The sequence below is a fragment of the Vibrio sp. L3-7 genome, from assembly GCF_963898195.1.
In the GTDB taxonomy this organism is placed as follows: domain Bacteria; phylum Pseudomonadota; class Gammaproteobacteria; order Enterobacterales; family Vibrionaceae; genus Vibrio; species Vibrio echinoideorum.
The window spans coordinates 1-57,671 of the sequence record NZ_CAWQUW010000003.1 but is presented as its reverse complement, the minus strand read 5'-3'; the positions used below and the strand labels follow the sequence as shown (position 1 = coordinate 57,671).

Genomic DNA, 57,671 nt, shown 5'->3' with positions numbered 1-57,671 from the left:
CATCTTCAGCCAATACGCGACCGTAGCCTTTTTCTAACACCACTGATTCAGTTAGGACCAACGCATCAATACTATCGACGATCTTTTGCTGACCTTGCGTAACGCTTAGACCAGCAGGAGAGAAGGAATCACAACACACAACAGGTGTATCGTCTTTTGAAGATGAACACGACACTGTTTTGCTTGTTGTCGATGAAGGGTCGAATGACTGAGCATATTCGATGATGAAATCACGAATCGCTTCTAAGTCGCTGATCGCCATTTGTGGAAGATCTGATTCAACTTGGCTGTCTGCAGCGATAGCAATAATGTTGTCATCGTTTGGATACAGCCAAGGTTTGCCAACTTCGTCTCTGTGTAATTCAATTTTTGGAAAGGCAATGTTCTTGCAACCTTCAACCAGAATCAAATCCAGCGTGTTTGTATCGAAGCGTGTTAGAAGGTAATCAAAATCCGCTTCAGCATCTGGCGTCTCTGTCATCATCACATGACGGTTACGAGAAGCTATCAACATTTGATTCGCACCTGCTTTACGAAGGCGGTAGCTGTCTTTACCTGGCTTATCAACATCGAAATCGTGGTGAGCGTGCTTCAGAACGCCGACTTTGATGCCAGCGTTTGTCAACAGAGGTAACAAAGCTTCCAATACGGTTGTTTTGCCTGTGCCACTGTAAGCAGCAAAACCCAATAGAGGAAGGTTAGGGCGTTGTTTAGAATCTTTCATTATTGAAGCGTTCCGAATTGGGTGAGTTCTTCTGGCGTATTCAAATTTACAAAGCAGTTAGGTGAGTCGCTAAAATCCACGTACTCAGTCACACACTCTTTGTATAACAAGATGATTTTACGGTCACCACGTTCCAAAAACGCTTCCAACTTTGGAAGAACACGTTTGTGGAATAGGGTGAATACCGGTTGCTTAAATTCGCCATCGTGAGCGACAAGAATGTCACTGTCTTCTTTTACTGCCGAACAAAAGCGTTCTACGAGATCGTCACTGATTTGAGGGCTATCGCAAGGAACAAAGCCGACCCAATCTGTGCTCGCATTTTTAAGACCAGCATGAATACCACCCAAAGGGCCAGGGTAATCAGGAAAGGAGTCAGACACAACTGGCGCAAATACTTGGTAGCGGTCTAAGTTACGGTTGGCATTGATAGTAATGCTGACATCTTGCTGTGACAGCTTGTTTATAACGTATTGAATAAGCGGTGACCCGTTGAGTTCAACAAGCCCTTTGTCTTTTCCGCCCATACGGCTGGCCTGTCCGCCAGCTAAAATAACCCAACTAGTTTGCGTGGGAAGCAGCATAAATATTCTCTTGTGCTCTGTTTTTTTGAATAACTTGTAGAAGCGGCGATTCAGTCAAAGTACTGTCTTTGATCCACCATTGCTTCTTACATAAATCGGTTAACGCGTTAGTTTGATGACTAGTGATGACCAAACTTGCGCCTCTCTGAAGAAGATCTTCAGCCATAATCACCAATCTTTCAATAGATTCTTTATCTAAAGAGGCACTTGGTTCATCCATAAGCAAGATTGAAGGTTTTAGAATCCAAGCTCGAGCCATTGCAACGCGTTGACGTTCACCACCAGACAGAACAGAAATATGCTCGTCTGCGAGGGTTTCTAAACCTACCATTCTCAACGCGTTAATTATTTGAGCTCGCTTATCTTTTTGGCTCTCTTTATTAAAGCGAATGCCATAAGCGACATTTTGGTACACCGAACCATCAAAAAGGTAAGGGGTTTGATGTAAATAGATGATGTCTTTGAACTTGAGCCTTGGGAATAAAATCTGCTGCCAACTTTGAGTAGGAGATTGAATGCGTCCAGAGCTTGGCTGGATTAATCCTGACAAGATTTTGAGCAGGGTCGTTTTACCAACGCCATTATCGCCTTTGAGATAAATGGCATCGTTAGGGCCGATCGACAATTCGGGAATATGGAACAAAACGCGCTCTTTGTAGCGCATTGAGATTTGCTGCGTTGTTATTTTTATACTCATGACAGCGTTCCTAAGTTCTTAAATAGCCTTTTCCTCTCACACTGGAGAGAAAAAAGTTAAGGGCTAATGCCAGTGCAAGTAAAACCATACCCAACGCGACACCTTGTGCGAACGCGCCTTTGTGGCTCTCCATGGCAATAGCCGTTGGAATATTTCTTGTCATTCCCATAATGTTACCGCCGACCATCATTGAACAACCCACTTCAGTTACGATGCGAGAAAATGCCGCGATGGTTGCAGCCATTAAAGGAAAGCGAGTTTCCCAAATCAAGGTAGATGCAACTCGAGTTGTTGAGACACCCAGAGTACGAGCGGTTTCGACGGCACGACGGTCACTGGCTTGCAGCGCGCCATGCATCATTGCGACAAGAATAGGGAAACAGATCAGCATTTGACCCAATATCATCGCCTTTTGTGTGAACAGCAATTGCCAGTCACCCAAAGGACCCGAGCGAGATAACATCATGTACATCAACAAGCCGATCACAACCGTAGGGATGGCTTGCAGGGTGTTGATCACTGAAAGTAATGCCCATTTCCCCGGAAACTCGGTATACGCCAATAAAAAAGCCATAATGATTGCGGGCACAATCACCAATGAAATGGCGGACAAAGATACGCTGAAAGATACCGCGACTATTTTCCACAATTCGTGGTCAAAGCTCACCAGTAAATTTAATGCATCAAGCGTTGTTTGCCATAGGGTCATGAAGTATCTCGTTTCGATCGACAATAAGTCTTAAAGGTATGACTGGTTTAATCATAGCTGATTCAATACACGTGAAGCTTAATTGGTCAGCTATTGTCTGTTAAAGCGGTCGTTTATAAGAGCTGTCGTTAATAAAATCTAACAGCTTTTACTAAGTGACTTTCTCTAACGTTTTTCCTAACGTTAATGCCACGTAGTAAAGAATAGTGCTTTGTTGACTATTCTGCGCTAGCAACGAACAGCTGCTTGCCGTGAAGCTTAAAGTCGTTGATTAGTTTTTGCCCTTTAGGGTTAACCAACCAATCACTGAATACTTTCGCAGATTGATAGTTAATTGTAGGGTAACGCTCCGGGTTCACCAGAATCACTTGATAAGGGTTGAATAGGTTTTTGTCGCCTTGGAACAAAACTTTAAGGTCAAGTTTGTTTTGGTAAGCCAACCAAGTACCACGGTCTGTCATTGTGTAACCTTGCATCTCTGACGCCATGTTTAGAGTAGGCCCCATGCCTTGACCTACGCTGCGGTAGCCACCGAAGTTTGGTTCCATTTTGGTTTGTGCCCAAATACCCATCTCTTTTTTATGAGTACCTGAATCGTCGCCACGAGAAACAAAAGTAACGTTATTCGCTGCGATAGCTTTGAATACTTCAGCAATATTTTCTTGAGAAGCGATTTTAGCCGGATCGGTTTGAGGACCAACGATCACAAAGTCGTTGTACATCAGTTTACGTGGTAAAACGCCGTAGCCTTTTTCAACGAAATTCGCTTCCGCTTTAGGGGCGTGCGTCATCACAAGATCGACGTCGCCGTTTTCGCCCATGCGTAGTGATTTACCCGTACCTGCCGCTAACACGTCCACTTTGATACCAGAATCCTTTTCAAACTCAGGTAATAGGTAATCGAGCAAACCAGAGTGATAGGTACTTGTGGTGGTTGCTAGTTTGATATGCGTGGTGTCTTCTGCGCTGCTAGCCGTGTAACTGACGATAGATAGAGCTGCAATGGTTAAGGGAATTGCTTTCATTATTATTATGTCCATTTTGTTATAAATGAATGACATGCCTTCAATATAAAGGGCTCGAAGAAGGTCATGTGCACAAGACGCTAATTTTTGTAATTAGAAATCATCCCCTTACAAGCAAGCTTAATGCCAATAAATCATGCATCAGATCTCATTAAATTGCTGTTATTTCGGACTAAATTGCGCCATTTGACCCGATAAATTGAAACAAAACATGAGCTAGGACAAAATGTCGCACATTGCCCCTGTTGAAGAAAAGGTTAATTGGTACACTCTGTCCCAACTTTCCCTATGGGCTTACCAATATGTCTTCACCTAGTTCAACTGCATCTAATCTCAATCTAAATACATTGACTCAATATCAGGCGTTTTCCGTCTTGGTGGTAGATGATGAAATTGGCATGCAAGCAATTCTCAAGAAAGCACTAGGTAAGTTGTTTGGTAAGGTTTCGAGCGCTGGTTCAGTAGAAGAGGCTGAGATCCTACGTTGTAATGAGCATTTTGATCTTATCGTTCTCGATATCAATCTTCCTGGCCGTTCTGGGATTGAGTGGGAAGAAGCCTTCAACGATGCCGATAAGCGTGCTGATGTTATTTTCATGACAGGCTACGCCGATCTAGATATGACCATATCCGCACTTAAGCTTGGCGCTTCAGACTTCATTCTTAAACCATTCAATTTAGAACAGATGATACAAGCTGTACTTCGTTGCATGGATAAACGCTTAGACCAACGAATGCAATATGCGCTCAAGCGAGATATCAGTCGTCATATCAAGACCGAATTGATCGGTAGTTCAGATAAAACAAAACAACTCAAACAACTTATCAGTCAGTTTGCACCATCACGAGCATCAGTACTTATCGAAGGTGAGTCAGGTACTGGTAAAGAGTTGGTGGCGCGTGGCGTGCATGAAGCCAGTAAACGTGCTGGTCCATTTGTGCCAATTAACTGTGGGGCGATTGCTCCAGAACTTTTAGAAAGCGAGTTATTTGGTCATACTTCGGGTGCATTTACTGGCGCGAAGAAAAATCGTGAAGGTCTATTTAGAGTCGCGAGTGGCGGCACGTTGTTCCTTGATGAAATAGGCGAAATGCCATTACCAATGCAAGCAGCGTTATTGCGAGTTTTAGAGCAACGTACAATTCGTCCGGTTGGTAGCGAGAAAGAGATCGCCGTTGACGTACGTGTTGTCGCGGCTACTAATCGTAACCTTCAAGATGAGGTCGATAAAGGGCACTTCCGCCGAGATCTATTCTACCGACTCAATGTACTCAAGATCGATGTAGTACCTTTAAGAGAGCGTCCGTCTGATTTGATTGAGCTTGTTCCTTACTTTACGCGCTTGTTATCGAGTGAACTAGGGGTGCCTGTACCCAATTGGGCGCATGAAGACATCTTGGCATTGAATGAATACGAATGGCCGGGGAATATCCGAGAACTTAAAAACTTAGTCGAACGATGCATTCTTTTAGACAAGCCACCAGCGCATTACTGGCGTGAGATTAACGGTGACCCGGCACCGACGAGTATATCAGTGACGGTGTCACACGGATCTGAAGTGCCTAACTTGGAAAACTATGACGCTGCAGAAGGTTATCCAAACAATTGGACACTCAAAGAAGTAGAAAAAGCGCACATTGAGCAACTTGTCAGTTTTCATGATGGCAATAAATCTGCCGCTTCTAGGGACCTCGGTGTTGCACGCAAGACATTAGAGCGCAAATACAAAGATTGGAATACAGAAGGTTCTGAATATGCCGATTAGACGCCATTGGTGGTCGAAGTGGACGTTCCGTTTCAAAACAATGGTGCGTTATCGTTTGTTGTTCCTGACATCAGCTCCGATTATCTTGACTCTTTGTGCGTTGGTTGCCATTACTTTGTATTGGTCTGTTCACTATACGTGGCAGGGTGCATTGATTGATGTCGACGAGCGTTTGGATGTTGCGGACAACAGCATTCACTTGATTCAGAATCAGCAAGCTTACAATGTTCGCGCATTTGCTGAGTCTTACAATTTTCGAATGAAACTTGGAAGTGATATATCGCAAGAAGATCTCACTCGCTGGGTATCAGAAAACAAGAAACGTTATAAACTCGATTTTCTACGTTGGCGCAATGTCGAACGTATGGATAAGAAGCTCGAATATCTCAATCTGACGCACAAAGAATCATTTTTCAATGTACTCAGCCGAGATGAACTGAATGAACTCGATCGCAATCTAGCCAAACAAGCAGAAGTCCCAATGCTCAACGGACAAGATGTAGAAACACGAGGTTTGGTCAGCCGAACGGTCGTGTCGATCCGAGACAAGAATGATCATGTGATTGGTTTTCTTGATGGCGGCATTTTACTCAATAACAGCACCCAGTTAGTTGACCAAATCAGCAACCTCATTTACCCACAACGCGAAGGATTTAACCGACGTATTGGTACCGTTACCGTATTCCTAGATGATCTTCGTGTTAGCACAAACGTGCCTCTGAGTAGCGAAGAAAGTGCAGGGCGTGCAATTGGTACTCGCGTGTCTAACGAAGTTCATACCAAAGTTTTGAATGAAGGCAAAGAATGGCTTGATCGTGCTTATGTTTACGATGCTTGGTACATCACGGCCTATCAACCAATCCATGACCAATTCGACAATGTTATCGGCATGCTTTATACCGGTTATTTGATTTGGCCTCTCATACAAACGTATCTAACCAACCTTGGTGAAATCAGTATTACCATAGTGGTGTTGTTGTTAGTTTCAGGTTTGATCGTTCATCGTGGTGCTCGGGATCTTTTTAACCCCATAGAACGCATCCATAAAGTCGTGAAGCTAGTCCAGATGGGGCAAGACAAACGAATTGGTACGCTAGGTTTGGATGATCAACACGAACTTACATTGCTTGCCAAACAGTTCGATAAGATGTTGGATCTATTGCACCAACGTAATCAAGAGATCCAACAAGCGGCATCAGAATTAGAATGTAAGGTTCATTCGCGCACTGCGAGCTTAAAAGAGAAAACCGAAGAACTTGAACGCCATATCCAACTGCTTAATCAGGCGAGAGACAAGCTGGTGGTCAATGAAAAGTTAGCAGCATTGGGCGAGTTAACCGCGGGCATTGCGCATGAGATCAATAACCCAACGGCCGTGATTTTAGGCAACGTAGAATTGATGAAGTTTGAGTTAGGCAATGACATTGGCCGCGTAGACGAAGAGGTCCAAGCCATCATGGAGCAAATCGACCGAATTCGAAATATCACACGAAGCTTGCTCCAATACAGCCGACATGGCGGTGTACAAGACGAAGTCACCTGGCAACACATTAACCCGATTGTGGATGAAAGCATCACGTTGGTGAAAACAGGCGCTAAGAAGAAAGGCATTGTTTATATCTCTAACCTTACCGCTAAAACCTCTGTTGAGGTAAACCGAAATCAACTACTGCAGATTCTAGTGAACCTACAAATGAATGCGATTCATGCGATGGATGGACAGGGCACACTGACTATCTCAAGTGAAGATTGGGTTGAAAACGGCGTGTCTCACGGCGCTATCGTTCATGTCGAAGATGAAGGCTGTGGTATTAAAGAAGAGCAACTGAAACGCATCTTCTCGCCTTTCTATACCACCAAAAGAGACGGCACGGGTTTAGGCTTGTCAGTCTCTCAAAGTATCTTAAGTCAAACAGGCGGCGAGATACGTGTTGAATCGGAAATCGGCAAGGGCAGTCGCTTTAGTATCTACCTTCAACAAAAAGCCACGCCTCAGTTATTGGTGTCTAATCTCTAGTCATTCCGTACTTCTATCATTACTTGTCACATGCTTGGGCTGTTATAACGCTTTCTTAGCCCAAGCACGTAAATTCCGCTCTACTAATCTATTTACGTTAAAACCTCAATATCTTCCAGTTTGACAGATACCTCTTTTTGATTATGTAACACAGTGTATATTGCGCGATCTTGATGCATATCATCTGTACGTTATAAAATTTTGATACATTGATCCAAAATTAATAATTAAAACAAATAGGTAAAGTCAGTCAGCTATGAAATTAAGTAACCTTTCTATCAAATCTAAGCTTGTATCGATTGTCATCTTCTCGGTTGTTCTATTGGTTATGGCGTCCTCCTTTAATTTAATGCAACAACGCGCTAGCTCCATGGAGGAGCGCCAAGATAAACTCAGCGCTCAAGTTGAAACGGCGGTCACCTTAGCAAGCTACTACTACAGCCAACGAAACGTACTTGGAGAGGAAGTCGCCAAGGAACAAGCGCTACGCGCCATCGAAACACTTCGTTATGACAACACCAATTATTTCTGGATCTTAAACCAACAGCTCAACATTATTATCCACCCGTTAAAACCGGAACTTAACGGCAAGAACGCGGGCAATTTTAAAGATGGCGCAGGCAAGTACCACTGGCGTGAGATGGTCACCATTTCACGTTCTCCAGAGGAAAAAGGCTTTCTTGATTACCAATGGATGAGTCCCCAAGGTGAACTCAAAGACAAAATTTCATACGTACAACTGTTCCCGGAATGGAACTGGGTTATTGGGTCTGGGATCTTAGTCGCTGATATTCAAGAGGCATTCTATGCATTAGCGATAAAAGAGGGACTTATGGCGGTTGTGTTTTCAGGCCTGTTGTTTGCGATGGGCTACGCGATCTCCAACAACATCCTTGTGCCACTTAATAAGCTTATTGATAACACCCATGAAATTGCAGATGGTGATCTTCGTGTTCGTATGAATATGACGCGTAAAGATGAACTCGGTGATATGAGCAAGCAAATTGATACGATGCTCGAAAAACTACAAAGCACGTTGCGAACCGCAAATGAGTCAGCCGATTTATCCAGTAATATGGCAAGTCATATTGCTCAAGCCAGTGAAGAGGCGGCAACCAGCGTTAACTCACAGCATGCTCAACTTGAGTTATTGTCTACCGCAATGACAGAAATGAGCGCGACCATTTCAGATGTTGCTGTTAATGCAGAGAACACTGCGGCGAGCACGAACAAAGTCGTCGATCATGCAAATCAAAACGATGAGAACATGCAGGTAACGTCTAAGACGATCTCTCAGGTTTCAGAAAACATTTCAACAGCAAACGATTTGGTGAGAGATCTACAATCTGGCGTGACTGAGATAAGCCAAGTGGTGAGTGTGATACGTGACGTATCAGAACAAACTAACTTGTTAGCATTAAACGCAGCGATCGAAGCTGCTCGTGCTGGCGAGCAAGGAAGGGGGTTCGCGGTCGTTGCCGACGAAGTACGTAACCTAGCGAGTCGCACTCAGAATTCAACCAATGAAGTACAACACACGATTGAGAAACTCACTCAACAAGCTGAGCGTACCTTTAAAGCGATGCAAAGCAGTAATGAGAAAGTCGATCATAGTGTCGTCGCCTCTAACGAAACTCGCCAACAACTTGATGTGATTGTTAATGAGTTACATAACGCTAACGACATGGTGGCACAGATTGCCGCGGCCTCTGAGCAACAAAGTGCGGTAGCAACGGAAATGAGTGAAAGTGTCACCGGCATTCATTTAGCGGCAAACGAGGTACTGCAAGCATCACAATCACTAGCGGAAGACAGCCAGAAAATGGCGAACACGACTGAGCATCTCACTGATCAACTGAAATACTTCAAGGTCTAATGAGGTTAGGCTTATTCCCATAGAGGTTTGAGCCGACTGAGCTGATGAAGATGAAGGTTGTTGTTTATCAAGGTTTCTTCTCTTTAAGTTTAAGCTGTGCTTTTATAAAGCTATAAAGGTCTAGGTCAATAAAGAGTAATAAAGAGTAATAAAGAGCTATCACGCTCATAAAAAACACCTCCGGAACTTTAACCATAAGTGCGGAGGTGTTTTTGTAGATAACTCACTGATAGACAAAAGTAAGCGTTAATCCAATCTCAACTAATGCGCTGTCACTGAAATCTTCGGTGGGTTGATATTGTGCTTTCTGAATTCCTTCATTACACGCAAGGTAATGTCGGTTTCAAACAGCTTCTCATACGCAGTATCTACGACATACGCTTTACAAGTTAGCTGTATTGCTAAGTAGTTGTCGGTAATCGTCTGCTTCACTAATACGGTTACGGGCTTTGGTAGGTGGATGTAGCGGCTTGATGAAGCCGCTTCTTGAATTAAATCACGGGCTAGGGTGATGTCTTCATCCATTCCTACATAAAATGGAATCACCACCTGCATATCCAACGCGCCATAGTTACCACTGGTAGTGACTTCGTTTAAGAACTTGTTGTTTGGAATGGTAATGATGTCGTCATTCAAAGTTCTCATGCGTACTGAACGTAAACCGATAGTAATGATATCGCCGTAGTTACCCTCAAATGTTACGCGGTCACCAACCTGAAATGGTCTATCAATCATCACTGTGATACCGGCAATGAACGACGCCGCTAAATCTTTAAGAGCAAAGCCGACCGACACGGCGAGGGTACCGCCAATTAACGCCAAGATTTGATCGTTAATACGAAAGCTCATCATGAACACGATAAGACCCGTGCTCACATAGATGAAGAACTGAGTAAACGACTGAAGCTTTTGCAACAGCATACGATATTGCACAAACTGGCTACCGAAGCTAGTTACCAACGAATTGATAAACTTGAGTAACAACCACATTGCCGCAATAACAATCATGGAGAAGAACACACCGCTCCATCGCACCAAGCTTGCTATCTTTGATATGTTTTCTACGTTGGCTAACTCTTCCGTCGCGTAGGTAGGGAAACTTACCGCCGTCGCTAAGCCAACAAGTAATAGGACAAATAACTTCTTCATTTTACTTCACCAATAAATGTTGACGGTCGAGAACGTTAGTAATGTGACGGAACCAGTGATCGGAGATCTTAGCCTTATCTTCGTTCCAGCCAATGTAACCGCGGCTTTCGAAGTAGCGGAGAATTCCGGTAATCTCAGCAATGCTCAACTGAGTACATTCAGACAGCACTTCAGGGGAAGCGATTTCCAACTGCACAATAGAACGCAGCACAGCCAGCATGGGTTTAGGCATGTTCTCTAATTCTTGAGCTTCTGGTACATGAAACAAACGCACCACAGCTTGATCTGTCTCTTTATTTCGATTCAGAGATAAACGGAAGAAACGCAGGGCAACGGTCGGATTGCCATCTGAGTAGTGCCATAGGATTCGATAGAACCCCTTACGGGCACGTTCTTCTTCTGTCATGTCATCTTGGTCCCACTGTTTAGGAACCACCAAACCATCAAACGACAACGGCTTTTCTAATTCTGTGTTGATGCGACTTGTCAGAAGTTCACCGACTTGTTTTTCGGTCCAACGTGGAAGGAAGCAAACCAAATCGAACAACAAACGTTCACCACGAGCTCTATCAACAAAGCGCCAACTAGACTTGGCAATCGACATCACGACTCGGTGATTCTTTTTAGAACGACGTAACAAGTTAGTTAAGCGGATAAGATCAGATAAGCCGCCAACCATAGGTTTGACTAAGCGTTGGGCATTATCGATCGCAATAAGATAGGTGATTTCACTCTTGCGTAAGTGCGCCAAGATCTGAATTTCAGTGGCTTCTTCATCTAAACCAATGCTAACGGCTAGATGAGCCAAGAATTCTCTATATCCAGCATAAGGGCAGCTCACGTAAATCGGCTCTGCATTCGACACTTTATGCAGCAAGGTATAAAGCAGAGTCGTTGAACCAACACCACGCTCGCCAGACACGATACAAATCGCAGGGCTGTCTGACATCAAGTAACGAGAGAGTTGTTTCACCTCGTCGCCTGCATAATCTATGAGAGTGCTGTCTATTGAACCTGGTAGGACGTATTCAAAAGCTTGATTACCTTTGATTCTCACTAAGTTTTGTTGATTCTTGTCCAAGTCGGACTGCTTAGCCACTTCAATTCTAAATAGATAAGCTAGGGCTTGGCTAAACAGTGTGTAACTAGAAAGCAGTGCCATGATTCGATGTTGGAAGTTGTAGACACTCAACCATGCGATACCAAGCGCTGTTGCGATAATATTAAGCAGGAACGTATCTTTACGATTTACCGCCCAGTTGACCCACACCGGTCGATCTGAGATGTGTTGCAATGTATTGAATACTTTCGCTCGCCATAATCTGAGCACTGAAATCGTAACCAATACAAACCAGAAAAACAGGGCACTGTAAATCCAGCTGTAAATAGTACCTTTGCCCAGTGTAATGCTCGATATTTGAAGAATCACACCCGCAACAATGAAGCTCCATACGTAACGACGAATAGTCGATAAACGCAGAGCAATCACTTCTTGATTTGATGTGCGACCTAAACGATAAGCAAATTCAAGGATAAAGCTAATCGCAATCGAGCCACCAAGAATCCACCAGGTAAAGATCTCGAGGAAAATCAGATGCTGCAGGCTAGGGATGCTGGATAACACTCTCAACGATAACGTAATAGCAATCAACCAAGCGATCGCTCGATCGGCTCGGCTGATATACCAAATCACGCGAATCAGGAAAGGCGGATTTTGTTTCGCTTCAAGTAAGTTGACTCGAAACGCTTCGATCAAACGAGTGCTATTGGCAAGCCACCATGCTAATCCAAAGTAAATGAACAAGACTTTTAATGATGCTCCAATGACCGGCACTGGCGAAATAAAGATGTCTTTGATCAGCGCTTTGAAACTGCGTATCTGGAAATAAACGAGATATTCTACATTCAGCTTCGTTAATTCCCACTCTTGCTTAAACTGAGTCACCCCATAAGGACCAAAACCCGTTAGGCGATCTTTGTTTGAGGTCGAGGTTTGTTCGAGTAGATGCTGTTTACTGACATTCAAACTATTTAACGTCACATAGCTTGATTCAACCGCAAACCACAGATCCGAATCGTTGTTCGCTCGGTAATCCAATAGTTGTTGATCAAATGTCCTGATTTGTTCGTTTTGAACTCGGAGCACGTCGGCCAACAGCACGTTAACTTTGCGTTTGTCCGACTCATCCATAAACAACGGGTCGGGGAGTGCGTTAATGCGTTTATTCAGGTCTTGAGCTAAATCCGATACCTGAGGTTGTGATTGTAAGTCATATTCCAAGTTGGCATGACTAGGCCAAGACAACATGGCATGACTAGGCCAAGACAACATGGCATGACTAGGCCAAGACAACATGGCCAGTGTGAGCAATAAGAAGCGCGATAGTGAACGCATAAAAGTCTCTTAGAATTATGAGGTTAGGATTACTATAGTTAGTTAATCTTACTTTGTGAAATCGAACCCCTTTTCGGGGGCGAGTACTTTATTCCTGTTTCTTTCGTCTTTGTCATGAAATTGTCAGGGGTTGGGCTAGTATTTGAGCATCTAGCCATATCGCATATTGATGAGCTAAAAGCAGGTTCAACTGTAACAATGCACCATGCGATATATTCAATCAAGAGCACGATAAGGGTTGCTATATAAACCCTAACGTCACCGGTTGTTCGCTATTTTATTTTTCCTGAAAAATGACGTTTTTTCATGGCAAAATAGAAAACCAAAAGTGTGAGTTGGCTCAAACTATGATTTGGTTGGATTATCACTCACTTAATGGCGAGTAATTGCAATCAATACTTGCAGTTAAAGCCCTGAACAAGTAACGTTGCGGCGTTTTTCACATTAAAAAGGTAACGGCATTGATCTCCACAGCAAATATCACCCAACAATTCGGCGCTAAGCCACTTTTCGAAAATATTTCAGTTAAGTTCGGCGAAGGCAACCGCTACGGTTTAATCGGCGCGAATGGCTGTGGTAAATCGACGTTCATGAAGATTCTATCTGGTGAACTTGAGCCGACTGGCGGTAACGTAAGCTACGATCCAAATGAGCGCGTTGCTAAGCTAAACCAAGACCAATTTGCTTACGAAGAATTCACGGTAATCGACACGGTTATCATGGGTCACAAAGAGCTTTGGGAAATCAAACAAGAACGTGACCGTATTTACTCGCTTCCAGAAATGAGCGAAGAAGACGGCATGAAAGTAGCCGACCTTGAAGTTCAGTTCGCTGAAATGGATGGTTACATGGCAGAAGCTAAAGCAGGTGAGCTGCTTCTTGCTGTAGGTATTGAAGAATCACTGCACTTCGGGCTAATGAGCGAAGTAGCACCGGGTTGGAAACTTCGTGTTCTATTGTCTCAAGTACTGTTTGCAGACCCGCATATCATGCTTCTAGACGAACCAACGAACAACCTGGATATGGACACCATCAAGTGGCTGGAAGATACGCTAAACCAACGTAACTGCACAATGATCATCATTTCGCATGACCGTCACTTCCTAAACTCAGTTTGTACACACATGGCTGACCTTGATTACGGTGAACTTCGTCTTTTCCCAGGTAACTACGATGAGTACATGACAGCAGCGACACAAGCTCGTGATCGTCTACTGTCTGATAACGCTAAGAAGAAAGCTCAAATTGCTGAACTTCAATCGTTCGTTTCTCGTTTCTCAGCTAACGCATCTAAAGCGAAGCAAGCAACGTCTCGTGCTAAACAGATCGACAAAATTCAACTAGACGATATTAAAGCGTCTAGCCGTCAAAACCCATTCATCCGTTTCGAACAGTCGAAAGAGCTATTCCGTAACGCACTTGTGGTTGAAAACCTATCTCAAGGTTTTGAAGCTGACCTATACAACAAGTTCGATGCGATCTTCGAAGTTGGTGAGCGTGTAGCTATCATCGGTGAGAATGGTGTAGGTAAAACAACACTACTTAATACGCTAGCGGGTGCTCTTGAAGCTCGCACTGGTGAGTACAAGTGGTCTGAAAACTCAAACATCGGTTACTACGCTCAAGATCACGCGCATGATTTCGAAGAAGACCTAAATCTGTTTGATTGGATGAGCCAATGGCGCCAAGAAGGCGAAGACGAGCAAGTTGTTCGTAGCTTCCTAGGTCGTATGTTGTTTGGTCAAGACGACATTAAGAAATCGGTAAAGGTTATTTCTGGTGGTGAACAAGGTCGTATGCTTCTTGGCAAGATCATGATGCACAAGCCAAACATCCTTCTAATGGATGAACCAACTAACCACATGGATATGGAATCTATCGAAGCGCTTAACTTGGCTCTTGAGAACTACAAAGGCACATTGTTCTTCGTATCTCACGACAGAATCTTCGTAGACTCGCTAGCAACTCGTATCCTTGAGATCAAAGACGGTAAGATCAACGATTTCCGCGGTACTTACGCTGAACTGTTGAAATCTCGCGGTTAAGGCTTAACGCAACTTAGATTTTCAACTCAACTCGTTGGGAATTAAGCTTTAAACTAAAAAACGCCGTCATACTGAAAAGTATGACGGCGTTTTTGTATCGTTAGCTTTATAATATTAAGTGGCGGGCATTATAGAGTTGTTCAAATACCCACCCTATACATTACTTTGTAACTTAATTTAACTTAACTTGGCTAGTCATCTAGCTGATCTGAGTGCTCTAACCATAACCCATTAATAATTCCAAACGCGCAGGCTAATAACACGCCCAGTACCCAACATAAATACCACATAGGTTACCCTCCTATTTCATCTCTAATTAATACAGTGACGAGCTGTTATCGTGAATGTATTGGCTATCTAATCGACCGAACATTTTGTAGTAACACCAGATTGTGTAACCCAAAATAATTGGCACCACGATAACTGCCACAACTGAGATAATACTCAGTGTTAACTCACTCGATGTTCCGTCCCATAGCGTTAAACTATGCGATGGCATCAAGCTAGATGGCATGATCATTGGGAATAGGGCAACGCCCGCTGTCGTTATGATGCTTGCTATCGATAAGCTCGAAGAAGCGAAGGCCAAACCAGCGCGGTTAAGTCGAGTCATCACGGCACAACTCAGCATTCCGATGATACCTAGAGCCGGAATCCCCCAAAGTACCGGATAGTTTTCGTAGTTATGTAGTAGTAAGTCATCAAACTTCATGACATGTTTCAGTAATGGGTTTGAAACTGAGTCAGTCACAATAGGACTGGTAATCAAATAACCCGGCAACGAGCTTGCGAACAAACCACCAATCACAAACAACGCAGCTGTGATGCACGCCATACACACAATAATGCTTTGTGCTCGTAACTTAAGGTCACCCGTCGTTTTCATCTGAAGGAATGCCGCACCTTGTGTTACTACCATCGCTAAACTCACCAAACCACATAGTAGAGGAAATGGCGTTAATAGATCCCAAAAGCCACCTTGGTAAGACATCATCAGAAATTCATTGAATTCAAATGGCACGCCAAGCATTAAGTTACCGAAGCCGACACCAAAGATAACAGGAGGAATGAAGCCACTGACGACTAATGCGACATCACAAGCCTGTTTCCATCTGGGGTCATCGATTTTAGAACGATAGTCCATGCCAAGCGGTCGTAACCATAATGCGGCTAATACCAAGATCATCGCGAGGTAAAATCCTGAAAATGCCGCGGCATAGATTGAAGGCCAAATTGCAAAAATGGCACCGCCAGCGGTCACCAGCCAGACTTGATTTCCATCCCAATGAGGTGCGATAGAATTAATCATCACTCGTCTGTCTACATCGGACTTTCCAAGAACGGGAAGTAATGCAGCCACACCCATGTCGAAACCGTCGGTAATAATGAAGCCGATTAACAACACACCGATAATTGCCCATGTGAACAGGCGTAGATTTTCGTAATCAAACATCTGAATTCCTTAATGAAGATCGACTGATTGGTTTAGTTGTGTTGGTGTAGATGAAATGCCGACCATTGGATTACTGCAAGTTGGCTGTTCATGGTGATACCTGCCTGTTTTCAAGGCGCTTGGTCCCAGCTTCGCAAACTTAACCATTAAGTACATTTCGACGATCAAGAAGAATGTATAGAACAGATACACTAGGCCAATTGAAATCCACAGGCTTTCAACGGGTAGGTTAGAGACCGCCATATTTACGGGAAGGATCTCACCAATTGACCAAGGTTGGCGTCCATATTCAGCGACAAACCATCCTGCTTCACACGCGATCCAAGGCAGTGGAATCGCACATATTGTTGCTCTCAGTAACCAAGGGCTGGTACCAATTTTACGACGGCAAATTTGGACAAAAGAAAGCCCGATGATTGCGAATATCAATACACCGCACACGACCATAATACGGAAGCTCCAAAACAGTGGTGCAACCGTTGGGATAGTATCTTTAGCCGCTTGTTTGATCTGTTGTTCTGTCGCATCTACAACGTTGTCACTGTATTTCTTAACTAACAGCCCATAACCCAAATCATGCTTAACCGTTTCAAACTCATCGATATTTTTCTGTGACTTATCACCAGAACGGAGCTTCTCTAACAGCCCATAAGCTAAGATACCGTTTCGCACACGATCTTCATTTTTTGCCAATAAATCATGAATACCGATTACTGGTGTATCCAAAGAACGCGTTGCGATAATACCCATCACGTATGGGATTTTAATCGCATAGTCCGTTTCCATAGTCTCTTGATTCGGGAAACCAAACAGCGTGAAAGAAGCCGGGGCTTCTTCGGTGTGCCACTCAGCTTCAATCGCCGCTAATTTTACTTTTTGTACATCACCCAATTCATAACCAGATTCATCGCCAAGCATTAAGGTTGATAAAATAGCGGCCATCCCAAATGCACTAGCAACAGCAAAAGAGCGGCGAGCGAATGGTAGGTCGCGACCTTTCAGCATGTAATAAGCGCTGATCCCCATAATAAACAATGCGCCAGTGGTGTAACCTGCTGAAACGGTATGAACAAACTTCACTTGTGTTACTGGGTTAAAGATAACTTCGACAAAGTCAGTCATCTCCATACGCATGGTTTCAAAGTTAAACTCCGCACCAACAGGATTTTGCATCCAACCGTTTGCCATCAAAATCCATAAACCAGAGAAGTTTGAACCTAGGGCGGTTAACCAAGTGATCGACAAATGCTGACGTTTAGAAAGCCTGTCCCAGCCAAAGAAGAACAGCCCCACTAAAGTCGATTCCAAAAAGAACGCTATCAATGCTTCGATAGCAAGTGGAGCACCGAATATGTCGCCCACATAGTGAGAATAGTAAGCCCAGTTAGTACCAAACTGGAACTCCATAGTTAAGCCCGTTGCAACACCAATAGCGAAGTTAATACCAAACAACTTTCCCCAAAACTTGGTCATGTCCTTGTAGATGGTTTTGTTGGTCATAACATACAGCGATTCCATCACTGCGAGTAAGAAGGAGAGACCTATAGTTAGGGGAACGAATATAAAATGATAAAGAGCGGTACTTGCGAATTGAAACCGCGACAGATCAACGACATCTGTAAGCATAAAAACTCCTTCCCGCCACGGATGTGACGGGTAAGACAATGAAAAAGGAAAGGATAATTAGAGAGGACTAATTAAAGATTTACATGTGACTCTATTAACTGAATCTCTTACCAACGAAGTGCTTTATCTTGCTTTTTAGAGAACTGTTTACGTATCCAGTAATCGGCGCTGACGTAACGACCACCACCATAAACAAGCAACACCAATAGCATCACGAAGTAAGTTCCTGCGAATTCCATACCGTTGTTCAGCATTACCGGGTCGCCAAGCTCTGTGATGTAGTTGTAACGACCTGGGAAGTTAACAGAAAGCCACTCGATGAAGCCGTTAAGTCGAACTGTTGCTTCCATACCGCCTGTCGCAATCGCGTCCCAACCGTGCTTCCAGTGAACCATGGCACTGGCCACACTCATCATGAAAATCATAGGAATCGAGATAAAACGAGTAAACAGACCTAACGCGATACAAATGCAGCCTAGTACTTCAGTAGCTGCAGCTAAAAAAGCCAGCAATTCAGGGAAAGGGAGGTTTAGACCACCATCGGCAGCTGAAGCACCAAACCACGCAACGGTTCCTGCAAAGCCAAGTACCTTAGATCGCGCACCGACATAAATAACGGGAATTAAGTAAAGACGTACTGCCAGCAGCACTAAATAATCGTATTGTTTGCGCTTTTCGACAATTGCGTCGTACCAGTTGAGCGCTGACTTAATCATATTTTTTCTCCTAAAGAGTAAGCACCAATCAGCTCAATCTCGCTGAAGTGTTTGACCCAATTAATAAATTCGAATCTCGCCAATTGTTGAGCAATTATTTGTTTTATATCGGCTAAAGAACGATTTGGTTGTTGTTGGATTATTTGGATAATCGCAACATCAATTTCTCTTAGTTTTATCGTGTTGACGCGTTGGTCAGAGTCGCGATAAATCGCGTAATAAATGGGGTATCGCCTTCGTGTTAGAAACGTCAATGACTCACCATGAACAAGGAAAGGCACCTGCACGAGCTTCATCGTACTGTTGACGAGCAAACCCAATTTAAGCTGGTGTTCATCAGCACGAAGGTCACCCCTCCACGACATCGGCAATACTTGCTTTGAAGCGTCAATCTCAACGCAAAAAGCACACCATTCGTACTCCAACACCGCCAGTTGGTCGGCTGTGAGCTCATGACTCGCACTCAAAGTAGACAAATCACCCAGACTAGACATACTCATTGGTTGAGTTCGACGTTGAACAAAGCTGACAAACTCGGTAGCAATGTGGTGAAACTCCGGTTCTGATGCGTAATGCACAACCACAAACTCATCCACCAATATCAATAATTGGCTTTGTTCGATTTGCTGACAAAACAACGGAAATGTGTTGTTCAATACACCAAACACGTTGTCTCTAATAAACTCGCTGTATCGGCACTGAGAGTTTTCTTCGAGTGGCAAACGTATCAATGCGCTTAACGCCTGCGTTTGAGTGATCATCATGCTCGGAGGGTTATGCATAAACCAACTCCTGATTCATTGGGCAATGAACAACACCTGCGTCTAGAACCTGACTGTGCACCGTTCGCAATTCCTCAGTCAGTACGACCAAAGGCGGTACGTTGTTGTCTCTTTCTAGCAATAACGGTTTGCTGCCATGAAGAGAGAAGGTGTAACGCGCCAAATCGACAACCGCTGGTTGTACTTCCATCCCGTGGGTATCAAGTAACGACTTGTTACCTTCAACCGCTCTGTCAGTCTCAACTAAATGCCCAGCAATGTGGTAGTAGCGAATAGCATCGCTCGGTAAAGCCTTAAGCATTTCAGCCGCATCAAAGTGATGGTTTTGGCTATTCACGTACAGGTTGTTGATATCGACCAACAACTCACAACCGCTGCGCTTTGCTATTTCAGCGATAAACTCACCCTCAGGCATCTCATCTCCATAATTGTGGTAATAAGAGATGTTCTCCATCACTAAAGGACGTTGAATGATGTCCTGAACTTGCTTGATTCTATCTGCCAAATAATCGATGTTTTCTGTGCGACGTGGCACAGGTAACAGTTCATACAGATACCCCTGGTTGTCACGAGAAAAGCTCAAGTGTTCGCTATACACTTGGATCTTTAGATCATCGAGAAACTGACCAACCTGACGTACAAACTTCGTATTAAGCGGTTGGCAATCTCCAATAGATAAACTTAAACCGTGGGCAACTAAAGGGTATTGCTTCGCTATATCCTGTAGCTGTTCGCGCTTAAGACCACCTAAGCTCATCCAGTTCTCGGGAGCTAACTCCAGAAAATCAATATCAGGGTGCTTTGGGGAACGAGCGAGCAGTTCAATATGCTCACTGCGTAGCCCAATGCCTTTGTCTGTATTCTGAATGGTTCGCACTTTATGGTTTAACTCTCTATTTTTAGGGACTCTGCTTTCAAGGGCTCTGTTTGTTACAGCTCGGTCATTTGATGCTAGAGCTTTAGTTTTATGCGTATCTACTGGCCACATACTCCACCTGTCACCTTGCTATTGGCCATTAGGATGGGCTCTTTACTTGGCGAGATACCTTCAGCCGTTAAGCCACATTTTCCATCACGAGCACGCACCAAACGATCTTGTGGGTTGCTTGTCAGTTCCGCTTTTTCGAAACGTTTTTCCGTACCACATTTACCCGCAGCGCATTTACCCCCATGTCCAGATGATGCTTTGGCTTCAACAGGTGCTTCTGGTGGCGTATCAGCAAATGCCATTGCCGAGCTAAGGCTGATCACCGATGTGATCGCGATTGAAAGGGCAACTTTATTGTTCATGTTATTTCTCCTTTACAGCTGACATAGGGAAGCTTGCTAAGTCACGACCAGACATGATTGGTCCGTCGTAATATTCGCGTACGATTTTGATGGATTCGGATTTACGTTTAAGGCCTAAACCCATCCAGTGATTAAGCACCAACATCTTTGGATTGATCTCTTTAACAATTTCGCCAATCACAGAAGGCTTAGCGTGCATGAATGAAGAGACGCCATCGGCTTGTTCATGAATTGCCATTGGCATCATCATGATGTCGGCACCACGAGCGAAGTCTAAAAACGCAGAGTTGCTGCCATTCTGGTCCGCTGAAATCACCATCACGCCTTCTTCACTTTCGATTCGGTAAGCGAGACAAGGCACATCACCATGAGGGATACCCAGAGCAGTGATCTTCAAGCCATCTTTTTCGTAAACAACCGTTGGCTCTTTTGATTGATGATCAACATCTTGCAGATTGATAGGGAATAGGCCATCTGTGCCATCGTATAAACCACTTAAATACGCATAAGCGCCATCTTGTGGGTCGAAGTTCGCTTTGAAGTAACCTGTTAAGCTTGGGAATACAGAGCCTGCCGTTGGCCCCGAAATATCTAGTGGATTTTCGCGGTCAAAGAAGTAACCACCTTTGAGAATGGCGGGGACATCATTAACGTGATCAGTATGGAAGTGTGTGATGCCCATGAAATCTAAGTCTTCAAGTTTTGCACCGGCTTGACCAAAACGTAAGTACACACCACCACCGGCATCAATCATGATTCGTGATTTCCCTTTCCACCATACGATTTCACCGGATGATGCACGTAGGTCATCCGAAATAGGGCCACCGGATCCAAGGATCTGTAATGTAAAATCAGTATCGACAGGCTTGAGTTCAATCGCGTGGCAGTTGGCGCCCAAGGTCAGTCCAAGAGCTATTGCTAGAGCTTTTAAAGGCAGTTTCATATTGTTATCCAATTCTTTGTTTCTTATCTGTTTTTCTTCGAAGTGAGCATCCAAAGAAGTGACGTTCTCATTAAGCAGCACAATAAGTTCGTGCTTCTTTCTGTTCACGGGAGACAAGATAAAGAAATGTTAACGTTTGGTATATCTAGTAATTTTGAAATTAACGTTAAGAAAAACTAAACGTTAATTTTAGGTGTGTTCCTTTGCGGGAAAAAAGTGCAGAAAGGGGGAGCTATAAGAACGAAGTGGATATCAGAATTGAGGAAATAAAGAGGCTGTCGTATTAAGGAAAATAAAGAGTATCAAAAAGAACAAAGGGGATTGAAAGGGACAAATAAAAAGGTGCAAGCCTGTACTTACACCTTTAATCAAATCACTTGAAAATAGTGAGACTCTGGAAAAAGAGTTCACTCGCCAGAGAATACGCTATAAAAAACTACGCTTTTTGTTCGCCTTTCACATCAAAGTCCATCTTTTCAGCGCCAGTGAATACCTGGAAGCGTAAACCTTTCGCGCGAGCGATCGTGGTAATACCGAACTTCTGCGCTAAATCTAAGCCCATTTGAGTGACACCAGAACGTGATAGCAGAACCGGAATACCCATCTGTGCGACCTTGATAACCATTTCTGACGTCAAACGACCTGTTGTATAGAAGATCTTGTCATCACCTGACTCTTTGTTAAGCCACATCTCACCAGCCAGTGTATCTACGGCGTTATGACGACCAACATCTTCAACAAACGATAGAACCTTGTCGTCTTTGCAAACTGCGCAGCCATGTACCGCACCGGCTTTCTTATAGGTATCGTTATAATGAGTCAACGCTTCTAGAGCCGTGTAGATTTCAGATTGCTTAATCTTGGTTTGAGGCACTTGGTAATCTTCCAATTGCTTCATCACGTTGCCAAACATGGTGCCTTGACCACATCCTGAAGTCACCGTCTTCTTCTTAAGTGCTTGCTCAAGTTGGCTCGTATCTTCTTTAGTGATGACAGCAGCGGAACTGGTTTCCCAATCGATGATGATAGATTCAACCGCTTCTGGATCTGAAAGGAAGCTTTGGTTCTTCAAATAACCCAACACTAGCGACTCTGGACGAGAACCCAACGTCATCAGCGTTACGATCTCTTTCCAGTTCAACATCACGGTAAGAGGGCGCTCGCAAGCAATCTGTTTTGTCAGCTTCTCACCATATTCATCAAACACTTCAACTTCGATTGTCTGAAGTGGATTTTCACTGGTTTTTATTATGTTTGGTTTTACCACAATCATTTCCTACTTAATGAGATAGCGATTTTATGAGATAAGAGTCAACAAGAGCCGTCACACGACTCTCGATAATAAATCCTTGGATGTCACTTAATCTTGGATATTACGTAAATCAGTCTTCGCTTTGTTCCAATTCGCCTGAGCTCTAACTCAAATCAGCTTTGACTCAGTATTTAGCAATTCTCATTCCAAAATAACGGGTATTGGCGAAAACATGAAGTATTCCCTTAAAATAGCGTAAATTATGCGATATCACCGTCATAGGTTCTCTATATTTGAGCTAATCAACTAACGTAAAGGGAGTTAGTACAAATACAAAGAGATAGCGAAACCCCAATGCAGAACAGAATAGAGAATTAGCCGTTTGTTTTTGGCGTGGTTATTGCTTTGTATGAGCTATATGAATTAGCTAAGACCAAAATGTCCCAAACTCTTTCAGAACAAATTAAATCAGTTAGGTGAAGTATGTCTGAGACCAAAGAATCCGAAAAGAACTATGAAAAAACAGAAGCAACTTGGCCGATAGGTGTAAACAGATTAGAGAAAGAAATTTCGACGGGCCGATGGGTGACGACTCAATGGGAATTAACTGGCTTTGAATTGACGCCTGGTATTGAGACTGCAGACGTATGTTTACTTCAATTACACAAAGATGAGCGTACAGACTACCGGTTCAACTTAAGTTCGCAGCAACCCAAGCTATTTTTGGTGATGGATAACGTTGATTCTGATGTTAGGCCTGTAATTCAACTCCTTACAGCCTCTCAAACGGTTGCTGGTCAATACATGGACGGAGATAACCAAGTGCTTTCTTACGACATACCACTCCCGGTACAAGCTTGGATGGAAGCCTTTATAGGCCGTCATGGTGAGTTGTTAGAAGCACGACGTAAGAAACGCAAAGGGGCGGGCAGATCAAATGGCAACTAATTTCTTTAGTCGTTGGTCACAACGTAAGCTCGATGAATCTACTGACGAGTCTCTGGAAACAGAACAAACGCTTGAGACAACTGAATCTTCTTCTGAGATTTCGTCAGCTCAGTCAAATGCACCCTCTGAGATAGAACAAGTTGATACTGAAGCTTCTACTGAAACGACGTTGTCATCAGAAGGCGCTGAAGAGGCGACTGATGTTCAAGATTTAGCGCCAGAAGCCACTGAAGAGCTTTCTGTGGCTCAATTATTAGTTTCAGAAGCATCAGAAAGCGTAAAAAAAGCGGCATTACGTAAATTATTCCTTTCGGAAGAGTTCAATGTTCGTGATGGCTTAGATGATTACGATGATGATTACAGCAATTTGAAGTCTCTTTCCGAAGGTGTCGCTGAAACCCTACGCGATTGGGTAAAAGATAAGACAGAAGAAGAAAACCCTGAAGAAGAAGCACAACTCACTGATAGTAATAATGAAAATCTTGAATCAGACACTTCTGAAGTAGAACTTGAATCTTCTGAAAGTACCGAAATCACGGAACAACAAGAACTACTGGATAAAAACACAGTTCCGGAGAGGTTTGATACTTTAACAACTGAAGAAGATCTAAAAGAGGTGGGACAAAATATACCACACAAAGAATAGGTACATTTTGACTAAACACTCAATGAGCCGCTTGCGACAAAATGTCCCAAGCGGTTTTTTTATTCTAAAATCAGATACGAAAACAATTTAAGTTATTGATAATAAACGCTTATTAAACTGGCATGGCATTTGCTAAATAACGTTCATTATCAACTTTTTTGTAGATAGCCTGAGTAAGATTGACTGAATGATGAATCGCTAACGAACTATTCATTGTTAATCGATTACTCAGCAAGTTCTCTAACGCTAACTACAATGAAGATTGAACAGATTATCCATGTCCATAGATGGAACTGAGCAATGCTTAAACAATTATTAGAACAAGCAACTTCAAACAACGCTAAAGCAAGGCTGTATGCGTTTGAAAATACAGTTGAGTTAACGAACCTTATTCCACCTACAGTGAGTTATGAAAGTGGGGGGAATACACTGATTATTGGTCCAACTGCGATCATAGAAAGTGCTGCGGCTCAATTGCCTCAGTTAACAAGCCTGACATTGCTTTCTACTGATGGTGGCCTTTCAACTAACGAAAAGGCAGGAACCAATAGCGAATCAGAACTTTATTACGCGAACGCTGTTCAAGTATCTGGTTTTCTGGGTACGTTCGAAGTCTTAATTGAAAGTAAAGGCTTAACAAACAACCTAGCTAAAATAGCGATCAATCATGATTGCTTCGATGTGGTCCTCGATCTGTGCCTAAACAGCTGTATGACGGAAGAAGTGCCAGTTCCGGGTTATTACCCAGTTGGTCGCGGCTATCCAAAACTGGCTGAAGCGTTAGAAGAGATTCCAACGTTGATGGGCACGTTTGATAAGCCTAAGTTCTTTCGTTTAGACACTGACCTATGTGCGCACAGTTCTCGTGGCGTAAAAGGGTGTGAGCGTTGTGTTGATGCTTGTCCTGCTGGCGCGCTATCGAGTGAAGGCTCAGATAGAACGGGTCACAAGATCGAGATTAACCCTTACCTATGTCAAGGCGTGGGAACGTGTGCAACAAGCTGCCCTACAGAAGCGATCACCTATGCGCTGCCTAATCCTGACGATACACAAAAATTCATCGAACGTACGCTAGCTAACTATGAACAAGCGGGCGGTCTTGATCCGATCGTACTTATCTGTAGCTCTCGTCATGAAACCTACAATGTGATGGCACTGAAAGCACTGCCAGATAACGTGATTCCGATTGTTGTTGAAGAGCTTCCATCTATTGGTATTGATACTTGGTTTGCAGCGCTTGTAAATGGCGCGACTCAGGTTCTATTTGCGGCTTCTCGCTTTATGCCAGAGACGATCATTCGTGTTCTGAATAACGAAGTAGGAATTGCACAAGAATTACTTGATCAAATCGGCGTTCCAAAAGAAACCATCGATATCCTGTATTTAGAGTCGCTACGTGAAGGGCCACCAACACTGTGCGTTGATTCTTTCGACCTAGCACTTGGCGACCTTCAAGGTAACAAGCGTCAGCGTCTATTTACTGCTCTTGATGCGATGTCTTCATCTCGAATTCCAGTTGAGAACATTGTTGAGCTTCCTTCGAATGCACCATACGGCACGGTTTCGTGTGAAAGCAAAGATTGTACTTTATGTATGAGTTGTGTGGCTGTGTGTCCGACACGCGCTCTACATACCGACGGTGCATCTCCATCACTTAAGTTTGTAGAACAAGACTGTATTCAATGTGGTCTGTGTGAAAAGGCGTGTCCTGAGAATGTTCTCACTCTGACACCTCGTATGAATTGGGTGAAAGAAGAACGTCAACAAGCGGTTGTGATTCATGAAGAGAAAGCCGCGGAATGTTTGCGTTGTCATAAGCCATTCGCACCACAATCTATGATTGATATGTTGCAGAACAAGTTACGCGGTCACTCTCATTTTTCAGATGAAACTGCGATTAATCGTATTGCGATGTGTGAAGACTGTCGTGTGGTGGACATGTTCGACTCAATGGCTCAAAACCCATTGAATCAATTGAAATACTAGGAGTTGGCATTGGATACTAATTTAGGTCAAGCACAAGCGCCAAAACAAGCGCAAAACAATCAAGAACAAGAACAAACACTAAGAACTGAAATCTATTTGGTTCTTTCAGCATTGTTTCGCAGCGCACCCTCTGAAGAGGTGATTGATTTTCTAAAGACGCTAGATATTGAAGCATCTGAAAGTGCCATGCAAAAGGCTTGGATTGCCATTCAACAAGCTGCCACTGAATCGAACCGCGAAGCATTAGAAGACGAGTATCAAGATCTGTTCATTGGCATTGGCCGTGGAGAAATAGTTCCATTTGGTTCTTGGCATCGCACTGGCGCCATGATGGAAAAGCCATTAGCAGAAATTCGTCATGACCTAGAGCTTTTAGGCATTGAGCGTGATGATCAAGTGAAAGAGCCAGAAGATCATATCGCTGCGCTTTGTGAAGTCATGGCAATGTTAAGCAATGAAGAAGAAGCGCTACAACAAGCGGTTTTCAATAAGCATCTTGGCCCTTGGTTTAACTCTTTCACGCGTCAGCTTGAAGCAGCAGAAAGCGCCAACTTCTACAAATCAGCAGCCCAGCTGTGTGAAGCATTCTTAACGTTAGAACAAGTACGTTTTAGCGTGAATACAAAAAGCAGTAAGCACAAATTAAAGATTGATGTGAAAAACGTCACTGATTACGAGTAATCGAGCAGTACGCGATTATATCGATAGAGGGGCATTAAGCCTCCAAAAAGATCTACCGTAAGGTAAGGAAGCAATGATGAAAGATAATAAAGAAATAAATACAAGCCGTAGGGACTTACTCAAAGGCTTAACAACTGCAGCCGTTGCTGGTGCCGTTGTCGCTGGAACAACGAAAGTGGCAACTGCTTCAGAAACGGTTGAAATTTCGAAAGAAGACGTGAAGAAGACAGGCTATCGTGAAACGCAACATATTCGCGATTACTACGATACACTTTAGGAGATAACGGATGAAACTTGTCAAACGCTCCGATAGTGTGAGCAAAGAAACTAATCAGCTAGGTGTGTCTCGTCGCGCCTTCATGAAAAACACTTCATTAGCGGCTGGTGGCGCGGTAGTAGGCGCAAGTCTATTCGCACCGGGCATGATGAAGAAAGCACAGGCTAAATCAGTCGATCCAGAAGCGAAAACAGAAGTGAAACGTACTATCTGTTCTCACTGTTCTGTGGGTTGTGGTATTTACGCTGAAGTTCAAAACGGTGTTTGGACAGGTCAAGAGCCTGCATTCGATCACCCATTCAACGCTGGTGGACACTGTGCGAAAGGTGCAGCACTTCGTGAGCACGGCCACGGTGAACGTCGTCTTAAGTACCCAATGAAATTGGAAGGCGGTAAGTGGAAGAAGCTTTCTTGGGAACAAGCGATTGAAGAAATCGGTAACAAAGCGCTAGAACTTCGTAAAGAGTCTGGGCCTGATTCAGTTTACTTCTTGGGTAGTGCAAAACACAGTAATGAACAAGCTTATGCATTCCGTAAGATGGCGTCGCTTTGGGGTACCAACAACGTTGACCACCAAGCACGTATTTGTCACTCAACCACAGTAGCCGGTGTTGCGAACACTTGGGGTTACGGTGCAATGACAAACTCGTTCAATGACATGCACAACTGTAAATCGATGCTGTTCATTGGTTCAAACCCTGCAGAAGCTCACCCGGTTGCGATGCAACACATCCTGATCGCGAAAGAGAAGAACAACTGTAAGATCGTTGTTGCGGATCCTCGTCGTACGCGTACTGCTGCGAAATCTGATCACTATGTATCTCTTCGCCCAGGCTCAGATGTTGCGTTTATCTGGGGTGTGTTATGGCATGTCTTTGCTAACAAATGGGAAGACCAAGAATTCATCCGCCAACGTGTATTCGGCATGGACGAGATCCGTGAAGAAGTTGCAAAGTGGAGCCCAGCAGAAGTTGAGCGTGTAACCGGCGTTAGCGAAGAAGACGTTTACCACACAGCAAAACTGCTTTCTGAAAACCGTCCGGGTTGTATCGTTTGGTGTATGGGTGGTACTCAACACACTACTGGTAACAACAACACGCGTGCTTACTGTGTACTTGAGCTTGCTCTAGGTAACATTGGTAAATCAGGCGGTGGTGCAAACATTTTCCGTGGTCACGATAACGTACAAGGCGCAACTGACCTTGGCGTATTGTCTGACACGCTTCCAGGTTACTACGGTCTATCTGAAGGTTCTTGGCGCCACTGGTCTAAAGTTTGGGACATCGACTTTGACTGGGTAAAAGGGCGTTTCGACGACAACGCATACGGCGGTCAAAAACCAATGAATAGTGCAGGTATTCCTGTATCTCGTTGGGTTGATGGCGTGCTTGAAGATAAAGACAAGATTCGTCAACGCGAAAACATCCGTGCCATGTTCTACTGGGGTCACGCGGTGAACTCTCAGACTCGTGGTCCAGAGATGAAGAAGGCGATGCAGAAGCTGGATATGATGGTTATCGTTGACCCATACCCAACGGTCGCGGCAGTAATGAACGATCGTACCGACGGCGTTTACTTGCTTCCTGCAACCACTCAATTTGAAACCTACGGCAGTGTAACGGCATCAAACCGTTCTCTACAGTGGCGTGACAAAGTGGTTGATCCTCTGTTCGAATCTAAGCCTGACCACGAAATCATGTACCTTCTTTCTAAGAAGCTTGGTTTCTCTGATCAATTGTTCAAAAACATCCGTGTTGAGAACAACCAACCATTGATTGAAGACATCACTCGTGAATTCAACAAAGGTATGTGGACGATCGGTTACACAGGTCAAAGCCCAGAGCGTTTGAAAGAGCACCAACAAAATTGGCACACGTTCCACAAAACAACGCTTGCTGCAGAAGGTGGCCCTGTAAATGGCGAGACTTACGGTCTGCCTTGGCCATGTTGGGGCAACCCAGAAATGAAACACCCAGGTACGCATATCCTTTACGATACGTCTAAACCTGTCGCAGAGGGCGGCGGTAACTTCCGTACGCGTTTCGGTGTGGAATTTGAAGGTCAAAACCTATTGGCTGAAGACAGCTACTCGAAAGGCAGCGAAATCAAAGATGGTTACCCAGAATTCAGTGACAAACTGCTGAAACAACTGGGGTGGTGGGACGACCTAACAGCAGAAGAAAAAGCCTCTGCTGAAGGTAAAAACTGGAAGACTGACGTTTCTGGTGGCATTCAACGTGTTGCTATCAAGCATGGTTGTATTCCGTTTGGTAATGCGAAAGCGCGTGCGATTGTTTGGACATTCCCAGACCGAGTTCCACTGCACCGTGAACCACTTTACACACCACGTCGTGACCTAGTTGCTGACTACCCAACGTGGGATGATAAAGAAGCGATTTTCCGTGTTCCTACGCTTTACAAGTCGATTCAAGACCAAGACAAGTCTGGTGAATACCCGATTATTCTTACGTCTGGCCGTCTGGTTGAGTACGAAGGAGGTGGTGAAGAGACACGTTCTAATCCATGGCTAGCCGAACTTCAACAAGAGATGTTCGTTGAAGTGAACCCGAAAGACGCGAACGACATCGGTTTCAAAGATGGTGATGATGTTTGGGTTGAAGGTGCTGAGAAAGGTCGAATTAAGGTGAAAGCGATGGTGACTCGTCGTGTGAAACCTGGCCTAGCATTCCTACCATTCCACTTCGGTGGCAAGTTCCAAGGCGAAGATTTGCGTTCTAAGTATCCAGAAGGCACTGATCCTTACGTTATTGGTGAAGCTGCAAACACAGCAACCACATACGGTTACGACCCTGTCACGTTGATGCAGGAAACGAAAGTAACCCTTTGTAATATTCGTAAAGCGTAAGGAGTCTTAAAATGGCTAGAATGAAATTTCTTTGTGACACCAAACGTTGTATCGAATGTAACGGTTGTGTCACTGCATGTAAGAATGAAAATGATGATGCTCTTGAATGGGGTATTCAACGTCGCCGCGTTGTAACACTGAACGACGGTGAACCGGGTGAAAACTCTATTTCAGTAGCATGTATGCACTGTACTGATGCACCTTGTATGGCAGTTTGTCCAGCAGACTGTTTTGAACATACAGAAGACGGCATCGTACTTCACAATAAAGATCTATGTATCGGTTGTGGTTACTGCTTGTTTGCTTGTCCCTTTGGCGCACCTCAATTCCCTAAACAGGAAGCCTTTGGTGAGCGCGGTAAGATGGATAAATGTACCTTCTGTGCTGGCGGCCCAGAAACAGAGCCAGGTTCTGTTGAAGAGCGTCAGAAGTACGGTGCGAACCGTATTGCTGAAGGCAAGCTACCAATGTGTGCTTCGCTTTGTTCGACAAAAGCGCTGCTTGCAGGTGATGCTGAGCAAGTCTCTGATATCTTCCGTCAGCGTGTTGTAGAACGCGGTGCGAAAGGTGCCGGTTGGACAGACGGCAACGACCTTTCTTACGATGCGATGAAGAGCTAGTTAGGAGAGACATATGCTTACAATGTTTAAGCGTCTCTTCCTTGTTGTGCTGCCAATGTTGGCAGCACTAACAATGCTGTCTCCTTTGAGCCATGCATCTGAGACGAACTCATCACAAACTCAAGCGAGCTCCGCTGAAAGAGAAGTGACCCAACTTGCTGGTGCTGATTTTTGGCGACAAGTAAGAAATGGTGAGGAGGGTTACACCACATCACAATCTGCTGAGCACGGTGTGTTAATCAGTACTCCAGGTCAAACGTGGTACATATTGAAAGAAAAGTGGATGTCGCCAGCTGGTGCCGTCGCTATCTTTGGCAGTATTGCTTTCGTCACGCTAATGTACGTTGTGATTGGACCGCTGATGCTAAGCGCGCCAAGAACGGGTCGCAAGATCAAACGTTGGTCTCGATTGGATCGTGCGTTGCACTGGAGTATGGCATTTACCTTCTTAACGCTGGCTTTCAGTGGTTTGATGTTGGTTTACGGCAAACACTTCTTGAAACCATATATCCCAACCGATTTGTGGGGCTTCATCGTTATGTTAGCGAAGCAATACCACAACTACATAGGTCCGATTTTCTATGTTCTATTGATGGGTGTACTCATCAAGTGGTGGCGAAAGTCGATCTTCAAGATGGTGGATATCCAGTGGTTCATGAAACTAGGTGGTATGGTCGGGAAACATAAAGGTTCTCATCCATCGGCTGAATTCTCAAACGCGGGTGAAAAAGCGCTATTTTGGCTGTTGATTGTCATGGGTAGTGTTGCAGCGATCAGTGGCTTAGTGTTGGATTTCCCAATCTTTGGACAAACACGTCGTCATATGGAACTTTCAAACCTTGTTCATATGGTCGCCGCTCTTATCCTTATCTGTGGTTTCGTGTTCCATATCTATATCGGTTTGTTCGGTATGGAAGGTGCATTAGAAGGCATGGTGACAGGCGAAGTTGATGAAACTTGGGCAAAAGAACATCATGATCTTTGGTACAAAGAAGTGATGGCCCAAGAGGAAACAGGTAGTGAGCAAAACGCTAATCATGTTGATACAGACAAAGCTGTTGATAGTAAAGAGGTGAAGAATGAACAAACCTCATAAAGGTATTTGGGTCGCTTATATACTAAGTTGCTTTACGCCATTTACTTGTCTTCTCTCGGGTGTGATTGCCATCGTGTATGCGGGTTATCGTTTGGATAAAGGTGAAGATGGCGAAGTCGTTGATACTCATTATTATGGATTGATTCGTTCGTTCTTCTTAAACCTGACGTTCTTTGTAGTGCTCATCGTTACAGTGGCAACGTCTAACGGCGTGTTGATTGGCGTTAACGATTACTGGTATCAAAACCACTTTATTGATGAAATTGCTTACTACATTCCTTACGTAGGTATGTTGTTTGGTGGTGTCGCGATCGTGGTTTGGTTTATCCGTATGTATCAAGGTATGCAACGTTTAAGTCAGAATCTACCGCAGAACCCATCAACAGGACCAAACCTGTAATTGATGTAAATAAGCGGTTTGGATAAATGAACCACGCTTGGTTCGTTATCGAAGAAAGCAATTAACAATTAGTAATTGGTAATTGGTAATTAGTGATGAAAAGCAAAGCCCAGTGATCAATGTCACTGGGCTTTTTGTTTTGGGTTAACGCTTATCTAAAGTCACACAACGTTGCATGCTTCAATCTGGTGCAACCCCCTTAATTGGTGCAATGAATCTTAAGCTTTCCGCTAAATTTGAGAACCAATAAAGTGCACCAAAATAATTAATTAATAATAATCAGAAACTTAAAGTCAAACTCTATTGCACGAAATTTACACCGACGAGTTGGAACATATCTTGCATTGACTGTTGAGTCTTTAATTAATTGCAGCATCAATTCGCACGAATCTAGTGCAATTGAGACGAAGCTAAGGGAGAAAGCTTTAATGAGTCAAACGGTTACCCAAGTTCATAGCGCAGTAGAGAGCTTGACGCAGAGTTCAGACACTCTATTTCTATTATTAGGCGCCATCATGGTCTTCTTAATGCACGCAGGCTTTGCATTTTTGGAAGTAGGTACAGTAAGAAAGAAAAACCAAGTGAACGCGCTGGTTAAGATCCTCTCGGATTTCGGCGTTTCTGCTATTGCTTATTTCTTTATCGGTTATTGGGTCGCTTACGGCGCACATTTCTTTGCTGACGCAGAGACGTTATCGCAAGGCAATGGGTATGAGTTGGTTAAGTTCTTTTTCTTAATGACGTTTGCAGCCGCCATTCCTGCCATTGTTTCTGGTGGTATTGCAGAGCGTGCTCGTTTCTATCCAATCCTTATCGCCACTTTATTTACGGTTGGTTTCGTTTACCCCTTCTTCGAAGGCATCATCTGGAACGGCAACTTTGGTTTCCAAGCGTGGCTTGAGGCTCAGTTTGGTTATGGCTTTCATGATTTCGCGGGGTCTGTTGTGGTTCACGGTGTAGGAGGTTGGATTGCTTTGGTCGCGGTTTACTTCTTAGGTATGCGTAAAGGCCGTATTCGTGCAGGTAAACACACTAACTTCGCACCATCTAACATCCCATTCTTAGCACTAGGTTCTTGGATCTTATGTGTGGGTTGGTTTGGTTTTAACGTGATGTCTGCTCAAGCAATCAATGGCATCAGTGGCTTAGTTGCGATGAATTCATTAATGGCGATGGTTGGCGGTATTCTTGCAGCTCTAGTCGCAGGTAAAAATGACCCAGGCTTTATTCACAATGGTCCTTTGGCAGGTTTAGTCGCAATTTGTGCAGGTTCAGATCTAATGCACCCACTTGGCGCTTTGGTTACAGGGGGCGTGGCAGGCGCGCTGTTTGTTTACCTATTTACTTACCTGCAAAACAAAACACAGATCGATGATGTACTCGGTGTGTGGCCTCTGCACGGCGTGTGTGGCGCTTGGGGTGGCATTGCGGCAGGTATCTTCGGCCAGCAAGCATTCTGGGGGCTTGGGGGCGTGAGCTTTGCGTCTCAGGTTGTAGGTACATTAGCGGGTATCGCTGTTGCACTGATTGGCGCTTTGATTGTTTACGGCGTTCTTAGCAAAGTGACAGGCCTACGCTTGAGTGAAGAAGATGAATTCAACGGCGCGGATCTTTCAATTCATAAGATCTCGTCGATCAACGAAGACTAGTCGATTAGTCGTTTTAGCAATCAGTCAATTCAACAGGCAATCATTTGAAAAGAAGTCGCGTCAACGGTTTGAACGACTTTGCCTGAAAAACATTTGATTCATATACATTGGTTTAATAAACAATAATAAGCGGCTTCGGTCGCTTTTTTTGTGCCTGCTCAATCTTAATCCGCCGATATCGAGCGAGTTATGTCACAAATAACCAATGAATTCAGTTGGCTAAGACTATGGTCTAATCCCTAAAACTATTGTTGGAATTTGAACAGTGCTAAGCTGTTACAAAGTGACATATTGAAAAGGACGTTGTATGCATTTCCCATATCAAAATATCGTAATTCTTACTGGCGCCGGCATCTCTGCGGAGTCAGGAATACAAACATTCCGAGCACAAGACGGATTATGGGAAAACCATAAAATCGAAGACGTCGCGACACCAGAGGGGTTTGAGAAAGATCCAGATTTGGTGCAAGCATTCTACAACAAACGTCGTCATGGCTTACAAAGTGAAAGTATCCTTCCTAATTCTGCCCACAAGGCGCTAGGAGAGCTTGAAGCCAAACTAGATGGCAAAGTGACTGTCATTACTCAAAATATCGACAACCTGCACGAGAGAGGCGGGAGTAACAATATTATTCACATGCATGGCGAACTTCTTAAGGCGCGCTGCAGTGAGTCAAATCAAGTGCTTGAGCATAAAGATGATATCCATACCGGAGAGCTTTGTCATTGCTGCCAAATCCCAGCGCAAATGCGGCCACATATTGTTTGGTTCGGCGAAATGCCGTTACGAATGGGTGACATTTATTCAGCGTTAGAAGAAGCTGATTTGTTTATCTCTATCGGCACGTCAGGTGTGGTTTATCCAGCGGCAGGTTTTGTTCATGATGCTAAAATGCATGGCGCACATACGATTGAAATCAATCTAGAACCCAGTGCGGTTGAGAGTGAATTTGAAGAAAAGCGCTATGGAAAAGCGAGTATCGAGGTACCGAAGCTCGTCGGAGAGTTATTGTGTACTGAGAAAGGGTCTTTAACGGCCTAGCCAGCCAGTGATTAGAGAAAACGCATCAGTTTCTGAATCTGAATCTGAATCTGAATCTGAAAAAGTTTAGATAAAAATAAAGCGGCTTACGCCGCTTTATTCATTTATTGAACTGACAAACTAACAGTAACTTAGTTGTTCACTTTAAGCTTTTGAAAGTACTCGTCATAAATAACGCTCGCTTCGCCAACTTCATCCTGCCATACGCCGTTATCCATCACAGATTGCGGTGGGAAAACGTTCTTATCTTCAGCAAATTCTTTAGGAAGAAGAGGGTAAGCCGTTTTAACTGGAGTCGGGTAACCGATCTCTAGAGCAATCTTCGCTGCATTTTCTGGACGAAGAAGGAAGTCGATCATCTTATGCGCTGCTTCAACGTTTTTAGCGCCAGATGGGATAGCTAGGCTGTCCATCCAGAAAATCGTGCCTTTTTCTGGCCAGATGATATCGATAGTTGCGCCTTCTTGGCGTGCCATGTAAGCAGAACCATTCCAAAGCATACCAAGAGACACTTCACCAGCTAGGTAAGGGTTAGCAGGGAAATCAGAGTTAAATACCAATACGTTTGGCATTAGCTTACGAAGTTCTTCGTATGCTTCTTTGATCTCTTCAGGATTAGTCGTGTTTGGAGAGTAACCCAGTTTAGACAGTGCGATATGGAAAACCTCACGAGAGTCATCCATCATCATTAGTTGGCCTTCCCACTGCGTATCCCACAAGTCACCCCAGTTTTTAACTGAAGACTTGTCTAGCATATCAGAGTTGATACCAATACCAGTCGCACCCCAGATGTATGGGATCGAGTAGTTGTTGTTTGGGTCAAACGGCTTATCTAAGTAGTTTGGATCCAAATCTGCAAAGTGGCTTAGCTTAGTTTTATCAAGCTCTTGAAGCATGCCTTCTTTACGCATCTTTGAAACGAAGTAAGTAGAAGGAACCACTAAGTCGTAACCCGTACCTTGAGTTTTTAACTTAGCGTACATGCTTTCGTTAGACTCATAGGTTGAGTAATAGACTTTGATGCCGGTTTCTTCTGTGAAGTCTTCTAATACTTCATTTGGAATATATTCAGACCAGTTGTAAAAATACAATTCTTGGTCAGCTGCGAAAGAGGGTGTCGAAAGTAAAGTAGCAGCACACAATGCGCCGGTATACAGTGTTTTTTTCATTACTGTTCCGTTCATTTGTTTGATTTGGAGCTGGGTAGTGAACCCAAAGTAAAAGGATTTCTAAAAATCGCGCTGAATTATAGCAGTGATATAACAAAATAGGCAGCCTAAGCTGCCTATTCATTGATATTCTTATTTTTAACTTGTTGGCTGTCTGGCAGGGTTGTTAGCTAAACCAGTCACTTACCGCCAATTAGATAGCAAACAAACGAGTTAGCTTACTGACCCGCTTTAAGCTTCATGAAGTAGTCTTCATACTTCACGGTCTTATCACCAACCGCTGCTTGCCATTCAACACGGTCAAGATCTTCTTGTGAAGGGAACAGAGCAGGGCTGTCTTTGAACTTCTCGTTTGATGCTTTCACTGCTGTTAAATAGCCAGTATCGCGAGAGATTTGTTCTGCAATTTCCGGACGAAGTAGGAAGTCGATCATCTTATGAGCCGCTTCTATGTTGATTGCGCCAGAACTGATTGCAAAATTATCGACCCAACCAATACCGCCTTCTTTAGGAAAAACCAGTTTAATCGGTAACCCTTCGTTTTGCGCAGCAGCGGCAGAGCCGTTCCAAAGCATACCTAAGCCAACGTCACCAGACATGTATGGCGTACCTGGGTTGTCAGAGTTAAATACCAAAACGTTTGGCATTAATTTCTGTAGCTCGGCGTAGGCTTCATCGATTTCTTTTTCGTTTGTTGTGTTACCTGAGTAACCCAGCTTACGTAGAGCAATGTGGAACACTTCACGAGTGTCGTCCATCATCATCAGTTGACCTTCGAGCTCTGGCTTCCATAAGTCAGCCCAGTTTTGGAAATCTTCTGGATCGTACATATCTGTATTCACAGCAAGGCCAGTTATAGCAACGACGTGTGGAATAGAGTAGTCGTTGTTTGGGTCATATGGCTTATCTAGGTAGTTTGTATCTAGATTCTTGAAATTGTTCAGCTTGGTTTTGTCGATCTTTTGAAGCATGCCTTCATCGCGCATTTTAGACACGAAGTAGGTCGATGGAACCACAAGGTCGTAACCTTTGTTGTGTGTTTTCAATTTGGCATACAAAGTTTCATTCGACTCGTAAGTTGAGTAAATCACTTTGATGCCCGTTTCATCCGTGAACTGTTCTAAGATCTCACTGTTGATATAAGGTCCCCAGTTCATGAATACCAATTCTTTGTCATCTTTTGCAAACGATGGTGCAGATAACATTGAAAGCGCACATGCACTACCAGCCAATAGAGTAGCCCATTTTTTCATTGACGTTAGCTCCAAACTAAACGTTGCCCAAAGGCACTAGATAGAAAAACAGAATGGCAATTTACCATTCTGTTTATGAATAACACTTTTTTTGAACTTGAAGTATCTTAACTTCGTATCAAGTCAGTCTCTTAATAGAGTAGGAGGCTTACTTAACTTTTTCTCTCGCTAACAACTGAGAAATGATCACCAGTATCAACGATACCACCAACATCATTGTTGCTAGAGCATTCACCTCTGGAGAGATGCCTACTTTAACCATCGAGTAAATCTTCAGTGGTAATATTTCATACGTCGGGCCCGTTACGAAAGAGCTGATGATCACATCGTCCAAAGACAGAGTGAAGCTCAATAACCAGCCAGCAGCGACCGCAGGTTTAGCAAGAGGCAGGATGATCTGCTTTAGAATAGTCCATTCACTTGCACCTAGATCTTTTGCTGCTTCAAGCATCTTCACATCAAAACCATTCAAGCGACTGTAAACTGTTACTACAACAAACGGCAGACAGAACGTAATGTGCGCGGCAAGTAGGGTAAAGAACCCTAGTTGCACACCCATTACCAAGAAGAGCGCAAGAAGCGAAATAGCCATCACAATATCAGGCGACATCATTACGATGAACAGCATGCCGTTGACGATACCTTTACCTTTAAATTGATAACGGAATAGGGCAACAGCGGTTAGGCTTCCTACAATCGTGGCAGCTGTTGCTGAGAATACCGCTACGTTGATCGAATGCCATGCAGCCTGCATTAGGCTGTCATTGTTAATCAATGCGTCATACCATTTTGTCGTGAAGCCACCCCATTTCATACCAAATTTATTGGCATTAAATGAGTTCGCAATCAATACGATAATTGGTAGGTATAGAAAAGCGTACACCAACGCCATAAAGCTGAACTTAACTGTGCGACCCATTAGTCTAGCTCCACTTTCTTGTTCAATAGCTTGCCTGCTCGGTAGTAGGCATACAACATCACAGCCATAGCGGTGGTCAGTGCAATACTGGTTGCGGCGCCAAACGGCCAATCACGAGCATTCAGCACTTGGCTCTTAATGACGTTACCGATCAACAAGTTCTTAGCTCCGCCCAACAAGTCTGAAATGTAGAACATTCCAAGCGCAGGGAGCAATACAAGTAAACAACCGCCGATAATGCCTGGCATCGTTAGAGGTAAAACAACCTTCAATAGCGTTTGAAGTTTGTTCGCACCTAAGTCTTTAGCCGCTTCTAAATAAGTATCGTCTAGCTTTTCAATCGCTGAATACAACGGCAAAATCATGAACGGGAGCAGGATATACACTAAACCGATCATTACTGCCGTTTCTGAATACATAATACGAAGTGGTTTATCGATAATATCTAACGCTAACAAACCTTTGTTCAAAACACCTTGAGTACCCAAAACCACTTTTAAGCCGTAAGTACGAATCAAAGAGTTAGTCCAGAATGGCACAATCACTAAGAACAACATGATTGGACGCCATTTAACCGGCATTTTTGCCACTATGTAGGCAAACGGGTAACCAATAATTAAACAAAGCAGAGTTGCGACTATCGCCATATAGAAAGAGTGCATAAGCACTTTAAAATACAACGGATCAGCTAAACGCAAGTAGTTATCGAGAGTGAAAGTCATCTCGATTAAATTCGCTTCATCACGAGTTAAGAAGCTCGTTCCGATGATCATGATGTTTGGAATCATCACGAACAGAACCAGCCAACCTGTGATTAAAGCAACAATCGCGTTTTGTAAATTAAACTTCTTGCTCATCTTCTAATACCACTTCCCAACTCTCAACCCAAGTTACTGCAACTTTTTGGCCCAGTGAGTGATCAACATCAGGGTCATCTTCGTTGAAGAATTCGCTAACCATGACACGCATACCAGATTCAAGTTCAACTACTGAATCTAACGTCATGCCTTTGTAGGTTCGATCGACAATATGGCCAACAATAGAACGCTGTTCCGACTCTTTAATTTCTTCAAGACGAAGATCTTCAGGGCGAAGTAGTACTTGCAACTTTTGACCTGGTGATACGTCTTTATCGTGATAGATAATTGACTCTTCGCCTTCGATTGTCGCAATAATGCGCTTCTCATCTTGACGAGATTTCGCTGTCGCTTCGAATACGTTAATTTCACCAATGAAACGAGCAACAAATAAGTTCTTGGGCTCTTCGTAGATTTCTCTTGGTGTTCCGTCTTGTTCAATCACACCATCACGCATAACAATAATACGATCAGACATGGACAGTGCTTCTTCTTGGTCGTGCGTTACAAAAATGAACGTAATCCCAAGTTGACGTTGCAATTGTTTAAGCTCGATCTGCATTTGTTTACGTAGTTTGTAATCAAGGGCAGACAGGGATTCGTCCAACAAAAGAACTTTAGGTTTATTAACAACAGCACGAGCGATTGCAATACGTTGTTGTTGACCACCAGATAGTTGGTGTGGCTTTCGTTGCGCCATTTGTTCCAAGCGCACCATTTTCAAAGCATCCATTACACGAGGTTCAATCTCTGTGTTTGGAACTTTCTGCATGCGTAAGCCAAATGCCACATTGTCGAAAACGGTCATATGTGGGAATAGGGCATAGCTTTGGAATACAGTGTTAACATGCCTTTGTTCAGCAGGAACTTGGGTTACATTCTGATCCGCTAATAGTATTTGACCACTATCTGCCGTTTCAAAACCCGCAATCATTCTTAGTACCGTTGTTTTACCACAACCTGATGGTCCTAAGATCGTGAGAAACTCACCATGATTTACATTTAGATCAAGATTGCCGATGACTTGCTTACCATCGAAACTTTTACTAATGCCAGTAAGCTGTACGACTGGCTTTCCTACTGATTTTTTAGCGTTCAACGTCTGTTTTTCTCCACCTTGGTTCTTTTTGAGACCTGTTGCTATACACTTTTAAGGCGCGCATCATAATCACCAAAAACGTGAATTCAAAGCATTTTTTATCATTAGTAGACAAAAAATTTCGCAGGTAAAAGTAAACATCCTTTACCATACTGTAATTTACAAGGTTTACACCCCAATAAGTGTCTAATTATTAACCATTAAGACGTAAAAGCAAGCCTTGTTACAGATTCATATTTTAGTTTGTAGCCGACATATGGGTATAATGAAGCCAATTTTTTATCAATAAGTTAGGTGGCTTCGATAAAGTAAGCGCACCTAGGTATCATTATGAACAACGACATCGAAAAAGATTTTAATTTAGGCGGTAGCATCGACCGAGCTCTTTCAGGTGATTATGAGCTGAAAGCAACGGCTGTATTCCAAGAAGCTTGGAAGCATACCGTCGGTCACTTCCTTTCATTTTCTCCCGCGATCGTTGCTCTAATGTTCGTGCAACTGGCTATTTTTTATATCGCATTGAAATTACAACTGGGTGACCCTGCCGTCATTCTAGATGCCGTTATCGACCCAGAAGCGTTTACCCCACAGATTGTTGAATCTATTTTCATTGCTAACTTTAGCTACGAAGTGGTCAGTGCTCCTATTTACGCGGGTATTAGTCTAATGGCTATGAGCCACGCGGCAGGCTTGCAAACCAAGACTCGTCATATCGGTAAAGGTCTACAATTTACTGTCCCAGTAATACTAGTGACTTTGTTCAGCCTGATGCTTCAAGGCATAGCCGGAATGCTCTTACCGTTTCTTTCTATCTACTTCTCACTGGCGTTCAGTCACTCAATTCTATTGATTTGTGATAAAAAAGTGCCACCGATGCAGTCGTTATTGCTTTCGCTGAGAGCAGTGAATAAGAAGATCTTCACCGTCGCATCTATCTATTTAGTGGTTATGCTGATGTTCATCGTTGCGGCTATGATGTACGGCATTGGTCTAATCTTTGTTCTTCCATTCTTTTTCCATGTGAAAGGCATTCTTTATCGTGAAATGTTTGGTATTAAGTTAAAGGTTATTGCGTCAGATCGAACAAATAACGATGACGACAATGATCATGACAACGAAAGTGGCAGCAACAACGACGATAACAACAAAAACCCTCAGGTGTTCGATGCGTAATAATGATCAAGCAGGCGTTGGTAAGTCTCTAGCGCTTAAAGTGACGGCTCTAGCGATCGTTGGTTCTATCTCACTGATTGGTCCATACATTTATCAAGAAGAGGAACGTCGACGTACGGCAGACCAAAGTTCCAATTCAACGAACCAATTTGGTGACTTAACCGTTGCTTCAAGCACACCCAATTTTACAGCTATCGAAGATGTGAACGAAAAAAAAGACGCATTCTTTTCGTTCTTACGTCCTAGCATCAACATTGAAAATAAGCGTATCGTCAAAGAGCGAGCGTTTTTGACCAAAATTTCAGAATCTGGTTTAAGCAATACAGATTCGGAAGACACGTTGTATGCAAAAAGGTTAGGGAAGTTATACAATTTACCAGTGTCACCTTCAGGTTTAGATAAAGCATGGTTAACCGAGATGCTCAGTCGCGTAAACGTATTGCCAGAGGCGCTTGTGCTCACACAAGCTGCTAACGAGTCAGCTTGGGGAACATCGCGTTTCGCGACCAAAGCCAATAACTACTTTGGCCATTGGTGTTATACAAAAGGTTGCGGACTCGTCCCATTACAACGTAACGAAGGCAGTTCACATGAAGTCGCGACATTCTCTTCAAGCCAAGAGTCTGTTCATCGTTACTTCATGAACCTTAACCGCAACCGTGCTTATGCTGATTTAAGAGCTATTCGAGTGAACCTCGCTGAAAAGGGTGATGATTTGCTGACAACTGAAACCGCTACAGAGCTAACCAATGGCCTATTAAAATATTCTGAGCGAGGTTCAGACTATGTGACTGATTTACAAGCTATGATTCGTCACAACAAGGTATACTGGAAAAAGTAACTCGATTTGATATCGGTTTGGTTACCTTGCATCATAGGTTTCTGCCAAGCAAAGTCACAAAAGAGCAGCTCACAGCTGCTCTTTCTATTTATAAACGCTCAACTTCAACAAGATTATAATAATGAAAAAGACAGCACTCGCTTTATTCGCCTCACTAACCCTTGTGGCTTCTCTTCCAGTTTTGGCGCAAGAATACATGTTCACGTATTCTAAACTTTATACTCAGCTTAAAAATAACACCAAAGAAGGGCACGATGATGTCAAAGTTGCGGTCTTCTTTGTCGATCAACAAGCTCAAAAAATCTGTCATATCAGCAAAGCTTGGATGGAAAAAGAAGAGCACTATGAAGAACTCAAAGTGTCTCCAGTGCATGAACTGCTTCTGCCGGTAGATAAAAACTTGCGTTCAGCAAACCCTCTTATCTTTGTTCAGACTCAAGAACAAGAATGTGCGTACTCTTTAGTTGTTATGACTCAGGAGCCTTTAACTGGCAAAGTAGAGATTGCACAGATAGAGAGCTTACTACCACAGATGCAAGCGATGCTAGAAGATGTAAGCGGTATGTTTTCAAGCTGGTTTACCCCTGACGTGGAAGGTTTAACACTCGAGTTTGCTAACAAACTTGAAGGTAACATCGAGCTGTCTAATGGCAAACAAATCCAAATTAATGAAGGGCGCGCTAAGTTTACTGTGGCTGAGTTGGAAGGGAGCAGCATTACACTTCCGGAAGCGACGGTACGCGTTCTTCCCTACATTCCAGCTCAATAGTTCGAACTTCATTAAGTTTCGACAATAGTAAAAGAAGCAGTGCCCATAAAAATGAGGCACTGCTTTTCATTTCATACTGACAAAAAATCTTGTTTCAATAACCAGTGTTCTGATTCAGTACAATTTCCCGTACATTTACTGATTTATCACATGACATTGCAGAATCTTTCTATCGCTTAGCTTGTTTATCCTTCCGTTACTATTTAAACCTCAAATAAAAATCCGTATAATCCACGCCCTAAAACAGTCCCACTAGCAATCTACAGTCGATAATAAGACGGTGTGAGAGTCGCAATGAACCAAAACGATATAAAAAAAGAGACACTTGAATTCAACAAACTTCAGAAACTTTTAAGAAGAAATGTTGGAAACGCCATCGTCGACTACAACATGATCGAAGAGAATGATGTCGTTATGGCATGTATTAGTGGCGGTAAAGATTCATTTGCGATGCTAGACATTTTGTTACGTTTACGTGAAGCCGCACCCATCAAATTTGATGTTGTAGCCGTAAACCTAGACCAAAAACAACCTGGTTTCCCTGAGCATATTCTTCCTGAATACTTTGAAACACTGAATATTCCTTACTACATCGTAGACAAAGACACATATTCAGTTGTTAAAGAAAAAGTGCCTGAAGGTAAGACAACATGTGGCCTATGTTCTCGTCTGCGTCGTGGCACTTTGTACTCGTTTGCAGAAAAAATTGGTGCAACTAAAATCGCACTTGGGCACCACCTTGATGACATCGTAGAGACTATGTTCCTAAACATGTTCCACGGTGCTCGTTTAAAGGCGATGCCACCGAAGCTACGCTCTGACGATGGTCGTAACGTTGTTATTCGTCCATTGACTTATTGCCGTGAAACGGATTTGATTAAATACGCTGAGCACAAAGAGTTTCCAATCATTCCTTGCAACCTTTGTGGGTCTCAAGAGAACTTACAGCGTCAAAACATCAAGGCAATGCTGATCGACTGGGATAAGCAAACTCCAGGACGCGTAGAGAAGGTCTTTAAGTCCATTCAAAACGTAAGTCCTAGCCAGTTAGCAGACCGTGAGTTGTTTGATTTCATTAACTTACCGCTAGACCGTACTGAAGAGCGCAAAGCATACGAATTCGAAGAAGCTGAAATCTCGTCGTCAAACATTGATGAATCAATGTATATCGACGTGACTAACGTATAACGATATAAATCGCCTTTAGGCTATTCGGTTCTTTGAAGCTATTCTATTGTTATGAATAACGAGTAGTATTAGACAAACAAAAACGCCTCAAGTAATACTTGAGGCGTTTTTTCGTTTACAAGTTAACTATTCTTGAACGTAAACCACAGAGGCTAAATCTGTCCCGAGTTTAACCCACTAGGAAAAACTTAACCTTTAGAAAGGTTAGGGTCCAGAGGACTCACATAACCTGAGGGCTTAAGCGCTAAAACGTCACAGTTAATCTTATCGATAACATGTTCCGCTGTATTACCAATAAACACGGCAGACAAACCAGTACGGCCAGTTGTACCAAGAATCACCATCGCAGCGTTGTGTTCAGACGATACGCGAGGAATAACATCTTCCGGCAAGCCTTGCTCAACCACGGTTTGCTCTTCACACATACCATGCTTCTGGCGCAATGCTTTCATCGCCGTCAAATGATGGCCTCGTACCGCATCGGTATAAGACGTCGGATCAAACTCTGGTAATTCAATAGTGATGTTAGCTGGCGTAACAGGATAGGCATTCACCAAAAACGGCTTAGCATCTAAACGACCAGAAATCTCAAGTAATCTGTCAACCATTGAATCATTGAGCTCTAAATGAGCTTCTGTCTCAGAGCCAACATGAACTGAAGCGTAAATCTTAGCATCATCCGGCCAGAAATCATTTTTAACCAACAGCACTGGGCTAGGGCACTTTCTCAATAAATGCCAGTCTGTCGGGGTGAAGATAACAGACTCTAACGTATCGTGCTTACGCGTGCCTTTGATCAAAATGTCATGCTCACCACTGTAAACCTCAGCAATGATCGCCTCATACGGGCGATTATGCCAAACCACTTGTACGTTAAATTCAATAGAATCATCAAGGTAAGGAGCAGCAACCTTATTCATCCAAATTTCACGCTGATGAATTACGCCTTTGCGCATTGCATCTCTCTCATCAACAGAGAGCATAGATGTCATTTCATACGAGAAGTCGTAGATCGACAAAAAGAAAGTGATGTGGCTTGTTGAGGTGCTTTTCTTGGCAAGTTGGATAGCACGAACTAGAGCAGGTTGCTCATCGTGATTAATGTCTGCGACAACTAAAATTTTGTTATAGATACTCATAACTAAGCCTACTTTTCAGACCGAACATATAAATAATGTAGCGTAGTTATGGAGAGAATAAGAGAAATATAAGAGGTTTTAAGAGAGAAACATGATGTAGCTCATTATTGAACTACATCATTGATATCTAGACTATTCTTTTGAAACGCCAGCAAGTTCCATCAACGCATCGTGATCTTCGATAGTGATGTATTTGCCTTTAACGCTCAAGATGTCCGCTTTTTGGAAACGACCTAACAGACGGCTGATTGTTTCAACAGTCAAACCAAGGTAGTTACCAATATCGCCACGAGTCATCGTTAAGCGGAACTCACGAGGGCTGAAGCCACGCTGAGAGAAGCGAGTTGAAAGGTTGTAAAGGAATGCCGCAAGGCGCTCTTCCGCGTTCTTTTTAGAAAGAAGCAGAATCATTTCCTGGTCACCTTTAATCTCATTACTCATCAAACGCATAATCTGCTGACGCAATTTAGGCATTTTCCCTGATAAGTCATCGAGAATCTCATATGGAATTTCACATACCATAGAAGTTTCCAAAGCTTGAGCGAAACTAGGGTGTTCGTCACCCGTGATCGCGTCAAAGCCAACAAGATCGCCCGCTAAGTGGAATGCAGTAATCTGCTCATCACCTTGCTCGGTAATCGTATAGCTTTTAATCGTTCCAGAGCGAATAGCATAAAGAGACTTAAGTTCGTCTCCCGCTTTAAATAGCTCTTGGCCTTTTTGAATAGGTTTCTTTCTTTCAATGATCTGATCAAGTTGATCTAGCTCAGATTCATTCAAAGTAAATGGGATACAGAGTTGGCTAATACTACAATCTTGGCAGTGGATCGCACAGCCACCAGACTGAACTCGTTTCGTCACAGGCTTTTCAGAAATCATAACAATCTTTCACTATTTGATATACGTCAATATTTTAGCATTCCTTAATCCTAAAGGGTAGTAAAAAAACCGGATTAAAGACACCACTATACGGTATAAATAATGAGCTGTAGCGCCATATAACCGGTATAGAAGCCGTAAATGAGGATTAAAATTGCGCCAAACTGGCGAAATAAGTCAGCTTGTTGCAGTTTTTTGAGGAAATTGGCACCCATTCCAACCGTGAGCATCGCTGGAAGAGTACCTAAACCGAAAGCAAGCATGATACCCGCTCCGTTATACCAACTTCCTGATACGGCCGCCCACGTTAGCATTGAGTAAACAAGACCACATGGAAGCCAACCCCAGATAAAACCAAAAGGTAAAGCATGGCTAGGGTGCTTCAATGGTAGAAATGATTTGCCTAAAGGAGAGATATAACGCCATAGCTTCTGTCCAACTTTTTCAAAGAACAACAAGCCAAACCACCATTTACCAATATACAAACCTAAGACGATCATAAAACCAGCAGCAAACAAACGCAGCCAGCCCAGCAGAGCATTAAAATCGCTCAGCTGACCTATCGAAGAGATTGCACCACCAATAACACCGCCAATCACAGCATAGCTTAGCAAGCGCCCTAAGTTATAAAGCAGAGGAATGACAGGGGAAGGTTTACTGTTGCCAATCGAAAGAAGCGACGCAATACCACCACACATTCCCATGCAATGGCCTGCGCCGATCAATCCAACAACAAAAGCGCCAATCCAATCAGGCGTCATCGTTATTTTTGTCTAAGTTAGTTTGGCTTTCTACGTTAGCTTTCTCATTCTTGACAGGTTTACTATCAGAATGATGATGAACATTAGTATCTTCATCAAACAGAATGTTATGGCCTTGGCGTTCAAGGTCTTCAAACTGCTCGCTCTTCACTGCCCATAGAAAGATTCCAACCGCGATACATACAAGTACGATCGCAATTGGAATGAGTATGTATAAACTTTCCATTATTTACCTTGCTCTTTTAAAAGCCTTAACGAGTTAGATACTACAATAATAGAGCTAGCAGACATGCCAACAACGGCAATGTATGGAGCAACCAAACCTGCGACAGCCAAAGGAAGAATAAGTAAGTTATACCCTAGTGACCAAGCTAGGTTTTCACGGATTATCCTACGCGTTTTTAGCGCCAAAGTACGGGACTTAAGTAATCTATCGAGCTTATCACCCAATAGCACCATATCCGCAGAGGCTTTCGCCACATCAGTACCGCCGCCCATAGCAACAGACAGGTGAGCACCGGCAAGAATAGGGGCGTCATTGATACCGTCACCAACCATCATGGTAATGTCACTTGCGTCTCTAGAGTTTAAATAAGCCAGCTTGTCTTCCGGCTTCGCGTTAGCAACAATGTCAGTAATACCAATCTCTGCTGCAACAGGCTTCGCATTAATCAAAGAGTCGCCAGTCAGCAGCGTAGTTTTGATTCCCGCTTCTTTGAATTGCTTAATGAACTCGATACTTTCTTTACGAATCGGATCTTCATAAGTGAATGTTGCAATATGACGACCAGACATCGACAAGTAAATACCATTACTTTCAGATGGCTGAGCTTCACCTAGAATGAACTCGCTGCTACCAATCGCCACCTCTTGCCCATTCAACTCGCCAGTAATGCCCGAGCCAATCACGTTGTTTACCGACTCTACTTCGATACCATCAGAAATATAAGTTTTGAACGCTTTAGCGATAGGGTGGTTAGCGTGTTGCTCTAGGCTTGCTGCAACTTGCAAACAAGTGTCTTTATCAAGGTCAGCAAACGTCTCAACTTTACTGATACGAATATCACCTTCAGTCAGAGTGCCCGTTTTATCGATGATCAAGTGGTTTACCTTGCACAAGGTTTCAAATACGTGACCTTTGCGCAGCAAAATACCAAAGTTACCCATACGAGATGTTGAACACGTAATCGCCGTCGGCGTCGCAAGAGACAAAGCGCAAGGGCAGGTCGCTACTAATACTGAAAGCATGATCCAGAAAGCGTCCTCTGGTCGTGTTTGATGCCAGTAGAACCAAGTCCCGAATGAAATGATTAAGATAACCGCGACAAAGTATCGAGCCACCACATCGGCGATTTCAGCAATTCGGGGTTTAGACAATTGAGCTTCATCTTGAAGACGAACGATATTAGAAATAACCGAATCCACTTTAGAGGTCATCACTTCCAATTCAAACGATTCATCACCATTCAATGTGCCAGCAAAGACCGTATCACCTTCATTCTTGACCACATGGATAGATTCGCCAGTCAGCATGGATTCATCGATATGAATTCTGCCAGACAATACTTTGCCATCTGCGGGAATATGTTCACCCGGTAGAACGCGAATCTGGTCGCCAACTTTTAAGGTTTTTACCGGTACTTGCTCACCGTCTAGCGTTGTCGCCATCGCAGGAACGAGCTTAAGCAAGTTACCGCTAGCTGCTGCAGCTTTACGACGCGCGCGCATCTCAAGGAAACGACCAAGCAACAAAAAGAAGGTGAACATCGAGATAGATTCAAAGAACACTTCGCCTTGCTCTGTCACTGTTGCCACTAAACTCGCAACGTAAGCAAATAGCAGAGCGATCGAAACGGGTACATCCATACCCAATGTTCGGCCTTTAATACTGCGCCACGCATTAATATAGAAAGGCAACGCAGAGTATAGGAGAACAGGTGTTGCGAAGATCAAACTTACCCAACGGAAGTAACTTTTGAATTCAGGTTCAAGGCTGCCAAATACTTCGAGGTAGAGCGCTACAGCTAACATCATGACTTGCATGGTCGCTAAACCAGCAATACCAAGACGATAGAGATAATTCTTCATCGATCGATGATAGGCGGCTTCTTGTTGATCAGCCTCGAATGGAGCGGCTTTGTAGCCTAGGGTATGGATTGCAGACAACAGCTCGCTCAGTTTAGCCTGAGTGTTGTCCCAGCTGAGCAGGGCGCGGTTAGTCGTGGTATTAACACGAATACTAACAACCCCTAACTTTGAAGAGACTTGCTTCTCAATAAGCCATGCACAAGCAGCACAAGAGACACCTTCTAGTGACAATGTCACTTCAGAAGTATTTTCAGAGTTACGGACGAACTCCAATTGAACATCTTCGTTGTCGTAATGACTGAGTGCCAGAAGTTGCTCTGGAACTAGATCCGCTTTTTCAGCCGGAGCGGTACGATATTGGTAATAAGAGACCAAACCGCTATCAACGATTGTCTGGGCTACGGTTTCGCAACCTGGACAACACATCGGTCGAACCGATCCTAAGATTTCTACTTTAAAATCCGTTTCCGCTGGTACATCTTCACCGCAGTGATAACAGGATTCACACATAAGCTTTAGTTCGTTAGTTGAGTAGGAGTATCAATTGGGAAGTTCATGCGACCTTGCACTAACCATTCAGAATCATGCGGAGAAAGCTCGATAAACCATGGACCTTGCATTTCATGGTCCAGAGTCAACGTGTAGTTACCGCTCGCATCAGCGGTCAGTAGCTGAGTAAAATCACGGTCAGGGAGCGTTCGGTGCACGAACATTGCGCTAATAGCAGGGAAGTGGTCTAGCTTGCCTTTGTCTAGGGTAATGATAACTGAGTTACCTTTCTCGCTAACTGAAGCTGATAGGCCAAGCTTTTTAGCAACGTTTACTTTTGAAATGTCGACATTAATACCTTTACCTTTTTTATAGTAATCTTCAGTGACAACGTTAACTGAATGGTTGGTAAGTATCGCGACTCGAACCAATGTTAGCATAGAAACGCCAACGGTTAGGAAGATCAAAAACCACGGCCAAAACTGCTTATACCAAGGTTGTACCATATTATTATTCTCAATATATCCAATGAAATAAAACTAATTTTTACAAACACTTAAGGTTATAACTGTAAAAGAAAGACAGCCCCTTAAGAAGGGGCTGTTATTATTATGTTACTCTTTATCTGAGTTGCTGAGGCTCCAGACGTAGGCAGCGACGAGCTGTACTTTATCCTCACCGAGGATGTCCTTCCAAGCCGGCATTACACCAGAACGACCGTTCATTACTGTTTCAGTTACATCAGCACGAGAATCGCCAAACAACCAATCGCGGTCTGTTAGGTCAGGAGCACCAACAGCAGGGTTACCCTTACCATCTGTACCATGACACGCAGCACACACTACGAAACGTGCTTTACCAGCTTCTGCTTCACGTACGTTCACGCTACGACCAGAAAGGCTAAGAGTGTAGCTAACCACTTCTTTAACGCCTTCTTCGCCAAGTGCGTCTTTCCACGCTGGCATTTGACCGACACGACCATGCATGATGGTAGTAACGATCGCTTGTGGTTCACCGCCATATAGCCATGCATCGTCAGTCAAGTTAGGGAAGCCCTTTTGACCACGAGCATCAGAACCATGACACTGAGAACAGTTTTGCAGGAACAAGCGTTGACCAACTTTGATTGCGTCAGCATCTGATGCAATGTCAGGAACAGAACGAAGACCGTTCTCATCATGAGCTAGCTTCTTAAATGCTTCGCCAAAGTAAGTATTCGCGTCATCAAGCTCTTTTGCGTACTCATCTAACTGTTTGTTAGCTTGAGCTGCAGCGATTGCAGAGCGAGACTCTTCTACGCTACGAACTGTTTGGTTTGAACTCGTCCAACCTAGTAGACCTTTAAAGTTGCCAAGGCCTGGGTATAGAGCAAGATAAACAGCTGCAAACACAATTGTGCTAACGAAAAGGTATGTCCACCATTTAGGTAGTGGGTTATTAAGCTCACGAATACCATCGTATTCATGGCCCATGTCATGACCTTCTTCTACACCTGTTTTATCGTTGGAACACCAACGAAGTAAGGCTGCACAGCCAATCAGCGTACCGATTGTGATGACTGTTACCCAAATACTCCAGAATGTACTCATTACTTCGTCACTCCTTGATTTTTATCTTTCGCAGGTGCTTCATCAGCGAACACTAGGTTTGCATCTTCGTCGAAACGCGACTTACGATTCTTACCGAAAGCCCACCAAACGATGCCGATGAAACAAGCAAAAACAGTAACAGTCCAAACACTTTGAAATGTAATAATGTCCATAATTATTCCTTATTTCATTGCGTGGCCAAGCGATTGAAGGTAAGCGATGATTGCATCCATCTCTGTTTTTCCTTCAACATCTTGTTTAGCGTTAGCAATTTGTTCGTCTGTGTAAGGAACACCAAATTGATTACGGAAGATTTCAAGCTTCTGCTTAGTCAATTTGCCATCAAGTACATTCTCAGCAAGCCATGGGAAACCAGGCATGTTTGATTCAGGAACAAGTTCGCGAGGGTCGAGAAGGTGAACACGGTGCCACTCATCAGAGTAACGATCACCTACACGCGCTAGATCTGGGCCAGTACGCTTAGAACCCCATAGGAATGGGTGTTCCCAAACACTTTCGCCAGCTACAGAGTAGTGACCGTAACGTTCTGTTTCAGAGCGGAAAGGACGAATCATTTGGCTGTGACATACGTTACAACCTTCACGAATGTAAATATCACGACCTTCCATTTCCAGAGCAGAGTAAACGCGTAGGTTTTCTACAGGCTCAGTCGTCTGCTTTTGGAAAATAAGCGGAGTGATTTCTACTAAAGCACCAAAGCTGATTGCGATAACAATTAAGATCGCGAGTAGACCAACGTTTTTCTCGACCAACTCATGGCGATTCTTTGAATTTGAGCTCATTCTAAATCTCCTTAAGCCGGTTGAGGGATAGCTTTAAGACTATCTTTAGGTGCAGAAACAGTTTTGTACGTGTTGTATGCCAGTAAGAACATACCAGATAGGAAGATAAGACCACCTAAGAAACGCACAAAGTAGAACGGGTAAGAAGCTTCTACAGATTCTACAAAGCTGTAAGTCAATGTACCGTCAGAGTTAACTGCACGCCACATCAGACCTTGCATCACACCAGAGATCCACATTGCAACAATGTAGAAAACTGTACCAATCGTTGCTAACCAGAAGTGAACATTGATTAGAGATACAGAGTACATACGCTCTTGACCAAATAGTTTAGGAACTAAGTGGTAAACCGAACCAATTGAAACCATAGCAACCCAACCTAACGCACCAGAGTGAACGTGACCGATGGTCCAGTCCGTGTAGTGAGATAGTGCGTTAACCGTTTTAATTGCCATCATAGGGCCTTCGAAAGTCGACATGCCGTAGAATGATAGAGAAACGATTAGGAAACGTAGGATTGGGTCGTAGCGAAGCTTATGCCACGCACCAGATAAAGTCATAATACCGTTGATCATGCCACCCCAAGACGGAGCAAACAGAACCAATGACATAACCATACCTAGAGACTGAGTCCAGTCTGGAAGTGCAGTGTAGTGTAGGTGGTGAGGACCAGCCCAGATATACAGTGACACAAGAGCCCAGAAGTGAACAATCGACAAACGGTAAGAGTAAACAGGGCGACCAGCTTGTTTAGGAACGAAGTAATACATCATACCTAGGAAACCAGCTGTCAATAGGAAGCCTACCGCATTGTGTCCGTACCACCATTGCACCATTGCATCAATTGCACCTGCATAAATCGAGTAAGATTTAAACGCAGATACAGGAACAGCTAAGCTGTTAACTATGTGCAACACGGCAACCGTGATGATGAAGGCTCCGAAGAACCAGTTTGCTACATAAATGTGCGATGTCCTACGTTTAATCATGGTTCCGAAGAACACGACTGCGTAAGCTACCCACACAAGAGTAATAGCAATATCGATTGGCCATTCAAGTTCTGCATATTCTTTACCAGAGGTTAAACCTAACGGTAAAGTAATTGCAGCGGACAGGATAATCGCTTGCCAACCCCAAAAGGTAAAGGCTACGAGAGGGCCACCAAAGAGACGCGTCTGACAGGTACGTTGCACAACATAATATGATGTTGCAAACAGCGCACTTGTACCGAACGCAAAAATAACCGCATTAGTATGCAGGGGACGTAAACGACTGTACGTCAACCACGGCGTATCAAAGTTTAGCTGTGGCCAAACTAATTGAGCGGCAATCAAAACACCAACGCCCATACCGACAATACCCCACAAAATTGTAACGAGGGTAAATTGACGGACGACCGTATAGTTGTAGTTTTGTTCAAGCTGCTTTTCTTGGCTCATTTGCATGCTTCCAATTTCTTATTTACTACACTTTACTTCCAACACGACTCACGTCGTAATGCCACCCAAATTAGAAAAGGAAATTCAGCCTATTCAGGGCTTTATTTCCACTTGCTGATTTTGAAAAAAAGTGGCATTTTCAACGCGACACTATACTTGAATTAACAAATCAATGACAGAGTAGTAACCTTACGCTTGGTCTGGAATTGGATTTTTATTTAAAAACTTTGAACTTTGTAACAAGGAGTAAAGATTATAATGGCGGCACAAAAGCTAACAAAGGGCAGGCTCGTACAAATTATCGGCATGTTGGTTGTTTTAATAGCGGCATTTACTTGGAGAACAGTAACATACGACAATAACGAAACGGTGAACTGTATCGTTTCCAAACCTTGTGAATTTGGTATTGATAAACATAATGTTTTGATTTCGGGCAATAGCCTGGGGTATTCAATCGAAACATCTGAAACTGGCAAATTTATCATTAACCAAAATGGAAGCGGGATTTTAGAAGAAAAAGGCCCTTCAAGTTGGCTTTTACAAACTAGTGATAATACATCCTCAATAACCGTTACATTTCCACAACAGGTCAGCACGTTTTCTGTAAACCTATCTAAAGAGTAACAGATCCAAAACTGAGTCATTCCTCGGTTCTTTTGATAGAAATATGTACTAAATCAGTGAAACACAGTGCACTTAAGTGTTATAAAGAGTGCATTAATAAAGTTTCCAGAAATCTATGAAATTTCTATCAAAAGTCTCTTATTCCTTAAATGATAAAATTGCGGTAGATGAGCTGCTCAGCGGGGTGGATAATCCCGACGATATTGCTTGTCTTATTTGCTATTGCACAGAAGAGTACTCCACACTCGCTGTGCAACGATATTTGGTAGACGCTCTTCCTAATACTCCCATACACGGTTGTACAACTTGCCACGGTATAATGACCGAAACTGGATTTCATTCAGGCCCAGTGATTGGTGTGCTGATCATTTATGATTCAGGGATCAATGCTTATGGTACTGGTATCGAACACTTTGGTGACTCTATACACCACAGCACCTTCAACGCCATCGATCGAGCACTTAAGAACGCTAATCGAGAAGGTGAAATACCCGACCTCATCTTGCTGCATTCTACTCCAGGTAATGAAGAGAAGGTTATGGCAGCTATCGATAAGAAATTCGGCACTGAGGTACCTATTATTGGTGGAAGCGCAGCTGACAATCAGGTTTCTGGAAATTGGAGCATATTTACCGAAGAGTCACTCTCAATTAATGGAGTGTCACTGACCGTCGTCTTTGCATCTCAGTCTATCTATTCATCCTTCAGTGCTGGTCACACACCCACCCGTTATTCAGGTACCGTGACCAAAGTCAGAAACAGAATCTTATTGGAAATAGACCACAGGCCAGCTGCTACCGTTTATAACGAATGGACGAACTTCCATTTAGGTGGAACTGATGATGGTTATATATTTGAAAAGTCTTCTGTTTATCCACTTGGCAGAAAAGTAGGCTCTTCCTACGATTACCCATATTTCAAATTATCTCACTCAATAAGAGAGACAGAATGTAACGGTATCGAGTTATTCACTGATATCAATGAAGGCGATACCATTTATTTAATGCAAGGTTCTAAGCAACAATTAATCAGCCGCGCTGCTAATATCATTCATTCTTCTTACTACAATGATATGGATCTCGAAGAGAAACTAGGTGCGATTAATATATTTTGTGCAGGACCTATGTTGAATCTTAAACAAGATATGGACGAGGTTTGCATTCAAATAAATCAAGCACTTAATGGACTACCTTACATTTGTCCGTTTACTTTTGGCGAGCAAGGAAGACTCTCTGGTGGCGAGAATGCACACGGAAATTTAATGGTGTCGTCTGCAACTTTCTATAGGTTAAAAAAGTAATGAGTTCTGAAGGTCAAGAAGCGCTGCAAGAAGCTCGAATTGAACTGCAAAAACTAAAATCGCGCGAACGGAAATTAGCTGAAGAGAATAGGGTGATCTTGTCAACTATCTCGGCTATCAGTAAGGCTGGCAATATCTCGGAGATATTCTCAAGCTTGGAGTTCGTACTAAAGAAATACATCCAGTTTGATGATTTTATCGTGGTATCAAGGGTAGGGAATGAAGGTAGTTTCAAAACCCTATTGACCAATAACAAAGTCTTCGAACAGATAAATTGGACTGATTGCGGCAAGCTATCGAGAGTCATCAATGGAGAATGCGCCATCCTTTTTGAACCCAAGTCTTTGGGTGAATTCAACTCTTTGCATCCCATTGTTCTTGACCAAATTAACTCTGTACTGATTACTGGGATTGACAGCGGATTGACACAATCCGTCATTATCTTTGTCCATTCCAACACCAAGCACTTTAGCATCGAAACCAAAACCACCTTAAATCGTTTTCGTCCGCTCATTGAGCGAGCCGTTTTCGATATCGAGAACAAAGAAAAGCTTGAAGCAACGGTTCGCGAACGCACTGCAGAACTCGTCACAGCAAGAAGAGACGCGGAAAGAGCTAACAAAGCAAAGTCTGAATTCTTAGCCATGATGAGTCATGAATTAAGAACCCCCTTGAACGCAATTATAGGTTTGATCGACACACTAAAATCCACACAGTTAAATAAAGAGCAACAATCTATACTGCTTAATATGAGCACATCATCTGAGCTTCTATTGGCGATTATCAGTGATGTCTTAGACTTTTCAAAAATCGAATCCGGATGCTTCTCGCTTGCACCTCAATGGAGTAACGTAAGAGACACTGTAACTTTTGTGTTATCAGAACAAAAGAAGACAGCTGACAACAAAGGACTCGAGTTAACTATAACCAGTGATATACCTGAGGGTGAACTTCATTATATTGACCCGAGTCGCTTGGCACAGATTCTCTTTAATCTAATTGGTAATGCGATTAAGTTCACTGAACACGGACATGTTCATGTTTCTATTGAGTACCAGCAAAGCTCATTCTATATAACGGTAGAAGACACCGGGATTGGCATCAGCTCACAACAACTTTCTTCATTGTTCAGTCCGTTTGTACAAGCCGATAGTACAATCACGCGTAGATTTGGGGGCACTGGCTTAGGCTTAGCCATCACCAAACGACTTGTTGAACTCATGCGTGGACGTATATCCGTAGAGAGTGAGCCGGGAAAAGGTTCCAAATTTGAAGTACAGTTACCAGTACTTACTAGAGTAACGAACAATCAAAGCCAAAATGATGCAGATGAATACTCACAAAAACTAAGAAGTTGCTATTCAGTTTTGGTGGTCGAAGACAATCCGACAAACCAAATGGTGATTAAGTTAATCCTAACGCGACAAGGCCACGAAGTTTTCATTGCGAGTAACGGTGAAGAAGCAATTGGCTTCATTGAAAGAGGCAGCGACTCAATAGATATTATCTTGATGGACGTGTCTATGCCTGTAATGGATGGCCTGACCACAACCAAATATATGAGAGACGCAAACATCAAAACGCCAATCGTCGCACTAACAGCACACACATCAATAGAAGACAGATGTTCGTGTTTAGATGTAGGCATGAATGATTTCGTCACCAAGCCCGTGAGAACCAAAGAAATCACAGAAGCAATTGATAGACTAATGCTTGAAATCTAATAAACGTATTCTTAATCGAAGATTAGGATATATGTTTATTAGGTATTTTATGGTAAATAGCCTTACTGTTAAATAGACTCCTAATTTGGAGCCTAATTGAATAGCGGGGTGTTATAAGTGGAGACTAGCCTTACCATTATTAATTTCAATTTAACATAATATACATAATACGCACTGAGCTTGTAAGCGCAAAGTTGTAATGTCACTATTTTCCAAAGTTAAAATGTCCCTTTAGCTCATCACCACTAGGCTTAATTGATATTGGTAAACGCTATGGACATAACAACATGCTGGTGACTATGAGTGAT

53 protein-coding genes (1 of these 53 running past the window's edge) are annotated in these 57,671 nt (G+C 43.3%); 22 read left to right on the top strand and 31 right to left on the bottom strand.

Annotation, left to right across the window (positions count from 1 at the left end):
• From AACW75_RS03645 to AACW75_RS03625, 5 genes are all read right to left on the bottom strand, one after another.
• Positions 1-724, bottom strand: partial view of a bifunctional molybdopterin-guanine dinucleotide biosynthesis adaptor protein MobB/molybdopterin molybdotransferase MoeA gene (locus AACW75_RS03645; protein WP_017073248.1) — the beginning only. It extends 1,094 nt beyond the left edge of the window; 724 of the gene's 1,818 nt are visible here — the first part of the coding sequence; it begins with the start codon at positions 722-724; the stop codon falls past the left edge of the window.
• Complete coding sequence (gene mobA, locus AACW75_RS03640; RefSeq protein WP_017073249.1) at positions 724-1,308, bottom strand: molybdenum cofactor guanylyltransferase MobA; 585 nt, start codon at positions 1,306-1,308, stop codon at positions 724-726. Before mobA ends, AACW75_RS03645 begins: the two co-directional genes overlap by 1 nt.
• On the bottom strand, positions 1,286-2,005 hold the full coding sequence (locus tag AACW75_RS03635) for an energy-coupling factor ABC transporter ATP-binding protein (protein WP_017073250.1): 720 nt from the start codon (positions 2,003-2,005) through the stop codon (positions 1,286-1,288). Before AACW75_RS03635 ends, mobA begins: the two co-directional genes overlap by 23 nt.
• 10 nt (positions 2,006-2,015) lie before the next feature.
• The gene (locus AACW75_RS03630) at positions 2,016-2,714 is read right to left on the bottom strand and encodes an ABC transporter permease (RefSeq protein ID WP_102554481.1); all 699 of its coding nucleotides are present in this window, start codon (positions 2,712-2,714) and stop codon (positions 2,016-2,018) included.
• 218 nt (positions 2,715-2,932) lie between these two features.
• A complete protein-coding gene (locus tag AACW75_RS03625) occupies positions 2,933-3,739 on the bottom strand; it encodes a substrate-binding domain-containing protein (protein WP_135458185.1) in 807 nt (268 codons plus the stop codon).
• 302 nt (positions 3,740-4,041) lie between these two features.
• On the opposite strand from AACW75_RS03625, the gene AACW75_RS03620 reads away from it, so the two are divergent.
• From AACW75_RS03620 to AACW75_RS03610, 3 genes are all read left to right on the top strand, one after another.
• Positions 4,042-5,505 (top strand): sigma-54-dependent transcriptional regulator, encoded by a 1,464-nt coding sequence (locus AACW75_RS03620; RefSeq protein WP_145568416.1) that lies wholly within the window; start codon positions 4,042-4,044, stop codon positions 5,503-5,505.
• Positions 5,495-7,522 (top strand): sensor histidine kinase, encoded by a 2,028-nt coding sequence (locus tag AACW75_RS03615; RefSeq protein ID WP_145568418.1) that lies wholly within the window; start codon positions 5,495-5,497, stop codon positions 7,520-7,522. The genes AACW75_RS03620 and AACW75_RS03615 overlap by 11 nt, the downstream gene beginning before the upstream one ends.
• 256 nt (positions 7,523-7,778) lie before the next feature.
• Positions 7,779-9,398, top strand: coding sequence for a methyl-accepting chemotaxis protein (locus AACW75_RS03610; protein ID WP_145568420.1), 1,620 nt, complete (start codon positions 7,779-7,781; stop codon positions 9,396-9,398).
• A gap of 261 nt (positions 9,399-9,659) precedes the next feature.
• Here the strand turns inward: AACW75_RS03610 and AACW75_RS03605 are convergent, their stop codons facing one another.
• The gene (locus AACW75_RS03605) at positions 9,660-10,547 is read right to left on the bottom strand and encodes a mechanosensitive ion channel family protein (protein ID WP_017073256.1); all 888 of its coding nucleotides are present in this window, start codon (positions 10,545-10,547) and stop codon (positions 9,660-9,662) included.
• Position 10,548: 1 nt separating this feature from the next.
• Entirely contained in the window at positions 10,549-12,942 is a 2,394-nt protein-coding gene (locus AACW75_RS03600) for an ATP-binding protein (protein WP_445329511.1), read from the bottom strand.
• A gap of 461 nt (positions 12,943-13,403) precedes the next feature.
• On the opposite strand from AACW75_RS03600, the gene AACW75_RS03595 reads away from it, so the two are divergent.
• Positions 13,404-14,987, top strand: coding sequence for an ABC-F family ATPase (locus AACW75_RS03595; RefSeq protein ID WP_017073258.1), 1,584 nt, complete (start codon positions 13,404-13,406; stop codon positions 14,985-14,987).
• 191 nt (positions 14,988-15,178) lie between these two features.
• Here AACW75_RS03595 and cydX read toward each other — a convergent pair whose 3' ends face one another.
• The 9 genes from cydX to fdhD all read right to left on the bottom strand — a co-directional run bounded on the left by cydX (position 15,179) and on the right by fdhD (position 23,064).
• A complete protein-coding gene (gene cydX / locus AACW75_RS03590; protein ID WP_081324463.1) occupies positions 15,179-15,277 on the bottom strand; it encodes a cytochrome bd-I oxidase subunit CydX in 99 nt (32 codons plus the stop codon).
• A 26-nt stretch (positions 15,278-15,303) separates the two neighbouring features.
• Positions 15,304-16,440 (bottom strand): cytochrome d ubiquinol oxidase subunit II, encoded by a 1,137-nt coding sequence (gene cydB / locus AACW75_RS03585; RefSeq protein WP_135458194.1) that lies wholly within the window; start codon positions 16,438-16,440, stop codon positions 15,304-15,306.
• Positions 16,441-16,449: 9 nt separating this feature from the next.
• Positions 16,450-18,066 carry a cytochrome ubiquinol oxidase subunit I gene (locus AACW75_RS03580; RefSeq protein ID WP_135458196.1) on the bottom strand — a complete coding sequence of 539 codons (1,617 nt, stop codon included), beginning with the start codon at positions 18,064-18,066 and terminating at the stop codon, positions 16,450-16,452.
• A 107-nt stretch (positions 18,067-18,173) separates the two neighbouring features.
• Positions 18,174-18,782: an HvfX family Cu-binding RiPP maturation protein gene (locus tag AACW75_RS03575; RefSeq protein ID WP_145568421.1), complete on the bottom strand. Its 609-nt coding sequence runs from the start codon at positions 18,780-18,782 to the stop codon at positions 18,174-18,176.
• On the bottom strand, positions 18,779-19,564 hold the full coding sequence (locus tag AACW75_RS03570; RefSeq protein WP_145568423.1) for an HvfC family peptide modification chaperone: 786 nt from the start codon (positions 19,562-19,564) through the stop codon (positions 18,779-18,781). The genes AACW75_RS03575 and AACW75_RS03570 overlap by 4 nt, the downstream gene beginning before the upstream one ends.
• Positions 19,557-20,441 carry a DUF692 domain-containing protein gene (locus tag AACW75_RS03565; RefSeq protein WP_145568504.1) on the bottom strand — a complete coding sequence of 295 codons (885 nt, stop codon included), beginning with the start codon at positions 20,439-20,441 and terminating at the stop codon, positions 19,557-19,559. Before AACW75_RS03565 ends, AACW75_RS03570 begins: the two co-directional genes overlap by 8 nt.
• A gap of 98 nt (positions 20,442-20,539) precedes the next feature.
• Positions 20,540-20,854, bottom strand: a complete 315-nt coding sequence (locus AACW75_RS03560; RefSeq protein WP_135458202.1) for a hypothetical protein — start codon at positions 20,852-20,854, stop codon at positions 20,540-20,542.
• A 1-nt stretch (position 20,855) separates the two neighbouring features.
• Complete coding sequence (locus AACW75_RS03555; RefSeq protein WP_135458203.1) at positions 20,856-21,797, bottom strand: MBL fold metallo-hydrolase; 942 nt, start codon at positions 21,795-21,797, stop codon at positions 20,856-20,858.
• Between the two features lie 436 nt (positions 21,798-22,233).
• On the bottom strand, positions 22,234-23,064 hold the full coding sequence (gene fdhD / locus AACW75_RS03550; RefSeq protein ID WP_029224805.1) for a formate dehydrogenase accessory sulfurtransferase FdhD: 831 nt from the start codon (positions 23,062-23,064) through the stop codon (positions 22,234-22,236).
• Positions 23,065-23,532: 468 nt separating this feature from the next.
• Between fdhD and AACW75_RS03545 the strand changes: the two genes are divergently transcribed.
• The 11 genes from AACW75_RS03545 (at position 23,533) to cobB (ending at position 35,260) form a co-directional block, all read left to right on the top strand.
• Positions 23,533-23,997, top strand: coding sequence for a DUF3305 domain-containing protein (locus AACW75_RS03545; protein WP_102553731.1), 465 nt, complete (start codon positions 23,533-23,535; stop codon positions 23,995-23,997).
• Positions 23,987-24,643, top strand: coding sequence for a DUF3306 domain-containing protein (locus tag AACW75_RS03540; RefSeq protein ID WP_102553732.1), 657 nt, complete (start codon positions 23,987-23,989; stop codon positions 24,641-24,643). Before AACW75_RS03545 ends, AACW75_RS03540 begins: the two co-directional genes overlap by 11 nt.
• A gap of 300 nt (positions 24,644-24,943) precedes the next feature.
• Positions 24,944-26,629 carry a 4Fe-4S dicluster domain-containing protein gene (locus tag AACW75_RS03535; RefSeq protein ID WP_135458205.1) on the top strand — a complete coding sequence of 562 codons (1,686 nt, stop codon included), beginning with the start codon at positions 24,944-24,946 and terminating at the stop codon, positions 26,627-26,629.
• 3 nt (positions 26,630-26,632) lie between these two features.
• Positions 26,633-27,310, top strand: coding sequence for a TorD/DmsD family molecular chaperone (locus AACW75_RS03530; protein WP_445329510.1), 678 nt, complete (start codon positions 26,633-26,635; stop codon positions 27,308-27,310).
• Positions 27,311-27,386: 76 nt separating this feature from the next.
• On the top strand, positions 27,387-27,587 hold the full coding sequence (locus AACW75_RS03525; protein ID WP_029224806.1) for a twin-arginine translocation signal domain-containing protein: 201 nt from the start codon (positions 27,387-27,389) through the stop codon (positions 27,585-27,587).
• Positions 27,588-27,597: 10 nt separating this feature from the next.
• Positions 27,598-30,453, top strand: coding sequence for a formate dehydrogenase subunit alpha (locus AACW75_RS03520; protein ID WP_017073272.1), 2,856 nt, complete (start codon positions 27,598-27,600; stop codon positions 30,451-30,453).
• Positions 30,454-30,464: 11 nt separating this feature from the next.
• Positions 30,465-31,073 carry a formate dehydrogenase FDH3 subunit beta gene (gene fdh3B, locus AACW75_RS03515; protein WP_010440854.1) on the top strand — a complete coding sequence of 203 codons (609 nt, stop codon included), beginning with the start codon at positions 30,465-30,467 and terminating at the stop codon, positions 31,071-31,073.
• 13 nt (positions 31,074-31,086) lie between these two features.
• Positions 31,087-32,169: a formate dehydrogenase subunit gamma gene (locus AACW75_RS03510; RefSeq protein ID WP_135458210.1), complete on the top strand. Its 1,083-nt coding sequence runs from the start codon at positions 31,087-31,089 to the stop codon at positions 32,167-32,169.
• A complete protein-coding gene (locus AACW75_RS03505; protein WP_102553737.1) occupies positions 32,153-32,569 on the top strand; it encodes a hypothetical protein in 417 nt (138 codons plus the stop codon). The genes AACW75_RS03510 and AACW75_RS03505 overlap by 17 nt, the downstream gene beginning before the upstream one ends.
• 428 nt (positions 32,570-32,997) lie before the next feature.
• On the top strand, positions 32,998-34,218 hold the full coding sequence (locus AACW75_RS03500; protein ID WP_135458212.1) for an ammonium transporter: 1,221 nt from the start codon (positions 32,998-33,000) through the stop codon (positions 34,216-34,218).
• A gap of 307 nt (positions 34,219-34,525) precedes the next feature.
• Positions 34,526-35,260 (top strand): Sir2 family NAD+-dependent deacetylase, encoded by a 735-nt coding sequence (gene cobB, locus AACW75_RS03495; protein WP_017074303.1) that lies wholly within the window; start codon positions 34,526-34,528, stop codon positions 35,258-35,260.
• A 131-nt stretch (positions 35,261-35,391) separates the two neighbouring features.
• Here cobB and AACW75_RS03490 read toward each other — a convergent pair whose 3' ends face one another.
• From AACW75_RS03490 to potA, 5 genes are all read right to left on the bottom strand, one after another.
• On the bottom strand, positions 35,392-36,429 hold the full coding sequence (locus tag AACW75_RS03490) for an extracellular solute-binding protein (RefSeq protein ID WP_145568426.1): 1,038 nt from the start codon (positions 36,427-36,429) through the stop codon (positions 35,392-35,394).
• A gap of 218 nt (positions 36,430-36,647) precedes the next feature.
• Complete coding sequence (locus AACW75_RS03485) at positions 36,648-37,682, bottom strand: extracellular solute-binding protein (protein ID WP_135458216.1); 1,035 nt, start codon at positions 37,680-37,682, stop codon at positions 36,648-36,650.
• 148 nt (positions 37,683-37,830) lie between these two features.
• Positions 37,831-38,601 (bottom strand): spermidine/putrescine ABC transporter permease PotC, encoded by a 771-nt coding sequence (gene potC, locus AACW75_RS03480; RefSeq protein ID WP_017074300.1) that lies wholly within the window; start codon positions 38,599-38,601, stop codon positions 37,831-37,833.
• Positions 38,601-39,458 carry a spermidine/putrescine ABC transporter permease PotB gene (gene potB / locus AACW75_RS03475; protein WP_135458218.1) on the bottom strand — a complete coding sequence of 286 codons (858 nt, stop codon included), beginning with the start codon at positions 39,456-39,458 and terminating at the stop codon, positions 38,601-38,603. The genes potC and potB overlap by 1 nt, the downstream gene beginning before the upstream one ends.
• Entirely contained in the window at positions 39,442-40,557 is a 1,116-nt protein-coding gene (gene potA / locus AACW75_RS03470) for a spermidine/putrescine ABC transporter ATP-binding protein PotA (protein WP_135458220.1), read from the bottom strand. Before potA ends, potB begins: the two co-directional genes overlap by 17 nt.
• A gap of 330 nt (positions 40,558-40,887) precedes the next feature.
• On the opposite strand from potA, the gene AACW75_RS03465 reads away from it, so the two are divergent.
• From AACW75_RS03465 to ttcA, 4 genes are all read left to right on the top strand, one after another.
• Entirely contained in the window at positions 40,888-41,730 is an 843-nt protein-coding gene (locus AACW75_RS03465) for a hypothetical protein (protein WP_135458222.1), read from the top strand.
• Complete coding sequence (locus AACW75_RS03460) at positions 41,723-42,571, top strand: glucosaminidase domain-containing protein (protein ID WP_145568428.1); 849 nt, start codon at positions 41,723-41,725, stop codon at positions 42,569-42,571. The genes AACW75_RS03465 and AACW75_RS03460 overlap by 8 nt, the downstream gene beginning before the upstream one ends.
• A 121-nt stretch (positions 42,572-42,692) precedes the next feature.
• On the top strand, positions 42,693-43,340 hold the full coding sequence (locus AACW75_RS03455; RefSeq protein ID WP_102553744.1) for a DUF2987 domain-containing protein: 648 nt from the start codon (positions 42,693-42,695) through the stop codon (positions 43,338-43,340).
• A gap of 294 nt (positions 43,341-43,634) precedes the next feature.
• Positions 43,635-44,528: a tRNA 2-thiocytidine(32) synthetase TtcA gene (ttcA, locus tag AACW75_RS03450; RefSeq protein ID WP_029224949.1), complete on the top strand. Its 894-nt coding sequence runs from the start codon at positions 43,635-43,637 to the stop codon at positions 44,526-44,528.
• Between the two features lie 188 nt (positions 44,529-44,716).
• Here ttcA and uspE read toward each other — a convergent pair whose 3' ends face one another.
• The 10 genes from uspE to ccoN all read right to left on the bottom strand — a co-directional run bounded on the left by uspE (position 44,717) and on the right by ccoN (position 53,715).
• Positions 44,717-45,667 carry a universal stress protein UspE gene (gene uspE / locus AACW75_RS03445; protein WP_145568430.1) on the bottom strand — a complete coding sequence of 317 codons (951 nt, stop codon included), beginning with the start codon at positions 45,665-45,667 and terminating at the stop codon, positions 44,717-44,719.
• A 132-nt stretch (positions 45,668-45,799) separates the two neighbouring features.
• The gene (locus AACW75_RS03440) at positions 45,800-46,546 is read right to left on the bottom strand and encodes an FNR family transcription factor (protein ID WP_004733691.1); all 747 of its coding nucleotides are present in this window, start codon (positions 46,544-46,546) and stop codon (positions 45,800-45,802) included.
• 86 nt (positions 46,547-46,632) lie between these two features.
• On the bottom strand, positions 46,633-47,307 hold the full coding sequence (locus AACW75_RS03435) for a sulfite exporter TauE/SafE family protein (protein WP_004733688.1): 675 nt from the start codon (positions 47,305-47,307) through the stop codon (positions 46,633-46,635).
• Entirely contained in the window at positions 47,297-47,533 is a 237-nt protein-coding gene (ccoS, locus tag AACW75_RS03430; RefSeq protein ID WP_017087782.1) for a cbb3-type cytochrome oxidase assembly protein CcoS, read from the bottom strand. Before ccoS ends, AACW75_RS03435 begins: the two co-directional genes overlap by 11 nt.
• Entirely contained in the window at positions 47,533-49,905 is a 2,373-nt protein-coding gene (locus AACW75_RS03425) for a heavy metal translocating P-type ATPase (protein ID WP_145568431.1), read from the bottom strand. Before AACW75_RS03425 ends, ccoS begins: the two co-directional genes overlap by 1 nt.
• 5 nt (positions 49,906-49,910) lie before the next feature.
• The gene (locus tag AACW75_RS03420; RefSeq protein ID WP_004733683.1) at positions 49,911-50,390 is read right to left on the bottom strand and encodes a FixH family protein; all 480 of its coding nucleotides are present in this window, start codon (positions 50,388-50,390) and stop codon (positions 49,911-49,913) included.
• Positions 50,391-50,498: 108 nt separating this feature from the next.
• The gene (gene ccoP / locus AACW75_RS03415) at positions 50,499-51,473 is read right to left on the bottom strand and encodes a cytochrome-c oxidase, cbb3-type subunit III (protein WP_004733681.1); all 975 of its coding nucleotides are present in this window, start codon (positions 51,471-51,473) and stop codon (positions 50,499-50,501) included.
• On the bottom strand, positions 51,473-51,646 hold the full coding sequence (locus AACW75_RS03410) for a CcoQ/FixQ family Cbb3-type cytochrome c oxidase assembly chaperone (protein ID WP_004733679.1): 174 nt from the start codon (positions 51,644-51,646) through the stop codon (positions 51,473-51,475). Before AACW75_RS03410 ends, ccoP begins: the two co-directional genes overlap by 1 nt.
• A gap of 9 nt (positions 51,647-51,655) precedes the next feature.
• Positions 51,656-52,276 (bottom strand): cytochrome-c oxidase, cbb3-type subunit II, encoded by a 621-nt coding sequence (ccoO, locus tag AACW75_RS03405; protein ID WP_017074286.1) that lies wholly within the window; start codon positions 52,274-52,276, stop codon positions 51,656-51,658.
• A gap of 11 nt (positions 52,277-52,287) precedes the next feature.
• A complete protein-coding gene (ccoN, locus tag AACW75_RS03400; protein WP_032497766.1) occupies positions 52,288-53,715 on the bottom strand; it encodes a cytochrome-c oxidase, cbb3-type subunit I in 1,428 nt (475 codons plus the stop codon).
• 258 nt (positions 53,716-53,973) lie between these two features.
• On the opposite strand from ccoN, the gene AACW75_RS03395 reads away from it, so the two are divergent.
• The 3 genes from AACW75_RS03395 to AACW75_RS03385 all read left to right on the top strand — a co-directional run bounded on the left by AACW75_RS03395 (position 53,974) and on the right by AACW75_RS03385 (position 57,363).
• Entirely contained in the window at positions 53,974-54,339 is a 366-nt protein-coding gene (locus AACW75_RS03395) for a hypothetical protein (protein ID WP_135458235.1), read from the top strand.
• Positions 54,340-54,454: 115 nt separating this feature from the next.
• A complete protein-coding gene (locus AACW75_RS03390) occupies positions 54,455-55,639 on the top strand; it encodes an FIST signal transduction protein (RefSeq protein ID WP_135458236.1) in 1,185 nt (394 codons plus the stop codon).
• A complete protein-coding gene (locus tag AACW75_RS03385) occupies positions 55,639-57,363 on the top strand; it encodes an ATP-binding protein (RefSeq protein ID WP_145568433.1) in 1,725 nt (574 codons plus the stop codon). The genes AACW75_RS03390 and AACW75_RS03385 overlap by 1 nt, the downstream gene beginning before the upstream one ends.
• The last annotated feature ends 308 nt before the right edge of the window (positions 57,364-57,671 follow it).

Coding starts and splice junctions, on each gene's coding strand:
- mobA (WP_017073249.1), bottom strand. CDS start 1,308: ATGCTGCTTCCCACGCAAACTAGTTGGGTTATTTTAGCTGGCGGACAG.
- AACW75_RS03635 (WP_017073250.1), bottom strand. CDS start 2,005: ATGAGTATAAAAATAACAACGCAGCAAATCTCAATGCGCTACAAAGAG.
- AACW75_RS03630 (WP_102554481.1), bottom strand. CDS start 2,714: ATGACCCTATGGCAAACAACGCTTGATGCATTAAATTTACTGGTGAGC.
- AACW75_RS03625 (WP_135458185.1), bottom strand. CDS start 3,739: ATGAAAGCAATTCCCTTAACCATTGCAGCTCTATCTATCGTCAGTTAC.
- AACW75_RS03620 (WP_145568416.1), top strand. CDS start 4,042: ATGTCTTCACCTAGTTCAACTGCATCTAATCTCAATCTAAATACATTG.
- AACW75_RS03615 (WP_145568418.1), top strand. CDS start 5,495: ATGCCGATTAGACGCCATTGGTGGTCGAAGTGGACGTTCCGTTTCAAA.
- AACW75_RS03610 (WP_145568420.1), top strand. CDS start 7,779: ATGAAATTAAGTAACCTTTCTATCAAATCTAAGCTTGTATCGATTGTC.
- AACW75_RS03605 (WP_017073256.1), bottom strand. CDS start 10,547: ATGAAGAAGTTATTTGTCCTATTACTTGTTGGCTTAGCGACGGCGGTA.
- AACW75_RS03600 (WP_445329511.1), bottom strand. CDS start 12,942: ATGCGTTCACTATCGCGCTTCTTATTGCTCACACTGGCCATGTTGTCT.
- cydX (WP_081324463.1), bottom strand. CDS start 15,277: ATGTGGTATTTATGTTGGGTACTGGGCGTGTTATTAGCCTGCGCGTTT.
- cydB (WP_135458194.1), bottom strand. CDS start 16,440: ATGTTTGATTACGAAAATCTACGCCTGTTCACATGGGCAATTATCGGT.
- AACW75_RS03580 (WP_135458196.1), bottom strand. CDS start 18,066: ATGCTTACAGATGTCGTTGATCTGTCGCGGTTTCAATTCGCAAGTACC.
- AACW75_RS03575 (WP_145568421.1), bottom strand. CDS start 18,782: ATGATTAAGTCAGCGCTCAACTGGTACGACGCAATTGTCGAAAAGCGC.
- AACW75_RS03570 (WP_145568423.1), bottom strand. CDS start 19,564: ATGCATAACCCTCCGAGCATGATGATCACTCAAACGCAGGCGTTAAGC.
- AACW75_RS03560 (WP_135458202.1), bottom strand. CDS start 20,854: ATGAACAATAAAGTTGCCCTTTCAATCGCGATCACATCGGTGATCAGC.
- AACW75_RS03555 (WP_135458203.1), bottom strand. CDS start 21,797: ATGAAACTGCCTTTAAAAGCTCTAGCAATAGCTCTTGGACTGACCTTG.
- AACW75_RS03545 (WP_102553731.1), top strand. CDS start 23,533: ATGTCTGAGACCAAAGAATCCGAAAAGAACTATGAAAAAACAGAAGCA.
- AACW75_RS03540 (WP_102553732.1), top strand. CDS start 23,987: ATGGCAACTAATTTCTTTAGTCGTTGGTCACAACGTAAGCTCGATGAA.
- AACW75_RS03535 (WP_135458205.1), top strand. CDS start 24,944: ATGCTTAAACAATTATTAGAACAAGCAACTTCAAACAACGCTAAAGCA.
- AACW75_RS03525 (WP_029224806.1), top strand. CDS start 27,387: ATGAAAGATAATAAAGAAATAAATACAAGCCGTAGGGACTTACTCAAA.
- AACW75_RS03520 (WP_017073272.1), top strand. CDS start 27,598: ATGAAACTTGTCAAACGCTCCGATAGTGTGAGCAAAGAAACTAATCAG.
- fdh3B (WP_010440854.1), top strand. CDS start 30,465: ATGGCTAGAATGAAATTTCTTTGTGACACCAAACGTTGTATCGAATGT.
- AACW75_RS03510 (WP_135458210.1), top strand. CDS start 31,087: ATGCTTACAATGTTTAAGCGTCTCTTCCTTGTTGTGCTGCCAATGTTG.
- AACW75_RS03505 (WP_102553737.1), top strand. CDS start 32,153: ATGAACAAACCTCATAAAGGTATTTGGGTCGCTTATATACTAAGTTGC.
- AACW75_RS03500 (WP_135458212.1), top strand. CDS start 32,998: ATGAGTCAAACGGTTACCCAAGTTCATAGCGCAGTAGAGAGCTTGACG.
- cobB (WP_017074303.1), top strand. CDS start 34,526: ATGCATTTCCCATATCAAAATATCGTAATTCTTACTGGCGCCGGCATC.
- AACW75_RS03490 (WP_145568426.1), bottom strand. CDS start 36,429: ATGAAAAAAACACTGTATACCGGCGCATTGTGTGCTGCTACTTTACTT.
- AACW75_RS03485 (WP_135458216.1), bottom strand. CDS start 37,682: ATGAAAAAATGGGCTACTCTATTGGCTGGTAGTGCATGTGCGCTTTCA.
- potC (WP_017074300.1), bottom strand. CDS start 38,601: ATGGGTCGCACAGTTAAGTTCAGCTTTATGGCGTTGGTGTACGCTTTT.
- potB (WP_135458218.1), bottom strand. CDS start 39,458: ATGAGCAAGAAGTTTAATTTACAAAACGCGATTGTTGCTTTAATCACA.
- AACW75_RS03465 (WP_135458222.1), top strand. CDS start 40,888: ATGAACAACGACATCGAAAAAGATTTTAATTTAGGCGGTAGCATCGAC.
- AACW75_RS03460 (WP_145568428.1), top strand. CDS start 41,723: ATGCGTAATAATGATCAAGCAGGCGTTGGTAAGTCTCTAGCGCTTAAA.
- AACW75_RS03455 (WP_102553744.1), top strand. CDS start 42,693: ATGAAAAAGACAGCACTCGCTTTATTCGCCTCACTAACCCTTGTGGCT.
- ttcA (WP_029224949.1), top strand. CDS start 43,635: ATGAACCAAAACGATATAAAAAAAGAGACACTTGAATTCAACAAACTT.
- uspE (WP_145568430.1), bottom strand. CDS start 45,667: ATGAGTATCTATAACAAAATTTTAGTTGTCGCAGACATTAATCACGAT.
- AACW75_RS03440 (WP_004733691.1), bottom strand. CDS start 46,546: ATGATTTCTGAAAAGCCTGTGACGAAACGAGTTCAGTCTGGTGGCTGT.
- AACW75_RS03435 (WP_004733688.1), bottom strand. CDS start 47,307: ATGACGCCTGATTGGATTGGCGCTTTTGTTGTTGGATTGATCGGCGCA.
- ccoS (WP_017087782.1), bottom strand. CDS start 47,533: ATGGAAAGTTTATACATACTCATTCCAATTGCGATCGTACTTGTATGT.
- AACW75_RS03425 (WP_145568431.1), bottom strand. CDS start 49,905: ATGTGTGAATCCTGTTATCACTGCGGTGAAGATGTACCAGCGGAAACG.
- AACW75_RS03420 (WP_004733683.1), bottom strand. CDS start 50,390: ATGGTACAACCTTGGTATAAGCAGTTTTGGCCGTGGTTTTTGATCTTC.
- ccoP (WP_004733681.1), bottom strand. CDS start 51,473: ATGAGTACATTCTGGAGTATTTGGGTAACAGTCATCACAATCGGTACG.
- AACW75_RS03410 (WP_004733679.1), bottom strand. CDS start 51,646: ATGGACATTATTACATTTCAAAGTGTTTGGACTGTTACTGTTTTTGCT.
- ccoO (WP_017074286.1), bottom strand. CDS start 52,276: ATGAGCTCAAATTCAAAGAATCGCCATGAGTTGGTCGAGAAAAACGTT.
- ccoN (WP_032497766.1), bottom strand. CDS start 53,715: ATGAGCCAAGAAAAGCAGCTTGAACAAAACTACAACTATACGGTCGTC.
- AACW75_RS03395 (WP_135458235.1), top strand. CDS start 53,974: ATGGCGGCACAAAAGCTAACAAAGGGCAGGCTCGTACAAATTATCGGC.
- AACW75_RS03390 (WP_135458236.1), top strand. CDS start 54,455: ATGAAATTTCTATCAAAAGTCTCTTATTCCTTAAATGATAAAATTGCG.
- AACW75_RS03385 (WP_145568433.1), top strand. CDS start 55,639: ATGAGTTCTGAAGGTCAAGAAGCGCTGCAAGAAGCTCGAATTGAACTG.